The sequence below is a fragment of the Pseudomonas sp. UBA2684 genome (genome assembly GCA_002354655.1).
In the GTDB taxonomy this organism is placed as follows: Bacteria; Pseudomonadota; Gammaproteobacteria; order Pseudomonadales; family Pseudomonadaceae; genus Aquipseudomonas.
The window spans coordinates 9,395-67,065 of record DELY01000044.1; the positions used below are offsets into that span (position 1 = coordinate 9,395).

At 63.4% G+C, this 57,671-nt stretch carries 49 protein-coding genes and 1 pseudogene (1 of these 50 cut by a window edge); 18 read left to right on the forward strand and 32 right to left on the reverse strand.

Annotated elements, in window-relative coordinates:
* From B3M58_RS14560 to B3M58_RS14605, 10 genes and pseudogenes are all read right to left on the reverse strand, one after another.
* Positions 1-753 (reverse strand): annotated as a pseudogene (locus B3M58_RS14560) (S9 family peptidase); the annotation flags it as partial.
* A gap of 24 nt (positions 754-777) precedes the next feature.
* Entirely contained in the window at positions 778-1,914 is a 1,137-nt protein-coding gene (gene pqqE, locus B3M58_RS14565) for a pyrroloquinoline quinone biosynthesis protein PqqE (protein WP_339627987.1), read from the reverse strand.
* A 70-nt stretch (positions 1,915-1,984) separates the two neighbouring features.
* A complete protein-coding gene (gene pqqD, locus B3M58_RS14570; RefSeq protein ID WP_296220147.1) occupies positions 1,985-2,263 on the reverse strand; it encodes a pyrroloquinoline quinone biosynthesis peptide chaperone PqqD in 279 nt (92 codons plus the stop codon).
* Between the two features lie 325 nt (positions 2,264-2,588).
* A complete protein-coding gene (gene pqqC / locus B3M58_RS14575) occupies positions 2,589-3,356 on the reverse strand; it encodes a pyrroloquinoline-quinone synthase PqqC (protein ID WP_296220148.1) in 768 nt (255 codons plus the stop codon).
* Positions 3,357-3,368: 12 nt separating this feature from the next.
* Complete coding sequence (pqqB, locus tag B3M58_RS14580; RefSeq protein ID WP_296220149.1) at positions 3,369-4,283, reverse strand: pyrroloquinoline quinone biosynthesis protein PqqB; 915 nt, start codon at positions 4,281-4,283, stop codon at positions 3,369-3,371.
* 46 nt (positions 4,284-4,329) lie between these two features.
* Positions 4,330-4,401, reverse strand: coding sequence for a pyrroloquinoline quinone precursor peptide PqqA (pqqA, locus tag B3M58_RS14585; protein WP_003284930.1), 72 nt, complete (start codon positions 4,399-4,401; stop codon positions 4,330-4,332).
* 395 nt (positions 4,402-4,796) lie between these two features.
* Positions 4,797-6,317, reverse strand: coding sequence for an aldehyde dehydrogenase family protein (locus B3M58_RS14590; protein ID WP_296220150.1), 1,521 nt, complete (start codon positions 6,315-6,317; stop codon positions 4,797-4,799).
* Positions 6,318-6,481: 164 nt separating this feature from the next.
* Complete coding sequence (locus tag B3M58_RS14595) at positions 6,482-7,216, reverse strand: thiosulfate oxidation carrier complex protein SoxZ (RefSeq protein WP_296220152.1); 735 nt, start codon at positions 7,214-7,216, stop codon at positions 6,482-6,484.
* Positions 7,213-8,490 carry an NAD(P)/FAD-dependent oxidoreductase gene (locus tag B3M58_RS14600; protein ID WP_296220153.1) on the reverse strand — a complete coding sequence of 426 codons (1,278 nt, stop codon included), beginning with the start codon at positions 8,488-8,490 and terminating at the stop codon, positions 7,213-7,215. Before B3M58_RS14600 ends, B3M58_RS14595 begins: the two co-directional genes overlap by 4 nt.
* A gap of 154 nt (positions 8,491-8,644) precedes the next feature.
* Positions 8,645-10,420: a methanol/ethanol family PQQ-dependent dehydrogenase gene (locus B3M58_RS14605; RefSeq protein WP_296220156.1), complete on the reverse strand. Its 1,776-nt coding sequence runs from the start codon at positions 10,418-10,420 to the stop codon at positions 8,645-8,647.
* 563 nt (positions 10,421-10,983) lie between these two features.
* Between B3M58_RS14605 and B3M58_RS14610 the strand changes: the two genes are divergently transcribed.
* Positions 10,984-12,594, forward strand: coding sequence for a malate:quinone oxidoreductase (locus B3M58_RS14610; RefSeq protein ID WP_296220158.1), 1,611 nt, complete (start codon positions 10,984-10,986; stop codon positions 12,592-12,594).
* Between the two features lie 133 nt (positions 12,595-12,727).
* Here B3M58_RS14610 and B3M58_RS14615 read toward each other — a convergent pair whose 3' ends face one another.
* The 5 genes from B3M58_RS14615 to pedF all read right to left on the reverse strand — a co-directional run bounded on the left by B3M58_RS14615 (position 12,728) and on the right by pedF (position 16,222).
* A complete protein-coding gene (locus B3M58_RS14615; RefSeq protein ID WP_296220160.1) occupies positions 12,728-13,657 on the reverse strand; it encodes a quinoprotein relay system zinc metallohydrolase 1 in 930 nt (309 codons plus the stop codon).
* Positions 13,658-13,732: 75 nt separating this feature from the next.
* A complete protein-coding gene (locus B3M58_RS14620) occupies positions 13,733-14,050 on the reverse strand; it encodes an EthD family reductase (RefSeq protein ID WP_296220161.1) in 318 nt (105 codons plus the stop codon).
* A gap of 71 nt (positions 14,051-14,121) precedes the next feature.
* Positions 14,122-14,877 carry a quinoprotein dehydrogenase-associated SoxYZ-like carrier gene (locus B3M58_RS14625; protein WP_296220162.1) on the reverse strand — a complete coding sequence of 252 codons (756 nt, stop codon included), beginning with the start codon at positions 14,875-14,877 and terminating at the stop codon, positions 14,122-14,124.
* 41 nt (positions 14,878-14,918) lie between these two features.
* A complete protein-coding gene (locus B3M58_RS14630) occupies positions 14,919-15,803 on the reverse strand; it encodes a substrate-binding periplasmic protein (protein WP_296220164.1) in 885 nt (294 codons plus the stop codon).
* 5 nt (positions 15,804-15,808) lie between these two features.
* A complete protein-coding gene (pedF, locus tag B3M58_RS14635; protein ID WP_296220584.1) occupies positions 15,809-16,222 on the reverse strand; it encodes a cytochrome c-550 PedF in 414 nt (137 codons plus the stop codon).
* 309 nt (positions 16,223-16,531) lie between these two features.
* Between pedF and exaA the strand changes: the two genes are divergently transcribed.
* Together exaA and B3M58_RS14645 are read left to right on the forward strand one after the other, a co-directional pair.
* On the forward strand, positions 16,532-18,403 hold the full coding sequence (gene exaA, locus B3M58_RS14640; RefSeq protein ID WP_296220166.1) for a quinoprotein ethanol dehydrogenase: 1,872 nt from the start codon (positions 16,532-16,534) through the stop codon (positions 18,401-18,403).
* A gap of 144 nt (positions 18,404-18,547) precedes the next feature.
* Positions 18,548-19,201: a pentapeptide repeat-containing protein gene (locus B3M58_RS14645; RefSeq protein WP_296220168.1), complete on the forward strand. Its 654-nt coding sequence runs from the start codon at positions 18,548-18,550 to the stop codon at positions 19,199-19,201.
* Positions 19,202-19,439: 238 nt separating this feature from the next.
* Here B3M58_RS14645 and B3M58_RS14650 read toward each other — a convergent pair whose 3' ends face one another.
* The 4 genes from B3M58_RS14650 to B3M58_RS14665 form a co-directional block, all read right to left on the reverse strand.
* Positions 19,440-19,901 (reverse strand): REP-associated tyrosine transposase, encoded by a 462-nt coding sequence (locus B3M58_RS14650; protein WP_296220169.1) that lies wholly within the window; start codon positions 19,899-19,901, stop codon positions 19,440-19,442.
* 95 nt (positions 19,902-19,996) lie between these two features.
* Positions 19,997-20,647 (reverse strand): response regulator transcription factor, encoded by a 651-nt coding sequence (locus B3M58_RS14655; RefSeq protein WP_296220170.1) that lies wholly within the window; start codon positions 20,645-20,647, stop codon positions 19,997-19,999.
* Positions 20,644-21,894, reverse strand: a complete 1,251-nt coding sequence (locus tag B3M58_RS14660; RefSeq protein ID WP_296220172.1) for a HAMP domain-containing sensor histidine kinase — start codon at positions 21,892-21,894, stop codon at positions 20,644-20,646. Before B3M58_RS14660 ends, B3M58_RS14655 begins: the two co-directional genes overlap by 4 nt.
* Before the next feature lie 3 nt (positions 21,895-21,897).
* Positions 21,898-22,335: a copper-binding protein gene (locus B3M58_RS14665; protein ID WP_296220174.1), complete on the reverse strand. Its 438-nt coding sequence runs from the start codon at positions 22,333-22,335 to the stop codon at positions 21,898-21,900.
* Between the two features lie 127 nt (positions 22,336-22,462).
* On the opposite strand from B3M58_RS14665, the gene B3M58_RS14670 reads away from it, so the two are divergent.
* The 6 genes from B3M58_RS14670 (at position 22,463) to B3M58_RS14695 (ending at position 27,896) form a co-directional block, all read left to right on the forward strand.
* Positions 22,463-23,686: an ABC transporter substrate-binding protein gene (locus B3M58_RS14670; RefSeq protein ID WP_414704094.1), complete on the forward strand. Its 1,224-nt coding sequence runs from the start codon at positions 22,463-22,465 to the stop codon at positions 23,684-23,686.
* 33 nt (positions 23,687-23,719) lie between these two features.
* Positions 23,720-24,685 carry a YVTN family beta-propeller repeat protein gene (locus B3M58_RS14675; RefSeq protein ID WP_296220177.1) on the forward strand — a complete coding sequence of 322 codons (966 nt, stop codon included), beginning with the start codon at positions 23,720-23,722 and terminating at the stop codon, positions 24,683-24,685.
* Positions 24,682-25,410 carry an ABC transporter ATP-binding protein gene (locus B3M58_RS14680; RefSeq protein ID WP_296220179.1) on the forward strand — a complete coding sequence of 243 codons (729 nt, stop codon included), beginning with the start codon at positions 24,682-24,684 and terminating at the stop codon, positions 25,408-25,410. Before B3M58_RS14675 ends, B3M58_RS14680 begins: the two co-directional genes overlap by 4 nt.
* Before the next feature lie 130 nt (positions 25,411-25,540).
* The gene (locus B3M58_RS14685; RefSeq protein ID WP_296220181.1) at positions 25,541-26,332 is read left to right on the forward strand and encodes an ABC transporter permease; all 792 of its coding nucleotides are present in this window, start codon (positions 25,541-25,543) and stop codon (positions 26,330-26,332) included.
* A gap of 280 nt (positions 26,333-26,612) precedes the next feature.
* Positions 26,613-27,164 (forward strand): PQQ-dependent catabolism-associated CXXCW motif protein, encoded by a 552-nt coding sequence (locus B3M58_RS14690; RefSeq protein WP_296220183.1) that lies wholly within the window; start codon positions 26,613-26,615, stop codon positions 27,162-27,164.
* Positions 27,165-27,230: 66 nt separating this feature from the next.
* Complete coding sequence (locus B3M58_RS14695; protein WP_296220185.1) at positions 27,231-27,896, forward strand: response regulator; 666 nt, start codon at positions 27,231-27,233, stop codon at positions 27,894-27,896.
* A gap of 170 nt (positions 27,897-28,066) precedes the next feature.
* Here B3M58_RS14695 and nahK read toward each other — a convergent pair whose 3' ends face one another.
* The 11 genes from nahK to B3M58_RS14750 form a co-directional block, all read right to left on the reverse strand.
* Positions 28,067-30,709 (reverse strand): hybrid sensor histidine kinase/response regulator NahK/ErcS', encoded by a 2,643-nt coding sequence (nahK, locus tag B3M58_RS14700; RefSeq protein ID WP_296220187.1) that lies wholly within the window; start codon positions 30,707-30,709, stop codon positions 28,067-28,069.
* The gene (gene nosP / locus B3M58_RS14705; protein ID WP_296220188.1) at positions 30,639-31,802 is read right to left on the reverse strand and encodes a nitric oxide-sensing protein NosP; all 1,164 of its coding nucleotides are present in this window, start codon (positions 31,800-31,802) and stop codon (positions 30,639-30,641) included. The genes nahK and nosP overlap by 71 nt, the downstream gene beginning before the upstream one ends.
* Before the next feature lie 384 nt (positions 31,803-32,186).
* Positions 32,187-33,368 carry a porin gene (locus B3M58_RS14710; RefSeq protein WP_296220190.1) on the reverse strand — a complete coding sequence of 394 codons (1,182 nt, stop codon included), beginning with the start codon at positions 33,366-33,368 and terminating at the stop codon, positions 32,187-32,189.
* A 421-nt stretch (positions 33,369-33,789) separates the two neighbouring features.
* Positions 33,790-36,327, reverse strand: coding sequence for a pyrroloquinoline quinone biosynthesis protein PqqF (pqqF, locus tag B3M58_RS14715; protein WP_296220192.1), 2,538 nt, complete (start codon positions 36,325-36,327; stop codon positions 33,790-33,792).
* Between the two features lie 181 nt (positions 36,328-36,508).
* Positions 36,509-37,546, reverse strand: a complete 1,038-nt coding sequence (locus B3M58_RS14720) for a GlxA family transcriptional regulator (RefSeq protein ID WP_296220194.1) — start codon at positions 37,544-37,546, stop codon at positions 36,509-36,511.
* Positions 37,547-37,587: 41 nt separating this feature from the next.
* A complete protein-coding gene (locus B3M58_RS14725) occupies positions 37,588-38,922 on the reverse strand; it encodes an MmgE/PrpD family protein (RefSeq protein ID WP_296220196.1) in 1,335 nt (444 codons plus the stop codon).
* Positions 38,923-39,008: 86 nt separating this feature from the next.
* Positions 39,009-39,974 carry a glycine betaine/L-proline ABC transporter substrate-binding protein ProX gene (gene proX, locus B3M58_RS14730; RefSeq protein WP_414704097.1) on the reverse strand — a complete coding sequence of 322 codons (966 nt, stop codon included), beginning with the start codon at positions 39,972-39,974 and terminating at the stop codon, positions 39,009-39,011.
* Positions 39,975-40,084: 110 nt separating this feature from the next.
* A complete protein-coding gene (gene proW, locus B3M58_RS14735; RefSeq protein WP_296220199.1) occupies positions 40,085-41,035 on the reverse strand; it encodes a glycine betaine/L-proline ABC transporter permease ProW in 951 nt (316 codons plus the stop codon).
* Positions 41,036-41,081: 46 nt separating this feature from the next.
* Positions 41,082-42,257 carry a glycine betaine/L-proline ABC transporter ATP-binding protein ProV gene (gene proV, locus B3M58_RS14740; RefSeq protein WP_296220201.1) on the reverse strand — a complete coding sequence of 392 codons (1,176 nt, stop codon included), beginning with the start codon at positions 42,255-42,257 and terminating at the stop codon, positions 41,082-41,084.
* Positions 42,258-42,910: 653 nt separating this feature from the next.
* Entirely contained in the window at positions 42,911-43,666 is a 756-nt protein-coding gene (locus tag B3M58_RS14745; protein ID WP_296220202.1) for an SDR family NAD(P)-dependent oxidoreductase, read from the reverse strand.
* A gap of 9 nt (positions 43,667-43,675) precedes the next feature.
* Positions 43,676-44,443: an SDR family NAD(P)-dependent oxidoreductase gene (locus B3M58_RS14750; protein WP_296220204.1), complete on the reverse strand. Its 768-nt coding sequence runs from the start codon at positions 44,441-44,443 to the stop codon at positions 43,676-43,678.
* Between the two features lie 202 nt (positions 44,444-44,645).
* On the opposite strand from B3M58_RS14750, the gene B3M58_RS14755 reads away from it, so the two are divergent.
* Entirely contained in the window at positions 44,646-45,629 is a 984-nt protein-coding gene (locus B3M58_RS14755; RefSeq protein WP_296220205.1) for a LysR substrate-binding domain-containing protein, read from the forward strand.
* 239 nt (positions 45,630-45,868) lie between these two features.
* Here the strand turns inward: B3M58_RS14755 and B3M58_RS14760 are convergent, their stop codons facing one another.
* Complete coding sequence (locus tag B3M58_RS14760) at positions 45,869-46,768, reverse strand: DMT family transporter (protein ID WP_296220206.1); 900 nt, start codon at positions 46,766-46,768, stop codon at positions 45,869-45,871.
* 139 nt (positions 46,769-46,907) lie between these two features.
* Positions 46,908-48,119, reverse strand: coding sequence for an aromatic ring-hydroxylating oxygenase subunit alpha (locus B3M58_RS14765; RefSeq protein ID WP_296220586.1), 1,212 nt, complete (start codon positions 48,117-48,119; stop codon positions 46,908-46,910).
* 241 nt (positions 48,120-48,360) lie between these two features.
* On the opposite strand from B3M58_RS14765, the gene B3M58_RS14770 reads away from it, so the two are divergent.
* From B3M58_RS14770 to tal, 8 genes are all read left to right on the forward strand, one after another.
* Positions 48,361-49,311 (forward strand): LysR substrate-binding domain-containing protein, encoded by a 951-nt coding sequence (locus tag B3M58_RS14770; protein ID WP_296220208.1) that lies wholly within the window; start codon positions 48,361-48,363, stop codon positions 49,309-49,311.
* Positions 49,312-49,575: 264 nt separating this feature from the next.
* Complete coding sequence (locus B3M58_RS14775; RefSeq protein ID WP_296220209.1) at positions 49,576-50,466, forward strand: dihydrodipicolinate synthase family protein; 891 nt, start codon at positions 49,576-49,578, stop codon at positions 50,464-50,466.
* A 20-nt stretch (positions 50,467-50,486) separates the two neighbouring features.
* Positions 50,487-51,815 carry an NAD(P)/FAD-dependent oxidoreductase gene (locus B3M58_RS14780; RefSeq protein WP_296220210.1) on the forward strand — a complete coding sequence of 443 codons (1,329 nt, stop codon included), beginning with the start codon at positions 50,487-50,489 and terminating at the stop codon, positions 51,813-51,815.
* A 28-nt stretch (positions 51,816-51,843) separates the two neighbouring features.
* Positions 51,844-53,346 carry an aldehyde dehydrogenase gene (locus B3M58_RS14785; protein WP_296220211.1) on the forward strand — a complete coding sequence of 501 codons (1,503 nt, stop codon included), beginning with the start codon at positions 51,844-51,846 and terminating at the stop codon, positions 53,344-53,346.
* A 337-nt stretch (positions 53,347-53,683) separates the two neighbouring features.
* Positions 53,684-54,625, forward strand: a complete 942-nt coding sequence (locus B3M58_RS14790; protein ID WP_296220212.1) for a LysR family transcriptional regulator — start codon at positions 53,684-53,686, stop codon at positions 54,623-54,625.
* 89 nt (positions 54,626-54,714) lie between these two features.
* The gene (locus tag B3M58_RS14795) at positions 54,715-55,905 is read left to right on the forward strand and encodes an MFS transporter (RefSeq protein ID WP_296220214.1); all 1,191 of its coding nucleotides are present in this window, start codon (positions 54,715-54,717) and stop codon (positions 55,903-55,905) included.
* 280 nt (positions 55,906-56,185) lie between these two features.
* Positions 56,186-57,187, forward strand: a complete 1,002-nt coding sequence (dusA, locus tag B3M58_RS14800) for a tRNA dihydrouridine(20/20a) synthase DusA (protein WP_296220216.1) — start codon at positions 56,186-56,188, stop codon at positions 57,185-57,187.
* Positions 57,188-57,260: 73 nt separating this feature from the next.
* Positions 57,261-57,671 carry the 5' portion of a transaldolase gene (gene tal / locus B3M58_RS14805; RefSeq protein WP_296220217.1) on the forward strand. Its footprint extends 516 nt past the window's final position, so only the first 411 of its 927 coding nucleotides appear in the window; its start codon is at positions 57,261-57,263; its stop codon lies beyond the right edge, outside the window.

Here is a 57,671-nt window from a genome sequence, read left to right on the forward strand (position 1 = left end):
CCCCGCCAGCGACTCGCGCCACGGTTGCCAGTAACCGTGGCGGTCGCTCAACACCAACAGCCGTCCTTGCTCATCGAAACACGGTTGCTGCAACGCCACGTCGGCGCCCTGCCCTGCGATGACCTGGGCCGCCTGCCAGACGCCGCTCGGCTCACGCCGCATGCTGCATAAACGAGTAGCCAGCCAGGGTTGCTGCGGGCGATCCCACTCGATCCAGGCCAGGCGCTGGCCATCGGCGCTGAGCGTGGGCGCCGCATAGAAATCAGCGCCTTCGGCCAGCACGTGGCGAGCACCATCGGCCAGGGCGATGCTGACCAGGCGATGCGCCACCGCCGCCGCGCCATGCGACTCCTCAATGGCCAGCACGGCATGCGCCTGCGGGTCGAACTGCAGGTCGCCGAACCGGCAATCGGCAGTGTGCGTCAGCGCGCATGGCGCGGCGCCCAGCGCTTGCCAGTACAGCTGCTGATCGGCCTCGTTGACGAAGACCAGGCCCTGCTCCGCCAAGCAGAACGCGCCACCGCCGTATTCGTAGACCCGGCTGCGCACCGACATCTCGGCGGGCGTCAGGCATGCACAGCCATCCGTCGTCCAGTGCCACAGGCACGAGCGCGCATCCGCCGGGTCGTACTCCAGCCACACCAGGCCGCCCAGACCGGCGCGCAGCTCGGCGAAATCGCGGCTGGCGGCCGCCGCCTGCGCGCTCGTCCAGGGGCTTTGCCAGAATCCGTAAGGTGCAACGCGGCTAGTCAAGGGGCGGCCTTTTCCGGTGCATATTCAACCCTTGCAAATCAGCTTGGAGGCCTTCTCGTTGCGAAACTGCAAGGCGTGCAGCGCGCCAGGCGACTGTTCGGCCTCCAGACGGGCTTGCAGAATCACCCCATGATGCGCTGATTTGCTGCACACCGGGTCGGCATTGCTGGCATCGCCGGTGAGCATGAAAGCCTGGCAACGGCAGCCGCCGAAATCCTTGTGTTTCTCGTCGCAGGAGCGGCATGGCTCGGGCATCCAGTCGTCGCCGCGAAAGCGGTTGAACCCGAAAGAATCGCGCCAGATGTGCTCGATGCTGTGCTCGCGCACGTTGGGAAACTGCACCGGCAACTGGCGGGCGCTGTGGCACGGCAGCGCGGTGCCGTCCGGGGTGATGTCGAGGAACAGGTTGCCCCAACCGTTCATGCAGGCCTTGGGGCGCTCTTCGTAGTAGTCCGGGGTGACGAAGATCAGCTTGCACGGATGGTTTTGCGCCGCCAGTTTGGCGCGCCACTCATTGGTGATGCGCTCGGCGCGTTGCAGTTGCGCGCGGGTCGGCAGCAGGCCGGCGCGGTTGAGCTCGGCCCAGCCGTAGAACTGGCAGGTGGCCAGCTCGACGAAATCCGCCTCCAGCTCCAGGCACAGCTCGATGATGCGCTCGATGTTGTCGATGTTGTGCCGATGAGTGACGAAATTCAGCACCATCGGGTAGCCATGCGCCTTGACCGCGCGGGCCATGGCCAGCTTGTGGGCGAAGGCCTTCTTCGAGCCGGCGAGCAGGTTGTTCACCTCCTCGTCGGCGGCCTGAAAGCTGATCTGGATATGGTCCAGGCCGGCCTCGCTGAAGCTGGCGATACGCTGCTCGGTTAGGCCGATACCCGAGGTGATCAGGTTGGTGTAATAACCCAGGTCACGCGCTGCCTTGATCAGCTCGGCGAGGTCTTGGCGCACCAGCGGCTCGCCGCCGGAAAAACCCAACTGCGCGGCGCCCAGCTCGCGTGCCTGGCGAAACACCTCGATCCACTCGGCGGTCGTCAGCTCCGCGCCCTGCTGGGCGAAATCCAACGGGTTGGAACAGTACGGGCACTGCAACGGGCAGCGGTAAGTCAACTCAGCCAGTAGCCACAGCGGCGGACCCGGGGCGTGACCGGCAGTCCCTTGCAAGGCTACCTGCGCTGCCGATGCGTCGTTAAAAACAGGCTCGACTGCCTCGCCAACGCCTTGCAAAGGACTGCTAGTGCAGCTCGATCCAGAACTGAGCATTGGCTACCTCCATAAAGGTCAGGATGTCTTCATCGATTCCCGGTACATCCGGAAACCGCCCGCGCAAGGCGTCGATAATCTGCGCCACGCTCTGCGCGCCGTTGACCTGCTGGAGAATTTCTCCGGCGCTGTCGTTGAGCTTGATCATGCCTTCCGGGTAGAGCAGCACGTGGCAACCTTGCACCGCTTCCCACTGCAGACGAAAACCGCGGCGCAGTGCGGGGACTTTTTGTTGCAGGGCTTGGTTCATGGCGTCACCCGTACTGCGCGGCGTGCGGCGCCCCCGACGACAAGCACGGCCTCGCCCCTAGTGTCGCGACAGCGTTGAACTGTCGGTTCAACGCCAGGCTTGTGGGCTCTCGTAGGGTGGGTTGGGCGCACGCTGCCGATAACGATGATCCTGCAAGAGCCGTGGCGCCGTAACCCACCATCGGCGCAACGCGGGAGATCGCTTGGTGGGTTACGCGGCGCGCCACGCTGGCGGTGCCTGATCGCTCTGCGCTTGGCGCCGCTAACCCACCCTACAGTGATGGTTGAAGCGGCACTAGGCGCCGTGCGCAGCAATGGACGGCCGCTCACAATGCGATCCCCCGATGCCAGACGCGCTCGGCGGTCACCGTGTGATACGGCGGGCGCTCCAGTTCGTAGGCCATGCTCATGGCATCGAGCATGCTCCACAGCACGTCCAGCTTGAATTGCAGGATCTCCAGCATGCGTTGCTGCGCCTCATAGGTGGTGTAGTGCTGCAAGGTGATGTGCAGGCCATGCTCGACATCGCGGCGTGCTTGTTGCAGGCGCTTGCGGAAGTAGTCGTAGCCGCTGGCGTCGATCCACGGGTAATGCTGCGGCCAGGCCTGCAAGCGCGACTGGTGAATCTGCGGGGCGAACAGTTCGGTCAGCGAGCTGCTCGCCGCCTCCTGCCAGCTGGCGCGGCGGGCGAAGTTGACGTAGGCATCCACGGCGAAACGCACGCCAGGCAACACCAACTCCTGCGACAGCACCTGCTCGCGCGCCAGGCCCACAGCCTCGGCCAGGCGCAACCAGGCCTCGATACCGCCCTCCTCGCCGGACGTAGCGACGCCCGGTGCGCCGTCGTGGTCGAGGATGCGTTGCAGCCACTCGCGGCGGATGTCGCGCTGCGGGCAGTTGGCCAGGATCGCCGCATCCTTCAGCGGGATATTCAGCTGGTAGTAGAAGCGGTTGGCGACCCAGCCCTGAATCTGCTCGCGGCTGGCCTGGCCGGCGTACATCGCCCGGTGGAAGGGATGATGGATGTGGTAATAGGCGCCCTTGGCGCGCAGCGCCTGCTCGAATTCGGCAGGGTTCATGGCGGGATGGCTCATGTGCCTGGCTCCTTACAGCTGAATGCTCATGCCGTCGCTGGCGACCTCGATGCCATGGGCACGCAGCTCGGCGCGCTCCGGCGAATCGAGATCGAGGATCGGATTGGTGTTGTTGATGTGGATCAGGATCTTCTGCGCGGCGGGCAAACCATCGAGCACCTCGATCATGCCGCCGGGGCCGCTCTGGCACAGGTGGCCCATCTCGCTGCCGAGCTTGTCGCCGACCTCGCAGACGCGCATCTCGTCGTCGCGCCACAGCGTGCCATCGACCAGCAGGCAGTCGGCGCGGCGCATCCAGCCGAGCAAGGCCTCGTCGACCTGACCCAGACCCGGCGCGTAGAACAACGTGCCACCCGTGCGGCGGTCTTCGACGAACAGGCCGATGTTGTCGCCCGGCTGCGGGTTGCCGCGGTGCGGCGAATACGGCGGCGCACTGCTGCGCAGCGGGATCGCGCTGATGTGCAAATCCGGGCAAACGGGAATGCTGAACGGCGCGCCGTCCAACTCGATCAGGTGGTGCTGCAAGCCGCCGTGCCAATGGCTGAGCATGTTGAACAGCGGGAAACCGCTGCTGAGGTCCTGATGCACCATTTCGGTACACCAGACCTGGTGCGGGCAGCCTTCGCGCAGGGTCAGCAACCCGGTGGTGTGGTCAATCTGGCTATCCAACAGGATGATCGCGCCAATCGCCGTGTCACGCAGCCTGCGTGCCGGCTGCAAGGCCGGGAACGCGTCGAGCTGCGCGCGGATATCCGGCGAGGCGTTACACAGAATCCAGTGCGTGCCGTTGTCGCTCAGGGCAATCGAGGATTGCGTGCGCGGCTGGGCATTCAAGCTGCCATCGCGCACGCCACGGCAATTGCGGCAGTTGCAGTTCCACTGGGGAAATCCACCGCCGGCGGCGGAGCCAAGAATCTGGATATGCATGGAGGCTTCCGGTTGAGATGCCCCGACAGAGCCGGGGCAAAGCGGATCAACGATTGGCGAAGTACATGGTTACTTCGAAACCAATACGCATGTCGGTGAAAGCGGGTTTAGTCCACATGGGGAGGTCCTCTTCTTATCGAAGCCGGCGAATTCCGGCCCTGCTAGTTATGCACCGAGGACGTGCACGACTGAATGGTACTTTGGGAGGAAATCGGGCTGGCATTGGTAGCGCTCCGGACCGCGACCAGACGCTCGCGGGCGCACCAACAGGCGATGGCATGGCGCATTGCGCCCCAACCTACGCGGCCCGAGCCAACGCCACGCTCGAAGCGGACGTGTCCGCGAGCGCTTGCTGTAGTGACGCGCAATAAAAAACGCGGCCGAAGCCGCGTTGCGTGAGAGATCTGCTGCCGTCAATCGGGCGACTGCCGCCCGATGCAAATCCTGCCCGAAGGCATATCGCAGGAAGGAGCCGGCGCACGGGAGCACGCGCGCCGGGTTAATAGGGCTGAATCAGAAGAAGCCCATCGGGTTGATGTCGTAGCTGATCAGCAGGTTCTTGGTCTGCTGATAGTGGTCGAGCATCATCTTGTGGTTCTCGCGGCCGACGCCGGATTTCTTGTAGCCACCGAACGCGGCGTGCGCCGGATACAGGTGGTAGCAGTTGGTCCACACGCGCCCGGCCTTGATCCCGCGGCCCATGCGGTAGGCGCGGTTGATGTCGCGGGTCCACAGGCCGGCGCCGAGGCCGAACTCGGTGTCGTTGGCGATCGCCAGGGCTTCGGCTTCGTCCTTGAAGGTGGTCACGCTGACCACCGGGCCGAAGATCTCTTCCTGGAACACGCGCATCTTGTTGTTGCCCTTGAGCAGGGTCGGCTGGATGTAATAGCCGCTGGCCAGGTTGCCATCGAGGCTTTCCGCCGCGCCGCCGGTGAGCAGCTCGGCGCCTTCCTGTTGAGCGATTTGCAGGTAGCTCAAGATCTTGTCGAACTGCTGCTCGGAGGCCTGGGCGCCGACCATGGTCTCGGTGTCCAGCGGGTTGCCGCGTTTGATCTGGGTGATTTTCTTCATCACCTCGGCCATGAACGCCGGGTAGATCGACTCCTGCACCAGCGCCCGCGACGGGCAGGTACACACTTCGCCCTGGTTGAAGAACGCCAGCACCAGGCCTTCGGCGGCCTTTTCGATAAAGCTCGGCTCGGCCTGCATGATGTCTTCGAAGAAGATGTTCGGCGATTTGCCGCCCAGCTCGACGGTGCTCGGGATGATGTTGTCGGCGGCGCAACGCATGATGTGCGCGCCCACCGGAGTCGAGCCGGTGAAGGCCAGCTTGGCGATGCGCGTGCTGGTGGCCAGTGCCTGACCGGCCTCGCGGCCGTAGCCCTGGACGATGTTGAGTACACCCGGCGGCAGCAGGTCGCCGATCAGTTCGGCGAACAGGCTGATCGACAGCGGCGTCTGCTCGGCCGGTTTGAGTACGATGCAGTTGCCGGCGGCCAGGGCCGGGGCGAGTTTCCAGGCGGCCATCAGCAGCGGGAAGTTCCACGGGATGATCTGCCCGACCACGCCCAACGGCTCGTGGAAGTGGTAGGCGGCAGTCAGTTCGTCGATTTCCGCGGCACTGCCTTCCTGGGCGCGGATGCAGCCGGCGAAGTAGCGGAAGTGGTCGGCAGCCAGCGGCACGTCGGCATTCAGGGTTTCGCGCACGGCCTTGCCGTTGTCCCAGCTTTCGGCCACGGCCAGCAGTTCGAGGTTGGCTTCAATGCGGTCGGCGATCTTCAGCAGCACCAGCGCACGGTTCTGCGCCGAGGTCTTGCCCCAGGCGTCGGCGGCGGCATGCGCGGCGTCCAGCGCGCGTTCGATGTCGGCGCTGCCGGAGCGGGGGAATTCGCCAATCACCGAGGCGTCGACCGGGCTGGTGTTGGTGAAGTATTCACCGTTGAGCGGCGCGACGAACTCGCCGCCGATGTAGTTGCCATAGCGCGGCTTGAGGGTGACGACGGCGCCTGGCGTACCGGGTTTGGCGTAAATCATGATGCGGTCCTCTCTGGTTGTCGGAGCCTGCCCCGAAAGCGTGGAACAGGTCATGGTTGGATATTAGGAAGCCGCTGGGCCATCGGGTATGCGCCCAAGGCATAAAACCTCTCGTCATTTGGTAGTAGAGGCGCAAACCCGCTGCGCAGAGGGCTTTCCCGCGTTCAGGGCAACCGCTTCTGGTATAGCGCACCGTCGGCGTCTTGCCAGCGCAGCAGCAACGGCGCGCTATGCCTGGGCAGACGCAGCCACCAGTAAGGGTTGGCAGCCAGCCCTGCAAAAAGTTCGATGCCGAGCACCCGCCCCTGCGCGCCATCGATCTCGAAACGCGCGGCCAGCCGCCGCGGTAACCGCTGCCCATCCGCGGTCTGGCGGCGGCCGGTTTCCATCGGGTGACGCAGCATGCTGCGCACCGCCAGCACATCTTCGCCGTCGGCCTGGGCCTGTAGCTGGCCAAGCCCCGCCCATGGGTCGCCCAGGCTCGGCGCCAGACAACTGCTGGCGAGCACCGCAACCGACTGCGCCGCCAGCCACACCCGGCCCCGCCCATCGCGGGCCAGCACGATCACCTGCTGGCTGCTGGGCAAGCGCACCCGCGTCGCGAGTTGCAACGGCGGCTGCCACAGCCATGCGCTGATCAGGGCGATGCGCGGGTCATGCTCGCCACTGCGCAACACGCTGATCGCCACCGGTGGTTCGGCGCCGTGCAGGGTCAGGCTCAGCGGCACGAAGGCGCCATCCTCGACCCACTCGGCCAGTTGCAGCGTCAGACCTTGCGCCTGTGGGGCCTGCCCGTCCAGCCAGCGTTCGACCGCCGGTTGCGCACGTCCCCACTGCGCGCCCCAGGCCGCGTGACTCAGCAACGCGGTGAGCAGCAGGCACAGCGCGGGCTTGATCACGCCGCGCCCCAGGCATCGGCGCAGATGCTCTGGTACCAGGCTTCGGCAAGCGCGGCTTCCTGCGCGCGCACGCTGACGGGCGCATCGAGTGGGCTGAGCGTCAGGCTGTCCGGCAGTTCGATCAGACGCTGCGCCTGCACGGCGTAATCCGCCGCAATGGACACCGCCTGCCCCGGCGCCAGCAGGCTGTAACAGGTATTGCGCCACGCTGGCGCCGGCGCTTCGATCCCGGCCAGGTCGGCCAGCAACGCGGCCACCGCAACCTTGGCCTGGGCATTCGCGCTGTAGGCCGACTTGGGCATCGGCGCGGCGATGCAGGCGTCGCCTGCGACATACACATAGGGGTTTTCCCGCGCCTGAAAGCTGCTCGGCACAATCGGCACCCAACCGCTGGCATCGGTCAAGCCCGCGCGCTCGGCGATCAGCCCGGCTTTTTGCGGCGGGATCAGGTTGATCACCGCCGCCCGATGCCGCTGGCCGAATTCGCTGAACAGCTCGCGCCGCGCGCCATCCACCCGCACCACCTGGCCATCGCCAGCCCGCCCGACCCATTCGATGCGCTCGCCATACAACCCGCGCCAGCCCTGCTGGAACAGCGCCTGCTTGGAGAAACTGTCCTTGCTGTCGAGGATCAGCACTTTGCTGCGCGGCTTGTGGCGGCTCAGGTAATGCGCGATCAGGCCCGCGCGCTCATAAGGGCCGGGCGGGCAACGGTAGGGGTTATCCGGCACGCTGATGAGCACCAGCCCGCCATCGTCCATGGCCTGCAACTGCCGGCGCAGCAAGCGGGTTTGCGCGCCAGCCTGCCAGGCATGCGGCAGTTGCTCGGCAGCCGCCCGGTCATAGCCCTCGACGGCATTCCAGCGCATGGCGATGCCCGGCGCCAGCAGCACGCGGTCGTAACGCAGGCGATGCCCGTCGCGCAATTCGATCTGCCGCGCCGCCAGGTCGATGTCGCGCGCCCATGTGCGCAGGTGGATGATCTGCTGGCGTTGCAGCGCGGCAAACGACTGGCGAATCGTCGCCAACTCGCGCAACCCGCCCAGCACCTGGTTGCTGAACGGGCAGGTATACACGGCCTCACGCGGCTCCAGGAGGATCACCTGCAACTGCGGTGCCTGACGCTTCAGGTAACGCGCCGCCGTGGCCCCGGCAAACCCACCGCCGATCACCACCACCCGCGCCGCGCCGGCCGCCTGCAGCGGGCCACCCATTAGCCAGGGCAAGGCCGTCATGCCTGCAAGCAACTGGCGGCGCGTTAACGCAGTGCGCATCCGCTGTTCCATAAGCCCTCCTCCAGCACCTGCCACGACGCGGTGACGGGTGCACTGGCCCATTGCGGGCTGATGCTGGCTAGCCACAACGCAAAAATGCCAATGGCCGGGCAAGCCCGACCATCGTCATACACGCGTACTTACGCCCTGTGGATCACTGCTTGGCGACCAGGTCCTTGGGCAGTTTGAAGGTCCAGAGCATGCCGCCCTGGTTGAAGTTCTTCACCCGCTTGGCCACTTCGCCGCCCCACAGCGGTACCGCACCGCCCCAGCCGGACAGCACCGAGAGGTACTGCTCGCCGTCCATCTCCCAGGTGACCGGCGAGCCGAGCACGCCGGAACCGGTCTGGAATTCCCAGACCTTTTCGCCAGTCTTGGCGTTGAAGGCTTGCAGGAAACCCTCGGGGTTGCCGGTGAACACCAGGTTGCCCTTGGTGGTCATCACCCCGCCCCAGAGCGGCGCGAAGTTCTTCTGACGCCAGACTTCCTTGCCGGTTTTCGGGTCGATGGCACGCAGCACGCCGATGTAATCCTCGTTCAGCGGCTTGATGGTGAAGCCCGAACCGAGGTAAGCCGCGCCTTTCTTGTAGGCGATGTCTTCGTTCCAGATGTCCATGCCCCACTCGTTGGACGGTACATAGAACAAGCCGGTGTCCTGGCTGTAGGCCATCGGCATCCAGTTCTTCGCGCCGAGGAAGGCCGGTGCGACGAAGACCGAGTTGCCTTTGGTTGCGCCACCCGGTGCGCCAGGGCGGTTGGCGTCGTCGTAGAGCGGGCGGCCGTCCTTGTCCAGGCCCTTGGCCCAGGTGATCTTGTCGACGAAGGGGAAACCGCGGATGAACTTGCCGTTGGTGCGGTCGAGCACGTAGAAGAAACCGTTACGGTCGGCAGTGGCCGCCGCCTTGATGGTCTTGCCGCCCTCTTGGTAGTTGAAGGAAATCAGCTCATTGACGCCGTCGTAGTCCCAGCCGTCGTGCGGGGTGGTCTGGAAGTGCCATTTGATGGTGCCGTCGTCCGGGTTGAGCGCCAGACGCGAGGACGAATAGAGGTTGTCGCCAGGGCGCAGGTGCGAGTTCCACGGCGCCGGGTTACCGGTGCCGAACAGCAGTTGGTTGGTTTCCGGGTCGTAGTAGCCGCCCAGCCAAGGCGCGGCACCGCCGGTTTTCCACAGGTCGCCCGGCCAGGTCTTGCCGGCTTCGCCGCCGGTGATGCCGTGCTCGACCGCCTTGCCGTCCTTGTAGACGTAACCCATGTGGCCTTCCACGGTCGGACGGGTCCACAGCAGCTCGCCATTTTTCGGGTCATAGGCTTCGATCTTGCCGACCACGCCAAACTCGCCGCCGGACACCCCGGTGATCAGCTTGCCGTTGATCACCAGCGGCGCCGCGGTGATCGAGTAGCCGGCCTTGTGGTCGGCGACGTTCTTGCGCCACACCACCTTGCCGGTGTCCTTGTTCAGGGCCACCAGCTTGGCATCCAGGGTGCCGAAGATCACCAGGTCGCCATACAGCGCCACACCACGGTTGATCACGTCGCAACACGGGCGGATGTCGTCGGGCAGGCGCGCATCGTATTGCCACAGCTCACGCCCGGTGCGCGCATCCACCGCATACACCCGCGAGTAAGACGCCGTCACATACATCACGCCATCTTTGATCAACGGCTGGGCCTGCTGGCCGCGCTGCTTTTCGCCACCAAAGGACATGGCCCAGACAGGCCGCAGGTCCTTGACGTTGTCAGTGTTGAGCGTATCCAGCGGGCTATAGCGCTGCCCTTGCAGGCCCATGCCGTTGGTGACGATCTCGTCGGTGGTTTTCACATCGTCGAGGATCTGCTGATCGGTGACGGCCCACGCCGACAGACCAGGCAACAACATGGCGGCACACAGTGCACTGAGAACGAAAGGTTTGCGAAGACCGGAGTGTTTCATTGCGGCTACCTCTGCGGGTTAATTGTTATCACCGGGAAATTTTCCCGATCTGCCGCAGATTCTTGGCTTCCGGGGGGCACCCAACAATTGCACGCAGTGCCGATTTCGCTACTCCCTTGGTAGCAATACTCCGGCAAGCAACGGCGGCGGGCCGATAGCCGCCAGGCGATAGCAACCTTGAGCGCAGGGTTTCGCCACACCAGCTCGGCGGAAAGCCGCCAAACAGACCGCACACAGCCCGCGTGAATGGCGACATTCCGCCACGAGCGTATGCCTCGCCGACTATTTAGCCCGGCGTGCGACGGCTATTTAGCCCGGCTGAATCGTTTCGGCACTGGTTTTGCTTAAGCCTGGCCGCACTGCCGCAGGCCGCCTGGCGCATGCGCAGGTAGGCCCCTCTGACAACGAATACGCTGCCGCAGCAAGGCAGGGTCGTGATTTCGCCACCAGCGCACAACGAGAGCCAATGGCCAATGCACAGCGCCGGCGATGACACCTGCTAGCCTCTAGGGCTATCAGGCAGGCGATGCCTGCCAACTTCACACTTAAAAATGGTCTGTCTAATGAAAAAACTCCTGTTGACCCTGATGTGCTTGAGCGTGATCGCCTGCGCCAAGCACCCCGAACCAGAAAAAACCGTGGATGTCCTTCTGATCGGCGGCGGCATCATGAGCGCGAGCCTGGGCACCTACCTCAACGAGCTGGAACCCGGCTGGACCATCGACCTGTACGAGCGCCTCGATCAGGTTGCCGCAGAAAGCTCCAATCCGTGGAACAACGCCGGCACTGGCCATTCGGCCTTCGCCGAGTTGAACTACACCCCCGAAAAGGCCGATGGCAGCATCGACATCAGCAAGGCGGTGGCGATCAACGAATCCTTCGAAATCTCCAAGCAGTTCTGGGCCTATCAGGTGCAGCAGAATGTGCTGAACAACCCGAAATCCTTTATCAACAACGTGCCGCACATGAGCTTCGTCTGGGGCGACAAAAACGTCGAGTTCCTGAAAAAGCGCCACGCGGCCCTGCAACACAGCACGCTGTTCCGTGGCATGGAGTACTCGGAAGATCCGGCGCAGATCGCACAGTGGGTGCCCCTGGTGATGGCCGGCCGCGCGCCTGGCGAGAAGCTGGCGGCCACCCGCGTGCAGATCGGTACTGACGTCAACTTCGGCGAAATCACCCGTCAGTTGATCGACTCCCTGGCAAAGCAGGACGGTTTCAACCTGCACCTGCAACACGAAGTGCGCGACATCGTGCGCAACGCCGACAATACCTGGACCGTGGTGGTCGCCGACCTGGCCAACGGCGAGCAGGAAACCAGCGTCAACGCCAAGTTCGTGTTCATCGGCGCGGGCGGCGGTGCACTCAAGCTGCTACAACAATCCGGCATTCCCGAGGCCGATGGCTACGCCGGCTTCCCGGTGGGCGGCCAGTTCCTGGTAACCAAAAACCCGGCCATCGTCGCCCAGCATCAGGCCAAGGTGTATGGCCTGGCCTCGGTGGGTTCGCCGCCGATGTCGGTGCCGCACCTGGATACCCGCGTGATCGATGGCGAGAAAGCGCTGCTGTTCGGGCCGTTCGCCACCTTCTCCACCAAGTTCCTCAAACACGGTTCGTGGCTGGATATGTTCGCCAGCCTGACCACCCACAACATCCTGCCAATGACCCATGCCGGCCTCGACAACCTGTCGCTGAGCACCTACCTGATGGGGCAGTTGATGCTCAGCCAGGAAGACCGCATCGACTCCTTGAAGGACTACTTCCCAGGCGCCAACGCCGAGGATTGGTCGCTGCTGACGGCCGGGCAACGCGTGCAGGTGATCAAGAAAGATCCCGAGCATGGCGGCATCCTGCAGTTCGGCACCGAAATCGTCAGCTCCGCGGACGGCAGCATCGCCGCCCTGCTGGGCGCATCGCCTGGTGCTTCGACAGCCGCACCGATCATGTTGCAGCTGCTGGAAAAGACCTTTCAGGACGAGCTCAAGAGCCCGCAATGGCAGGCCAAGCTGAAGCAAATCATCCCCTCCTACGGCCAGAAGCTGAACGACGATCTGGAGCTGACCAACCAGACCCGCGCCTGGAGCAGCGCACTGCTGCAACTGACCTTCGTCCCGGTCGCGCCGGAAACGGTTGAGCTGCAAGCGCCGCTACCCGTCACCGAAGTGGCGCTCTAAAAGCCTTGCTAGCCACCTATAGGCTCGTGCGAAAAAGCGGCTAACCGCATCGCGGTTAAAACCGCTCCCACACAGGTTGCGCACGGCCCTGTGGGAGCGGCTTTAGCCGCGAAGTCTGACAACTGGGTATCCCTCACCTATCCACCCTCTGCATCTGCGCCTGCTCATAACGCGGGTACAGGTGACTGACGCTGCGCACCAATTCGTAACGACTCAAGCTGACGCCGGCGAAACGCTCGGGGATCGCGCTGCGGATCAGCGTATTCATGTCCGCGCCCTGCTCCGCGCCCGCGCGCAGCAGGCCGTCCAGCCAGCCGAGGTAGTCGCGCATCTGCTCGAACGGCGCCGCGCTGCTGGCGACCGGGCCGTGTCCGGGAACGATCTGTTGCCATGGCAGCGCCTGCAAGTGCGCGAGATCCGCCAGCCAGACATCCAGGCCTGGCGTACCCGGGGTGGTCAAGGCGCGTTGGTAGAAGAGCATGTCACCGGCAAACAGCACGCCGCTGCGCTCATCGAAAATCGCCAAATCCGCGCCGGTGTGGCCACGCAAGGCGAGCAGTCGCAGCTGCCGATCGCCCACTTGCAGCACGCCGGGCACCAGGGTTTCATTCGGCAAGACTACCTCGGTGCCACGCATCCAGTCGCCGACCAGGCGGTACATGCTTTCCGCCATGGCCTCGCCCTGTTCGCCAAGCAAAGCCGTGGTGCCGGGCAAGGCGGCAATCGGCACATCGCTAAAAGCCTGGTTGCCCAGTACATGGTCGGGGTGGTGGTGGGTCAGCAACAGCTTGATCACCGGCTTATCGGTGACCGTGGCAATCGCCCGGCGCAAGGCCTCGCCATAGCGTTTCGACGGGCCGCTGTCGATTACCAGCACCCCCGCAGTGGTGACGATAAAACCCGTGTTGACGATGGCGCCGCCGTTGCGCGGGTCGAAGTTCTCGGTGCTGCCTTCGAGCAACCAGATGCCTTCGGCAATCTCACGGGGTTGCAGGGCATAGTCGAAATCGGCGCGTGCCAGCAGTGCGCAACACAGCAGGCCCAGGGCAAAAATCCAGCGCATACAGACCTCTTGGGTTCAGTGCCGCCTGCCGCCAGCTAACGCCCGGCTTGGCGCATGGGCAACGCGCGGGCGCGCTCAGGGGGCGAGTTTGACCTCGCTGATCTGCACCAGCGGCTGGCTGTCGGTGAAGTTCGGCAGGTCGCCCATGATCCGCTGCGCATGTGGGCCGAAGCTCTGCTGGAAATCCTCCAGGCTGTCGAAATACAGATGGCCCATGGCGGCGAATGGCGCCGCCTCGCCGGGCGTGGCGCTGGCCAAGCCGTGATCGACGGCGATGCCTTTACAGGCGTCGCCCAGGCATTCGCGGACGATGGCCATGTGTTGCTGGCAGTAATAGGCGATATCGAAACGCCCGCCGAGGGTGTGGGGGTAGAGCACGCTGACTTTGATCATGATGTTTATCCTGTGCTGATAAAGCGCTTGCAACGCATTCGCGGCGCATCTTGGCGGCGGCGCATGCGACGTCAGAGCGCTGCCTCGAACTCGTTGCCATTGTTGTCGCGCAGCCACAGTTGGGTTTCGCCCACGCCTTTGACTTCCAGGCCGATGCTCGGGTTTTCGCTGACCGCCGAGAACAGCTCCAAGGTAGCCAAGGTCTTCCCGGCGGCGTCGCGCAACACCGCCTGGTTAAGGAAAAACTCGGGAATACCGCTGATCAAACCGTTGTCCATCGGGTGGGCGATCTGCAAGCGCAAACGGCTGGAATCGGCCAAGGCGAAGCGTTTGCCGAACACGTCGCCGAGGCGCTCTTCCCAACCCGGCTGGGAGCGCACCACGCTCGGCGCGCTGCAACCACCGCCAGCCGCTTCGATGTGGGTGGAGCCAACATGCCAGAGGCCATCGCGGGTCAGCACCGCCACGCGAATCGGCGTGGCCTGCTCGACGCGAATGCGGATGGCCAGACGCGGCACTACCTCATTACCCGGTTGGAAGTCGAAAATCTGCGGGATCGGATTCAACTCGGCCCAGGCGAGCATGCGCACCACCTCGCCCGGCAATGCACGGGCATCGACCTCGATCGGCACCTGCCGCGCGTCTTCGGCAAACGGCGGTGCCAGCAGCTTGACCTGCTCATCGAAGACGAACTCCGCACCGTCGAGCAGGCGTTCGTGGTAGTAGTCCCACATCACCGAGGTCACCGGGTCGCGCTGCGCGCCCCAACTGTCCCAGGGCAAGGCAAACAACGCCAACAGTGCCAATGAACGCCAGTCAAACTCCATCACCCACCTCCCACTTCGGACAGCAACCTGCAACGGCGTAGCTATTCGACCTCCTGATACAGGCCGGGCAATTCGTAGCGCAGGCCATAGCGGCCGTACAGGTCTTTCAGTTCGCCGGCGAGGATCAGCTCTTCGAGTTTTTCCTCCAGCGCATACGCCAGTTGCCGGTTGCTTTCGTGCACCGCCATGCCGATATCCCAGACCTGTTTGCCCATGTCCGGGTAGGCGTTTTCCGCCAGCGCCAGGTTGCTGTCGGCGGCCTGCTTGAGCTGCCAATCGATCTCGCCGCGCATGGCCATCACCGCGTCCACTTCGCCGTGCTTCATCCCGACGAACGCCGCTTGCGGGTTGTTGAAGTGATGGGTCTGGCCACTGAGCAGGCCGTCGAACACCGACGACAGATAGAACGACGGTACGCTCTCGACCTCGACGCCGATCGGGTGCCGTTGGAACACCGCCACGCTCGGCACGGCATCCAGCCGGCGGCGGTCGAATGCCACCTGCCAGCGCTCGCGCTGGTAGGGGCCGAACATCACCACCAGTTCGTTGACCAACTCGCCAAATTCGTTGCTCTTGTAGGAAAACTCGCGGTCGTACGGCACGCGCATCATCACATCGGCCAACACCTCGGGGCGCAGGTAATGGCCGCGCCAGATGTAGTCGCGCAGGTCGTCGTCGAGCTTCTCGCCGGGCGGTGCCCAGATCAGTTCGAGCTTGACCCCCAGGCCTGTGGCCAGGGCCTGCGCCAGTTCGACATCGACGCCGCGCGGCTGACCGTCCTGCTGGAAGCTGTAGGGCGGGAAATCCTGGTACACCGCGACCTTGAGCACACCGGATTCGATGATCGAATCATAGGCGCGCACCTGGGCATGCGCCGGCGCACAGAGCAGCCACAAGGCAGCCAACCACAGGCTGATCAGGCGCATGTGCGTTACTCCTCGATGGCCACGCTCTCCAGGTAACTGCGCACGGCCCACAGCGCTTCCTGGCTGAGGTAGTCGGCCATCTTCGGCATGTACACCCGGCCATCGCGCACCGCACCGTTGATCACCCGCTCCTTGTACCACTCATCCCCGGAAACCCCAGTTTCGAGCAAGCGCAGGTCCGGGGCGATGCCGCCGGACTTGGCTTCCAGGCCATGGCAGGCCGCGCAGTTCTGGTTATAGGCCGAGGAACCGATCTCGATCGCCTTGGCATTGTCCCGGTAGGGGTTTTCGTCGCGCCATTCTGCGCCCAGCGGCTCCAGCCCCTCGGTCTTGACGGCCTGGGGCACCACATCGCCATGCGCCCAGAGGCTGCTCGAAAACGCCAACAGCAGGTATGCAAAACCGGTGTTCTTTTTCATCGTCATGTTCAAGGCCTCTATCCAATGCACGCACAACAGCTCTTATCGAGCTTGCTTGCGAGCATCTTAGAAACAGCACCGTCGCCACCGAATGCTGCTTTGGTGGCTCGCGCCTAGTCCCTTGGTAGTAGGGCTTGTGGCGGTAGGCAGGAGCGGCTTTCGCAGCAAGGCTAAGTCATGTGCGGTTTGGGCATTTTTCCCGGCAAAGGCGGGAGCTTTTCCGTTTCGGTCGAATGGGCGTGGTTCCACTATCGGTTCGCCAGGTCGCTACCGGCGACCTCACCTCCACCACCAATGGGAACCACCACCATGACAATAAGATCGTTACCCAGCACGCCGCACCCCGTGGCCCTGGCCATTCACAGCCTGTTGCTGGCCGGCGGCCTGGCGTTGAGTGGCAGTGCGCTGGCCAAACCCGTTACCTGGGATGACATCGCCAACGACCACCTGACCACCCACAACGTGCTGCAATACGGCATGGGCACCCACGCCCAGCGCTGGAGCCCGCTGGCTCAGGTCAACGCAGAGAACGTCTTCAAGCTGACCCCGGCCTGGTCGTTCTCCTTCGGCGACGAGAAGCAACGCGGCCAGGAATCCCAAGGCGTGGTGCACGATGGGGTGGTTTACGTCACCGGCTCCTACTCGCGGGTGTTCGCCCTCGACGCGAAGACCGGCAAGCGCCTGTGGAGCTACAGCCACCGCCTGCCGGACAACATTCGGCCGTGCTGCGACGTGGTCAACCGTGGCGTCGCCATCTACGGCGACAAGGTCTACTTCGGCACCCTCGACGCCCGCGTCGTGGCGCTGAACAAGGACACCGGCAAGGTGGTGTGGAACAAGAAGTTCGGCGACCACGCCGTCGGTTACACCATGACCGGTGCGCCGACCCTGGTGAAAGACCAGAAGAGCGGCAAGACCCTGTTGATCCACGGCAGCTCCGGCGACGAATTCGGCATAGTCGGCAAACTCTTCGCCCGCGACCCGGAAACCGGCGAAGAAGTCTGGATGCGCCCGTTCGTCGAAGGCCACATGGGCCGCCTGAACGGCCAGGAAAGCACCCCGACCGGCGACGTCAAGGCGCCGTCCTGGCCGGATGATCCCAACTCGCCGACCGGCAAAGTACCGGCCTGGAGCCAAGGCGGCGGCGCCCCGTGGCAGAGCGCCAGCTTCGATGCCGAAACCAATACCATCATCATCGGCGCAGGCAACCCGGCGCCGTGGAACGGGTGGGCGCGCACCGCCGAAGGCGGCGACCCGAAGGATTTCGACAGCCTCTACACCTCCGGCCAGGTCGGCGTCGACCCGAGCACCGGCGAAGTTAAATGGTTCTACCAGCACACGCCGAACGATGCCTGGGACTTCTCCGGCAACAACGAGCTGGTGCTCTTCGACTACAAGGACCAAGCCGGCAAGACCGTCAAAGCCACCGCCCACGCCGATCGCAACGGCTTCTTCTACGTGGTCGACCGCGCCAACGGCAAACTGCAGAACGCCTTCCCCTTCGTCGACAAAATCACCTGGGCCAGCCACATCGACCTGAAAACCGGCCGCCCGGTGGAAGTCGAAGGCCAGCGCCCGCCGAAACCCGAACCCGGCGAAGCCCGCGGCAAGTCGGTGGAAGTCTCGCCGCCGTTCCTCGGCGGCAAGAACTGGAACCCGATGGCCTACAGCCAGGACACCGGACTGTTCTATGTGCCGGCCAACCACTGGAAAGAGGACTACTGGGCCGAGGAAGCCAACTACAAAGCCGGCTCCGCCTACCTGGGCATGGGCTTTCGCATCAAGCGCCTGTTCGACGACCACGTCGGCATCCTCCGCGCGATGAACCCGACTACCGGCAAGGTCGTCTGGGAGCACAAGGAAAAACTGCCACTGTGGGCCGGCGTGCTGGCGACCAAAGGCAACCTGGTGTTCACCGGCACCGGCGACGGTTACTTCAAGGCCTTCGACGCGAAAACCGGCGAGGAGCTGTGGAAATTCCAGACCGGCACCGGAATCATCTCGCCGCCGATCACCTGGGAACAGGACGGCGAGCAGTACATCGGCGTGACCACCGGCTACGGCGGCGCCGTTCCGCTGTGGGGCGGCGACATGGCCGAGCTGACCAAGCCGATTGCCCAGGGCGGCTCGTTCTGGGTATTCAAACTGCCGAGCTGGGACAAAGCCAGCGCCAAACGCTAAAGGCCAACCGCATGGCGCGCCGTAGGGTGCGCCATGCAGCGTTATCGCTTGCGGTAAACGCCGCTCCCCGGTAGGAGCGGCTTCAGCCGCGAATTGAAAGACTGACGCCGCCCCTGGGTTGCGCCACGCCCCCGAGGACTCGCCATGAACTACCTTCCCCTGCTTATCCCGGTCCTGTTGCTGGTGATCGGTAGCCACGCCATAGGCGCCGAGAGCGACGACGTGCCGCAGATCAACGGCTGTCGCATCGAACCCGACAGCCAATGCCCGAACGCCGACCTGCGCAATGCCAACCTGAGCAATCAGGACATGCGCCGGATGAACCTTGCCGGCGCCGACTTGAGCGGCGCCGACCTGCGCCATGCGCGCCTGGACCTGGCCGTTCTGGAAAAGGCCACCCTGCGCGGCGCCAACCTCACCCGCGCCAGCCTGCAGCAGAGCAACCTGCGCCTGGCCGACTTCACCGACAGCACCCTGGTGGCGATCCAGGGCTGGGGCCTGTTCGCCCAAGCCGCGCAATTTCAGGGCGCCGACCTGCGCGCCGCCAACCTGGAATTCGCCCGCCTGTCCGGCGCCAAGCTGCACCGCGTCAAGCTACAGGCGGCCAACCTGGAAATGACCTGGCTGAGCAAAGCCGACCTCAAAGGCGCCGCGCTGAACGACGCCAACCTGCAGGAAGTAAAGCTCTCCGGCGCCAACCTGGCCGACGCCGACCTGAGCGGCACACGCACCCACTACGGCAACTTCCAGGGCGCGAATATGGCAGGCTGCATCGCCTGCCCCGAAGGATGGGAATAAACGGCTATCTGTCGGCCGTGCAGCCTAAAAGCTCGCGGCTAAAGCCCCTCCTACCAGCCCGTGCACGGCTCTTGTGGGAGCGGTCTTGACCGCGAGTTGTTCAGGCAACGCCCAGCAAGACCGAGCTAAAGCGGCCCAAACAGCTCGCGGCTAAAGCCCCTCCTACACGGCCCGTGCACAGCGCTTGTGGGAGCGGTCTCGACCGCGAGCTGTTCAGGTTCACGCGTCAGCACAGCACTCACAGCCAGATGGCATCCCATAGCGGGTAATCACCCACCCGCTCGACCAACCCCGCACGCAATGGGTTGGCCACGATATAGCGGGCTGCCGCCTGTAAGTCTGCGTCTTTACGCAGTGCCCGGTCGTGATAGCCGTCCTGCCACAGCGCCCCCGCTCGACCCAACTGGCGATTGATCCTGCGGGCGCTGTTGCTCTTGATCTGCCGCATCACGGCATCCAGCGAGTGTCCTTCAAGCGTGACCAGCCAATGCAGGTGATCGGGCATCACCACCCAGGCCAATGAGCACACCCGCCCCTGCTCATGTGCCGCGCGCAATTCGGCGGCCACCAGCCGTCCAAGAGCAAACGCCCTGAACAGCGGCTCTCGCCGTTGCACGGTGGTGGTCAGCAGATAGGTGCGGCCCGGCTGGGAAAAACGCCCGGAGCGCAGACGATGCGAGGCAATTATCGATTGGGACATTCCATTGTCCTCAGTGGGTATTCAGTTCGACATGGGTATAGCAGCCGAGACGCACCAAGCCAAACTCTGCGGCTTTTACAGCTCGCGGCCTCGGGCTATGCGCTCTCCATCCCCACCCGCAGAACCCCGGTATCGATCGCCAGGTGCACCAACTCGGCCTGGCTGCTGACCTGCAGCTTGTGCTTCAGCAGGGTCAGGTAGTTGGACACGGTCTTGCCGCTGATACACAGTTTTTCGGCGATCAGGCGGTTGGGCATGCCCTTGGCCAGCATCACGAAAATCTCGAACTCGCGCTGCGTCATGCCTTGCAATCGCGGATCGATGCTGCCCTGGTGCAGCGGGTTGCAGGCCAGGTGGGTGGCCAGCGCTTGTTCGATGTAGGCATGCCCGGCCAAGGTGCGTTTGACCGCCTCGACCAGCACTTCCGGCGGCGAGGTTTTGCTCAGGTAGCCGATCGCGCCGACGTCCAACGCCTGGCGTACCAGCGGCAGCTCGTCGTGCATGCTGAAGAACAACACGCGCAATTGCGGCAAGCGCTGACGCAGGCGGCGGGTGGTTTCCAGGCCGCTGATGCCGGGCAGGCCGAGGTCCATGATCACCAGGTTGGGAATTTCCTCCTGCACCAACTGCAAGGCCTGCTCACCGTCGCACGCCTCGCGCACCAGCACGTCGGGAAGCAAGGCACGCAGCAGGCTGGCGTAGCCCTGACGGACCACCGCGTGATCGTCGACCAATAGAATCTTCATCGGCTGTTTACCTCCAAAGGAACACTCAGGCACAGTATCCAGCCGGCGCCGGGACGACTGTGCAGACGCAGCACGCCACCCAGGCAACGCGCGCGCTCGCTGATCGAGCGCAAGCCGATGCCTGGCCGTTGCGGCATCTGCGCGCCGCTGCCGTTGTCGCGCACCAGCAGGCGCAAGCGGCCACCCTGATGTTGCAGGCGCACGCGCACCTCGCTGGCCTGGGCATGCCTGGCGACATTGGTCAGCGCCTCCTGGACCAGGCGATACAAGTGCGCCTTGCTCGGCAGCGGCAACGCGGGCAGGTCTTCACTGAGCAACAGGCGGCAGCGGATGCCCTGGGCGGTTTGCCAGCTTACCGTCAGTTGTTGCAGCGCCGCGCCCAGTTCCAAACGCTCCAGCACTACCGGGTAGAGATCGCGGATCTGCGCGCGAAAGCCGTCTTGCAGGTGCTGGCTGTGCTCTTCCAGGGAATGTGCGGTGCTGCGCACCACCTCCGGTTGATCGGCCACCGCGCGCAGCAGACAGGCTTGGGCACGGATGCCGCTGAGGTATTGGCCGAGATCGTCGTGCAGGGTTTGCCCCAGGCGTGCGCGCTCACGCTCTTGCAGCGCCATCAGCGCTTGAGTCAATTCGGCGTTGTCGGCCTGCACCTGCTGCAAGGTGGTGGCCATAAAGTTGAAGTGCCCGGCCAGTTGCCGCGCCTCAGGCAGGCTACGGCTGTGCAGGCGCGCGTCGAACTGCCCTTGTGTCACCTGTTGCAGCCCGGCGAGCAACTCATCCAACACGCGCAAACCACGGCGCACGGCCCAGCGAATGGTCAGCAAACTCAAGGCCAGCGCCAGGGCGCAAAGCACCAGCAATTGCAGCAGGGAATCCCAGACCTCATCGATTTCGTCGCTGGGGTCGACGGCAATCCGCAGCCTGCGTCCATCGGCCAATTGCACCAGCACAGGTGGCTGCCGCGCACTGAGCAGGTGTTTGGCCAGCGAGTCGGTTGCCGGTTCAGTGGTGCTGGCCGCTGTCAGCCACTGCACCCGCACATGCCGCAGACTGCCGGTCAGGCTGCTTTGCAGGCTCGCCGGGTCACGCAGTGCGGCGTCGCGCAGGTACTCGACCACCGCTTCGGCAGCCTGCATTTCGCGCTGCACATCGTGGCTGGCCTGACGCAGCAACAGCGCCAGGCCGATAACCGCGACGGCGCTGAAGAACAGCGTGACCAGCAGGTTGATCCGCCACAACGCCGACACGGGTTACTTGACCACGAAGTAGCCAAGCATGCCCTTGTTCTCCAGGCCCTTGGCGTAGAACGGGAACTTGCCGGGTTTGATCGGCACGAAGAAAATTTCCGCCTCGCCGGCATCCTCGAACTCCAGCTCGGTGAGGGTGATCGCCTTGATCTCCACACCGCCGGCTTCGACCTTGCGCAGGAAAATCGAGGTGGCGAATTCGGGCGCCTGGAAGGCGTACTCCTTCTGCCCGCTGGCGATGATTTTCAACTGATAGGCCTTGCCCGTCTCCAGCCGATATTCCATCTGCGACATGCCGTAATCGCTGGCCTCAGTGCCCAGGTGCAAATCCGCCAGGGCGGTGCCGCGACGGGTCAGGTCGCCCTCGGCATGCAACTTATCGACGCCGATCAGGCTGACGAGCAACAGCAGTGGAAGCAGCAAGGTTTTGAAGGTACGCATGGCGGTCACCGATTCTTGTTATGAGTGGATGCCGTCATGCTAGAGCGCGTGAAACCCTTGAGGTTTACTACCTTGGTACAGGCCCACTGGTACTTTGGGCATATTTCCCGCGCGCACCGCTGTTCCTATGCTGGCCACTCCTGTCGAGGAGTCGCCCATGCGCCCGCTGAGCCGTTACCTGTTGCCCTGCTTCGCCGCGCTGCTTGGCTACGTAGCGCCAAGCCAAGCCAGCCCCCCCGCCCCTGAGTTGCAGGTGCGCATCGGCTACCTGGCCTACATCCCGGACACCGGGCCGCTGCTCTCCAATGTCATCCCCGAACCCAAGGATGCCGGTCTGCGCGGCGCCGAGTTGGCCATCGCCGACAGCAACAGCACCGGGCGCTTTCTCAAGCACGCTTACAGCCTTGAGGTTGCCGAGCGCGACGACAGCGCCAGCCTGCTCAAGGCCGCCAGCGAACAGCATGCCCAGGGCGTGCGCCTGTTCGTGGTCAACGCCCCGGCCGCGACCCTGCGTCAGCTCAGCCAGGCCTTGCCCGACAGCCTGCTGCTCAATGCCGGCAGCGCCGACGACGGCCTGCGCCGCGAGGAGTGCCTGGTCAACGTGCTGCACACCCTGCCGAGCCGCGCCATGCTCGCCGACGCCCTGGCGCAGTTCCTCGCGGTGCGCAAATGGACGCGCTGGCTGCTGATCAGCGGTGCCACCGAGGACGACCAGGCTTACGCGGCGGCGCTCAAGCGCGCGGCCAAACGCTTCGGCCACCGCATCGTCGCCGAGAAGCCCTGGAGCTTCGACAACGACCAGCGCCGCAGCGCCCAGGCGGAAATGCCGCTGTTCACCCAGACCGCGGAGTACGACGTGGTGCTGGTGGCCGACGAGCGCGGCGACTTCGGCGAATACCTGCCCTACCAGACCTGGTACCCGCGCCCGGTGGCCGGCACCCAGGGTTTGACCGCGACCGGCTGGCACAAGACCGTGGAAACCTACGGCGCCGCGCAGTTGCAGAAGCGCTTCGAGGCCCACGCCAAACGCTGGATGAACGACCGCGACTTCGCCGCCTGGATCGCCGTACGCAGTATCGCCAGCGCCGTCAGCAAGCTGCGCCAGAGCGATGCCGAGGCGATCCGCAGCCTGGCCCTGAGCGAGCAACTGCCGCTGGATGGCTTCAAGGGTCGCAAGCTGAGCTTCCGCAGCTGGAACGGTCAACTGCGCCAACCGATTCCCCTGGTGCAGCCGCGCGCCCTGGTCAGCAATTCACCGCAGGACGGTTTCCTGCATCCCAGCAGCGAACTGGACAGCCTCGGCTACGACCAGCCGGAAGTCAGCTGCAACCTGGCCGCTGCCACGCCCTGAATCACGCCCGTGCATAACAAGAGGAATAATCCCATGCGTATTACCCCACTCGCCTTGAGCATCGGCCTGAGCCTGGCCAGCAGTGCCAGCCTGGCCGCGACGGCCTACGTGTCCAACGAGAAAGACGACAGCATCAGCGTGATCGACCTGGCCACCCTGGAAGTCACCGCGACCCTGGCAGTCGGCATGCGCCCGCGCGGGCTATTGCTGTCGCAGGACAACAAGCTGCTGTACATCTGCGCCAGCGACTCGGACCGCGTGCAGGTGATGGACCTGGCCACCCGCACGATCATCAAGGAGCTGCCGTCCGGCGCCGATCCCGAGCAGTTCGCCCTGCACCCCAACGACCGCTGGTTGTACATCTCCAACGAGGACGATGCGCTGGTCACCGTAGTCGATACGCAAAGCGACGAAGTGCTGGCGCAGATCGATGTCGGCGTCGAGCCGGAAGGCATGGCGGTCAGCCCTGATGGCAAATGGGCGGTGAATACCAGCGAAACCACCAACATGCTGCACTGGATCGACACCAGCACCCAGCAACTGGTGGACAACACCCTGGTCGACCAACGCCCGCGGCATGTCGAGTTCGACGACGACGGCAAGCGCCTGTGGGCCTCGGCGGAAATCGGCGGCACGCTCAGCGTGATCGACGTCGCCAGCCGGCAGATCCTCAAGGTGCTGACCTTTCAGATCAAGGGCGTGCACCCGGACAAAGTGCAGCCGGTCGGGGTCAAGCTCAGCGCCGACGGCAAGTACGCCTTCGTCGCCCTCGGCCCGGCCAACCATGTGGCGGTGGTCGATGCCAAGACCTACGCGGTACTCGACTACCTGCTGGTCGGCCGACGCGTCTGGCACATGGCGTTCAACACCGATCAGAGCCAGCTGCTGACCACCAACGGGGTCAGCGGCGACGTCTCGGTGATCGACGTGAACACCCTCAAGGTGAGCAAGTCGATCAAGGTCGGCCGCTACCCCTGGGGCGTGGTCGTCACCCCATGAGCGCCCTCGACGCCCACCACCTGGCCTTTGCCTACGGCGCGCGGCACGCGCTCAACGACGTCAGCTTCAGCATCGCGGCGGGCAGCTTCGCCGCGCTGCTGGGGCCCAATGGCGCCGGCAAGTCCACGCTGATCGCCCTGCTCACCCGGCTCTACGACTTGCAGCAGGGCGATATCCGGGTGATGGGCCACAGCCTGCGCCAGCAACCGCGCCAGGCCTTGCGTCAGCTCGGGGTGGTGTTCCAGCAAAGTACCCTGGACCTGGATCTGAGCGTCGAGCAGAACCTGCGTTACCACGCCGCCCTGCACGGCATGGCCAAACCGCTGGCGCGCGCGCGGATCGATGAGGAACTGGCGCGCCAGCAGCTCAGCGAACGGCGTCACGAGAAAGTTCGCGAACTCAACGGCGGCCACCGTCGCCGCGTGGAAATCGCCCGCGCCCTACTGCACGGGCCGCGCTTGCTGTTGCTGGACGAGGCCAGCGTCGGCCTCGACCCGGCCAGCCGCCTGGCGCTCAACCGCCATGTACGGCAACTGTGCCGCGACGACGGCCTGGCCGTGCTGTGGACCACCCACCTGCTCGATGAAGTGCAGGAAAGCGACGACCTGCTGATTCTCAACCGCGGCCGCCTGGTCGCCCAAGGCCCGGCCCACAGCATCGGCGGCACCGACGCCAATCTCGCCGCCACCTTCGCCCGTCTCACCGCCAGCGAGGTGAGCGCATGAACGCTTCAGCCGTGAAATCTCCACGCCAATCCAAAAGCTTCGCGGCTACAGCCGCTCCCACGGTATTGCTGGCGGCCAGGTTGTTTGTGGACATGCTCTCGACCGCGAAACGCTTTCAGGAGCAACATCCATGACCACTTACTGGTACTGCCTGCAAGGCATCGTGCAACGCGAATGGCTGCGCTTCGTCCTGCAACGCAGCCGCTTCTTCAGCGCCCTGGTGCGGCCGCTGCTCTGGCTGCTGGTATTCGCCGCCGGTTTTCGCGCGGCGCTGGGCATCGCGATCATCGCGCCCTACGACACCTACATCACCTACGAGACCTACATCGTGCCGGGGCTGGCCTGCATGATCCTGTTGTTCAACGGCATGCAGGGCTCGTTGTCGATGGTCTATGACCGCGAAATGGGCAGCATGCGCGTGCTGCTCACCAGCCCGTTGCCACGCGCCTTCCTGCTGACCAGCAAGCTGCTGGCAATCGCCCTGATCTCGCTGTTGCAGGTGTATGCCTTCCTCGCCATCGCCTGGTGCTACGGCGTGCAACCACCGGCCTGGGGCCTGCTCGCCGCCCTGCCCGCGCTGCTGCTGGTGGCCCTGCTGCTCAGCGCCTTGGGGTTGCTGCTGTCGAACGGCATCCGCCAGCTGGAAAACTTCGCCGGGGTGATGAATTTCGTGATCTTCCCGCTGTTCTTCCTGTCGTCCGCGCTCTACCCGCTGTGGAAGATGCGCGAGGCCAGCGAATGGCTGTACTGGCTGTGTGCACTCAACCCCTTCAGCCATGCGGTGGAGCTGGTGCGCTTCGCCCTCTACCAACGCCTGAGCGTCAGCGCCCTGCTGATTTGCCTGGGACTGACCGTGCTGTTCGCGGTGCTCGCCGTGTTCACCTTCAACCCGCAGCACGCCGCCCTGCGCCGCGCGAATTGAAGCGTTACCGGCGACGCGCCGGCAGGCGCTAGAACCCCTCGCAGCTGCTGGCGCGCGGGGCCGTACGGCTGAAGCCGCTTACGCCCCCTGCGCATCAGCGACGACACCTCACAAAGCCACCACCCGTTGCCGCCCCACGGTATTTATCGAGGCCGTGCAGCAAGCCACTCGCCATCATCCTTCTACTACTTTGGTACTGGTTTTCCTCTCCAACGTAGAATTCCCAAAGCCGTGTCATTGCCCTGTAATACGCACATAAAAAGAACCGAGACTAAAGGCGATGAAGCGCTGCCGGGCCCTACACACTGGATTTTCACTGATCGCAAGCCTGCTGCTGGCAGGCTCGGTGGTCGCCGAAGTGCAGCTGTTCTCCGCGGACGGCTACCGCATCAGCCATTACCGCAGCCCGACACCGCCCCGCGCCGAGCACGCGCAGACTCTCGACACCGCCGCCCTGCAACGCCTGCTGGCCGAGCAGCCGCGCACCCAGTTGATCGACGTGTACCGTCGCCCATGGCTGCACGGCCAGTTCATCGAGGATGAGGTGCATGCCAATCTGCCCGGCAGCCTGTGGCTGGCCAACACCGGCGACGGTGAGTTGAGCGAACAATGGCAAGGTTATTTCACCCACCACCTGCGTCAGATCAGCCACGGCGAACCAGCCTGGCCGCTGGTGTTCTACTGCCGCTCCGACTGCTGGCTGGGCTGGAATGCGGTGAAACGCGCCCATCGCCTGGGTTACACCAACCTCTACTGGTACCGGGACGGCATCGATGCCTGGCAACAGGCTGGCCTGCCCTTGCTACCGGCCCAACCGGTCACGCTTCCCTGAGGTGCGAAAAGAAGATTCCAGAACGGCTGCAGCCACACCATAATCAAAACAATGAGGTGAAAGGCCATGTATAAAATTTTAATTGCCGACGACCATCCGCTGTTTCGCGAGGCGATCCATAACGTCATCAGTGATGGTTTTCCGGGCAGCAACATCATGGAAACCGCCGACCTCGACAGCGCCCTGGCCATGACCCTGGAGCATGACGACCTCGACCTGATTCTGCTCGACCTGAACATGCCCGGCATGCACGGTCTCAACGGCCTGATCAACCTGCGCAACGAGGCGCCCACCATTCCCGTGGTGATCGTTTCCGCCGAGCAGGACAAACAGATCGTCCTGCAAGCCATCACCTACGGCGCCGTCGGCTTTATCACCAAGTCCTCGCCGCGGGTGCAAATGACCGACGCCATCCAGCAGATCCTCAACGGCAACGTCTACCTGCCGCCGGATATCATTCGCACGCAGAAAAGCAGCTCGCAGCGTAGCCACTCGGAGCACCACAGCTTCCCTCCCGAACTGCTGCAAGCCCTGACCCGCAAACAACTGCTGGTGTTGGAGCGCATGACCAAAGGCGAATCCAACAAACAGATCGCCTACAGCCTGGACATCGCCGAAACCACGGTCAAAGCCCACGTCTCGGCGATCCTGCGCAAACTCAATGTGCATAACCGGGTGCAGGCGATTCTGTCGGCGGGTGATATTGATTTCGCGGCGTACTTACGGCGCTAAGGAACAGGCCATGTCGGCGCGCTGCGAGGGTATTTCGCAGCCGTAACACGCACGATGGGTATCGCTGCGCCCAAGTACAACGCCGCACTCGGCCCGTAGGATGGATTAGGCGCACCGCAATACAACGCCAGCGACACAGCCAACGCGCCGTAACCCATCAATGCTCGGCTTTACCCATCGCTGCCCCGCTCCAACAAATGACTCATCGCGGTCTTCAGTTTCATCGGCCGGACCGGCTTGTGCATCAGGGTATGGCCGAGTTCGCGCATCTGTTGCTTGAGTTCGTTGCTGTAGTTGGCGGTGATCATCAGCGCCGGTAGCGGTGTGCTGCGACGAGCGTTGATCTGCGCTACGGCGTCGACACCATTGTGGCCGTCGTCGAGGTGGTAATCGGCGATCAGCAGGTCGGCATCGGCGTGGTAGTTGTCGACCTGGCGCGCCAGGTCTTCTTCCGACAGCGCGGTGACCACCTGGCAGCCCCAGGTTTCCAGCAACGTGCGCATGCCGGCGCAGATCGCCGCGTCGTTATCCAGCACCCAGATTCGCGAACCGCTGAGCCGTTCGATCAGCAGATCCGGCGCATCGTTGACCGCGCGGGCCGGTGGTGCGCGCTTGGTCAGCGGCACTTCGATGGCGAACATCGAGCCTTTGCCCAGTTGCGATGACACGCGAATCCGATGGCCGAGCATGCGCGCGATCTTGTCGACGATGGCCAGCCCCAGGCCGAGGCCACGGTCCTGTTTGCGGTGGGTAACGTCGCCGCGCTTGAACTCCTGGAAGATCTCGCCGAGCTTGTCGTCGGCAATCCCGATACCGGTGTCCCAGACCTCGATGGACAGGCTCTGCCGGCGCCGGCGGCAGCCGAGCAGGATGCGCCCGTGCGGGGTGTAGCGAATGGCGTTACTGAGCAGGTTGCGCAGAATCCGCGCGAGCAACTGGATGTCACTGCGCACCAGCGCCGAGCTCGGCAGAAAATCCAGGTGCAGGCCTTCGCTACCGGCGATCTGGTGGTATTCGGCGGCAAGGTTTTCCAGTAATTCGCTGACCGCGAACGGCGCGATATCCGCTTTGATCACCCCGGCATCCAGCTTGGAGATGTCCACCAGGGTGCCGAGCAGGCTTTCCACATCCTCCAACGAGTTGCTGACGTTGCGCACCAGCGCGGCGCTGCCGGCCAGCTCGCGTTTTTCCAGCAGCGCGCTGGTGAACAGGCGGGCGGCGTTGAGCGGTTGCAGCAGGTCATGGCTGACCGCGGCGAGGAACTTGGTTTTTGACAGGTTGGCCTGCTCGGCTTCTCCCTTGGCCTCGCGCAAGCGCGCTTCCATCTGCGCGCGCTCGTCGATTTCGCGGCGCAGCTGGTTGTTCAGCTCGGTCAGTTCGGTGGTGCGTTCGCGCACCCGCTGCTCCAGGTGTTGGTACGCCTGGTGCAGCGCTTCGGCGGTGCGCCGACGCTCGGTGATATCGCGGATCAGCACGAAGATCCCCACCACTTCGCCACTGATCTGCCGGTTCGGCACGTAGGAACGCAGCATGTAGCGCTCCTGGCCAATGTGGTTGGTCTCGGCCACTTCGAAGGTCACGCTCTCGCCGGACAATGCCCGCTCGATATACGGCTCCAGGCGTCGACAATGCTCTGCGCTGTGCACTTCGCGCAGGCTCTGGCCAAGCATCGCGCCACGCGGCCAGCAGTACCATTCCTCATACACCTTGTTGGTGAACTCGTAGACCTGCTCGGCGCTGAGGTAGGCGATCAGCGCCGGTACGTGGTCGGTGATCAGGCGAATCCAACGCTCGCTTTCGCTCAGCGCCTCGGCATGCCGGTAGCGCTCGGTGATATCGGTGAAGGTGTTGACGAAGCCGCCGGTGGGCAGCGCATGGGTGCGCACTTCGAGCATGCGCCCGTCGAACAGGCGCTGCTCCAGCTCCTCGATCGGCTTGCCGGCGGCGTCGCAACTCTTGGGGGTCAGCAGCTGCAACTCGCTGTCGGCCATGACTTCGGCGAACGGCCGGTGGGCGTTGATCGGCGCCAAGCCGCAGAGATCGAGGAAACGGTGGTTCCACAGCTCCAGCTGACCGTCGGCGTTGACCATGGCCATGCCTTGCGAGAGGTTGTCCATGGCGCGTTGCAGCAGGCGCGATTTCTGCGCCAGGGCCTGTTCGCGGCGCAGGGTTTCGTTGAGTTTGACCTCGGTGATGTCGGTGTAGAGGATCACCAGCCCGCCTTCGCGGGTCGGCCGTTCGCTGACCTGCACCCAGCGCCCGTCCTGCAAGCGGTAGAGCATGTGTTCGTCGCGGTTGCTGCGCTGCTCTTCAACCACCAGGCCGGTACTTTTGGTCAGGCGCTTGATTTCCGCCAACCGCGTGCCACTGCCGATGCGCGCACGGCTGCCGGCCCAGAACGATTTGAAGCGGCTGTTGAACAGCACGATGCGTTGCTCGCTGTCGAACAGCACGAAGGCATCGGAGATGCTCTCGATGGCGTCGATCAGGTGCTGGTGTGCGGTTTCCGCACGCAGGCGCGCGTCGCTGAGCAGGTGGTTGCTGGACTTCAGCTCGGCCATGGCCTGGTTCAAGGCATCGGTGCGCTCGCGCACTTGTTCGGCGAGCACCACCGAATGCTGGAAGGCGGCGTAGGAGTCGTCGCCGCGCGAGTGCACCGACTCGACCCGCTCGATCAGCGCGGTATTGATTCGCTTGAGTTTGTGGTTTTCACGCTCGAGCTGGTGGCAGCGGGCTTGCAGCTCAGCGACAGCCACTTCGACCCGGGCGGCCAATGGCAACTCCGGTGAAGGTCTGGTTGATGTGCATACCATTGAACTGCTCTCCGTAGGTGTTGAAACCTATAACTTGCTGACTGCGCAGAAAGCTCGAAACCGGCTCGACGCCGCCGTCATCCTCGATTTCCAGGCGCCGCAGAAAACAGTCGCAGCCGATGGTCAGCAACAGTGGCCCGAGGCGTTCGTGCAGGCCGTCGAATACGCCTTGCAGATTGGGCAGTAACGGCCCCGGCTGCATGGCGGTGAGGACGATGCCGTTCTCCACCGCGCAGTAGAAACTCAAGCTCAGGTCCGCGTTGACCCGCTGAATCGAGCGCACGTAATACTGCTCGCTGATCCGCACCGCCAACGGGTGCGCGGCGAACACCCGATGATCCAGCGCCGCCAGCGGCACCCCGATCAACTCGGCGTACTCCTGCGCCGCCGGCGCGGCGTTCAGCTCATACACGCGCCGGCTGGCGCTGTCGGCCCGGGTGACCACCAGCTTTTCGCCGCACGGCAGAATGTGGTGGGTGCTGAACACCTCGAAATCCAGCCAGGTGTTGAACAACACCACCACTGCCGCGCCGGTGTGGAACTGCCCGCCGTAATAGACATGCGTATGGGTCAGGTGGTTGTCGTCGCCCGCCGAGCCGCCGAAGTGCGGAATGCTGCCCAAGGCCGCGCTGAGCGCGCCGAGCACCACCTCTTCGCGGCTGGACAAACCATCGAGCAAGGTCAGGGCGAAGCTGTGGCCCTTGATCGAGGCCAGCTCGTTGTTGCGGCAATCCTTGACCAGCCGCTCGACCAGTTGCTGGGCGTCGATCAGGCTGAAGCGCTCCATTTCATCGATCAGCGCGCTGGCGATGGAGAAGCTGCGGTGATCGAAGCCCACCGCGCTGACGCAGCCACGGCCATAGCCTTGCGGGGTGATTTCGCCGGCGCTGGTGCAACCGATCAGGTTGACCCCGCCAAAGTACTGATCGAGTGCCTCGCCGAGGCCTTGCAGGTCATATTCGGCGGAGCAGAAGAACAACACGAAGCCCAGGTGTGGATGGATCAGCTGGCGGGCCAGGTCCTGCGCCACCAGTTCGACATCGGTGGCACAAGACATGGCAGTTACGACGCCTTCAGTCAGTTCCCGCTGCATAACGTGCCCCATGCAAAAGCCTACTGGTCATAGGGGATTCTACGAAGCTAACCCGCCACCCCCCATCCAACTTGAGTAGCGCCGGGCTAGTTCCTAAGTAGCGGTGAGCACTTACGTACGGCGCCTGTGGGCGGGTTTATCCGCGTCCACAACAGCATGACGGCACAGGGACATCGCCATAGAAAAGGCTCTGTACCCGTTAACTGTTGATGCAGCCCGCCGTCACGTGGGAGCGGCTTTAGCCGCGAAAGATCTTCAGTTTTCAAAGATTTTCGCGGATAAATCCGCTCCCACAAAAGCGCGGCTTCTCCTGCAACATGTCACAGGGACATAGCCATAGAAAAAGCCGGACAGGGTTGCCTCTGCCCGGCTCGGGTCGGCGCTTTACCAGCTCATCACGGCGCCCACGGCGAAGGTGTCGGTGTCTTCACCCAGACCGCTGCCTTCGCTGGCATCGATCTGGTACTGGTTGTATTCGGCAACCAGTTTGAGGTTGTCGTTGATGGTGCGGAAGTACGCGACGCCACGCGTCTCGTAATCTGCCGCGCTGCCCAGGCCGTTGCCCTCATCCGAGGTCTCGCCATACGACAGGGCGAGGCGGTTCTTGCCCCAGGTGTAGGAGCCCTGTAGCAGGTAGCCATCGCTGTCGATCTCGCGCAGGGTGGCTTCGCCGGCATTGTTGGTGAAGAACGGGTTGATGCCCTCGGCCTGGAAGCCGGAAGCGGTAACCGAGAAACCGGCCAGTTTGGCCTGCACGCCGTAGCCAAGGCCTTGCGAGGTCACCGAATCGACGCTGTTGTCGGTGTTTTCCGAGGTTTGGTAGGCACCGTTCAGCCAGGAGTAAACGGTCGCGCCGCCAAGGTCGAACTGGTAGCTGACTTCGGATTCGAAACGCGGCTCTTCCTGGTAGGACTTGCCGACCGCGCTGTCGTCGTTGGTGTCCACCGGGTCCATGATGCCGACCGCAAAACGCAGGCCTTCGGCCAGGTTGTTGTTGCGGTAGGTGATCTGCGAGGTCGGGAACGGGTACGGGTAGCCCGTGCCGATGTTGCCGAACGATACGCCGGTGCCATCGACCAGGCCCAGGGTGTCGCTGACGTTGCCATAACCGGCCAACAGTTCGTCGAGGAAGATGTTGGAGCGCGAGAACAGGCCGAAATCCTTGCCCACCAGCACTTCGCCCCACTCCCCGGCCACGGTGCCGTAGAACTGCCGAACGTCGATGGCGGTATCGGTACCGTTGGTCTCGCTGTCGTTGATCGTGACCCAGAAGGAAGAGCGGCCGCCCAGCTTCAGATCATCCATCTGCTTACCGAAGTTGAAACCGATCCAGTTCGGCAAAAAGCCCATCTTTACCCGTGACTGGCGCCGGTCGAACTGCTCGCCCTCACGGTCGACATCGCTGTTCACGTAGAAGGCATTGATATAGCCGTCGGTGGAAAACGTGGTGTCGTCCTGGTCATACAGAACGATTTCGGCAGCCGCTTGCTGGGCCGTAAGCAACGCTACGGCGGTAGTCAAAGCCAGAGGCAGAAATCGGGTGTTGGCGATCTTGTTGTTGTGCATAACGCTCTCCGCTGGGTGGGACGACCGTCAAGGTCTGTCGGGTCGGAGGCGATTATCGAAAAGCGTCGGTACAGGCTAAACGCTGCTATAGCACTGGTTGACTGCTGCTTTGGCCTGGCGCGCAGACGCCTGTAATAAGGCGTAAGACGGGGCCACCCACAAGGAAGCAAGCCGAAGGTCGTAACGGTTCTAGTCCGCACGCAGCAAGACTGGCCAAGCGCTCTGGCGAGCGGAACCCAACAAGGTAAAAATGGCCAGGGGCGCGGTTTAAAGCGCGAAACAGCGACAGGTTTGGAGGATTAGACGCCGTGCGCTAGCTGTCTGGCCGCGAGCGCTTTGGGCTGCTGCACGCGGCCTCAACAGCTCGCGGTCAAGAGCGCGCCCAAAAAGCGAAAGGGTAAAACGGTAAACCCCAGGTAACTCAGCTCGGCGACCAGCCGCCGTCTGCGGGGCACGCCGCGTTGGCCAGCACCCGCGAGGCAGCGTGTCCCTCGCTGAGTTGGCGCTGGGCGTGCAGCAGGTGTGCGAGGGAAAAACCGTCGAGCGCCTGCTGCAACGCGTCAACATGGCCTGCTGGCAAACCGGCCAGGTGCAGCTGCCAGTGCTGTTCGGCCATATCCTCTGGGCTATGGGCCTGCGCGAGCAGTTGCTGTTGCAGCTCGGCAGCGTTTAGCGCCACGTGAGCCTCGCCCAAAGCAGCCAGGGCTGCGCCTTGAGCCTGCACAAACGCCTCGATGTGCCGAACAATCTCAGCGGCCGACGCATGCGGCGACTGCACCGCGAAGAGAACCCCGCGCTGCCCGAGAACCTGGCGAAACCCGCAGAACAGCGCATAACCCAATTGCAGTTCGCTGCGCAGGCGCTGGAAAAAGGCGTCTTGATACAACCCCGCCAATAGGCGCCAGCCCGCTTCAGTAGCCGCATCCGACGCGGGTTGTGGGCAGAACAGCAAGAGTGCCGACTCGCTGGCCGCAATGGCGGCGTCCTGCCAGTAACGACCGGCCCGCTGCGGCGCCTGCGGGATGGACGCCGGTAACGGCAAAATCGCCCGGAACAGCCGTTCGACCTCGCCCTGCCCGGCCGGCGACAGCCCAACGCCCAAGCCTTCCAGGCGCGCCTCTCGGCACAGACGCGGCCATTGCCCGGCAGTCCACGTCGAATGCTGGCCGGGCGAGCGCTCGAACAGCTCGGGCAACCGTCGCAGCAACTGCCGAATCGGCATCTCTGCCTGCGCCGCAGGCTCGCCTGCTGCGCAGGCATCGAACAGCACTGACAGCAACAGCGTCGCCACCTGGGGCAGGCGCGCCGCCGGGCCTTGCAACGACCACTGCAACTGAGCGCACTGAGCCGATACCTGCAAGGCAACACCGACCTGCGCCGCATCGAGTTGCACCGCGCGCAGCGCCGCCTCCGCGAATGCCAGCAGATGCGCAGCCGGCACGTGCTCGGCCAGGCAGCAGCGCCAGTGCATCGCGGCCTGCTGGTTAGCAGGCGGCGCGCAGAGCGGTCCAGGCAACCAGCGTATATGCGCGGCGCTGCCGAGAGCCGGCAGCACCATCGGTTGAGCGCTCATGAACGGGTTGGCGGCGGGCAGTTGCCACGCCCAGGCGCGGGCGGGCGCCGTGCCGGGCGGCTCTCGGCGCATGCGCAGAGCAAAACCGCCGGTGGGCCAACTCGCCACCGGCTCAGCACTGGCAAACAGGTTGATGGTGCGCGGCGCCATCTGCACCTGCTCCAGCACCGCGCGCACGGCGCAATAGCCCTTGGCGCTCAGGCCGGCCTGCGGGGGTCGGCCTAACGCCAGGCAATCCTGCCAGTAACGCGCCAGGCCCAAGGGGGCCAGGCTGTGCAAACGGTTGTTCTGTATTACGCGGTAGCGGACCTGCAACTCCGCCCAGTCGGCTTGGCCGGCAAAAAAGCGCAGCCAGTCCTGCAACGCCGCAGCAATCGCCGCGCGCGCAGGCGCGGCCTCATCGATACCGGTGAAACTCAACAGCCACAACGCCTGGCCGGCATGCCGATAGACCACCCGCGCCGCCAGCCCACGGCACAGCCCAACGGCGCGCAGCTGCGCCAGCAGACCACCCGCCGACGCCGAAACCAGCCAGGTATGCAGAAAATCCAGCGCCTCCTGCAACGGCCCGTCCTGAGCCGGCACAGGCAGCTCCAAGGCAAAACACAGCTGCAGGCTCGGCCCGCTCGTCGCTAACGTCATGCGCAATTGCTGCGCGCGCAGCGGCAACAGTGCGGCAGGCGGCAACGGCGCGGGCACTGCCGCACGCTCGAAACAGTCGCCATAACGCTGGGCCAGACCGAGCAGTTCATCGACCGACTGCGGCCCGACCAACACCAACGATAACTGCGCCGCCTGATAGGCGCGGCGATGGAACGCTTTCAGCGCCTGCTGGAAAGCCGCGCACTCGACCGCCAAGGTGTCGCGATTACCCGCGTGAAACGCCGCAAAGCGATGCACCAACGGCAAGGCCTGGCCCAGCGCGGTGCTCAGCAGCGTATCGGCATCCTGGCTGCGGGCGAGAAACTCGGCATGCAGCACTTCGCGCTCGCGTAATTGCGCTGCTTCGTCCAGCAGCGGCCGGGCCAGCATATCCAGCAAGCGTGCCACGGCGGCGCCGAGCCTGTCTGCCGGCACCTCACAGAAATAATCGGTCTGCCGCGCCTGGGTCGACGCATTGACCTGCCCACCACACGCTTGCACGAAGGGCATCAGGCGCTGCTCGTGGGCAAAGCCTGCGCTACCGAGAAACAGCAGATGCTCAAGAAAATGCGCCAAGCCCGGGTACTCCGATGGCTCGTCATGGCTGCCCACGGCGACACGCACACTGATCGCCGCTTTCCCCAGGCCCGGCTGACTGAGCGCCGCCACCTGCATGCCATTGGCCAGCCGCCGGCACTCGGGGAGCGCGGCGAGGGATTCATCGCGAGGGACGCTAACGGACATACCTGGGCTGGACTCTGACGCAATTCGGCACCCTGAGCATCGATTGCCGGCACGGGCCGGGCAATAGTGCTTTGGATCTATTCGCCTGCATCCAAAGGCCTAACCGCAAGAGGCTGCACGACCGCCGCTGAGTGACGACAGCACCGGGCCTCTGCGTTGCCGGCTCAGGCTTACGCCGCGCTCAGCGGCCCTTGCGCACGCCAGCCCGGAAGCACCCCGGAGCGATGTCAAAGAACTCGCGAAAGCAGCGACGAAAATGCGAGATGCTGACAAAGCCACAGGCAACGGCAATGTCGGCAAGGGATTTGTTGGTCTGCTGTAGCAGCTGGCGGGCGCGGGTCAGGCGCAACTCCAGGTAATAGCGCGAAGGCGTGGCGTTGACGTGACGACAAAACTGGCGTTCGAGCTGACGCGTGGAGATAGCGACCCAGGCGGCGATCTCGTCCATCCTCAACGGCTCGTCGATGTTGTTATGCATCAGTTCCAGCGCCAGCTTCAGCGGCTGCGGCAAGGTCGGGTCGCGGTCCACGGCCACCACTGATACGTCCATGACATCCTGCAGCTTGTCGCAGCTAAGAACTTCCTCCACTGCTTGAACCAAGCTATCACCACAATCGCGCTTGACCACCTCAAGCATCATGCTCAAAGAACTACTGGCACCGGCGCAACCGACCCGCTGGCGATCCAGCACGAAGGAGTGCCTGGAAAGCCGCACGCCGGGGAACAGCTCAGCCATCATGGCCCGCCCGTCGGGGTGAAAGGCACAGTCGTAGCCATCCAGCAGCCCTGCTTCGGCGAGAAAATAGGCACCGTTCCACAGCCCGCCGAGCATGGCACCGGCGTTGCCGGCCGAACGCAATTTGGCCCTGAGCAGCGGGTCGGCCTGCAACTGCACGCGAAAACCGCCACAGACCACGACGAGGTGCTGACGACGCTCATCCAGATCGGCGAGGCGACAGCCCGTCGAGATGGTGATACCCAGATCACTGACCACCGCGTCCTGGCAGCCGCCGACGACCAATACTTCATAGAGCGGCGTGGCGCTCATCAGGTTGGCCGTGATCAGCGCATCCACAGCACCGGTGAAGGCCATCATCGAGAAATTATCCCGCAATACGAAGGCGACTCGACGCATCGCCAGCACCGGTTCGTCACGCCTTACCTGCTCAAGGTGCAGTCGGTTCTTGTCCTTCAATACGCTTTCGAACGACGATCTCATCGCAATGACGCCTTCGGCAGGAAAATGGCGGGCTCAGCCTGTTAGCCGGCAAACAATATGGAAAATAACGCCTCACAACTGGCGCTGCCAGGAAGTTCGGCGACTGCGCGTTCGATCGCCTGGCGTTGAGCCTGAGCAAGGCTCACGCCGGCCAGCAAATGAAACTTGGCACTGAACTCGGCTGCACTCATGGCCGTATCGGGGTCGCCCTTGGCGGCAGTGATCGGGCTGTCGAAGCGCTGGCCATCCTTGAGCAGCGCCGACACCCGCGAGAGGATTTCATCGGGGAAGCGCGCCGACAGGTCATCGGCCTCGACGATGTCAATACGCCGACTGACCGCAAGGATATCGCCGGCGTGGAGCGCCGCACCGGTCACCTCCAACGGGCCGACCTGACCGCGCACCAGCAGCGCCGCCAACGGAAAAGCCAAGGCGTATTGGGCCTCGTCGGCGTTGGCCGGCGTGTGGCCCTGCAAGCGCATGGACTCATGGAAGGTTTCGACCTGGATACGCTCGATGGCCTCGCCGCATATCTGCGGATGCTCAGCCAGCAGCGCGCTCAGCGCGGTCAGCGCCGGCTGCGCCCAGCGGCATACCGGCCAAGGTTTGAAGTACTGGGCATCGATCTCCCAGCGCTGGCCAAGGTCGTGCCAGTGGGCGGCTACGGCGCTGGTTTCGACCGTATCGGCCGGCGCGCCGGTGACCCCGGCCCGGGCCAGCAACAAGGCATTGAGGCCGGCATAGGCACCGGCGCCATGGGCATCGCGGAGCATCGAAGGGTGATCGACCAGGCGCATCATCGGGCAGCGTGGGCCGAAGTATTCGGCGATACCCAAGGCATGGCGGAAGGTTTGCTCGTCCAGCCCCAACAACCGAGCGCCGGCGCAGACCACGCCTAGCCCGGAGAAGGCACCGGAGGCATGGTACTCGGGCGCAGTGGCCATCAACGCGACACCGGCACGCAGCGCCGTCTCGTAGCCGATGCACAAGGCGCTGAGCAACTCCTCGCCGCTGATGCTGCGGCCCTGCTGGCGGCAGGCGTCGACCAATGCCAACACGGCCGGCACCACGGTCGCGCCGGCATGGCCCTTGGAGGTGAAGTGGCCCTCATGGGCATCCAGGCTGTCGACGCTGAAACCACCGGCCCAGCCTGCGCCCAGCGGATGCACCGGACGGCCGTCGAACAGCAGACGGCTGGCCAGGGTGCCGGCTGGGTAGTGCTCGACCGCATACTGCCTGAGAGCCTGGCTGGTCTGGTTGTCGCGGGCACCGGCGGCGATCCCGAGGATATCCAGCAGACAGGTTTGCAGCAGCTCACGAGTATGGGCCGGGGCCTGGCCGAAATTGAAATCACGGACAAACGCATAGAGCGACATGCGGTAACTCCACAGACGGGGCGCGAATCAATAGAAAAAAGGCGCCCATCTGGAGCGCCAAAGGATTAGTCGTTGAAACGAGGGACTCAGTTGGCGGCGGCGCGGGAAGCGGCTAGCCAGGCATCGAACTGTTCGCGGTGCGCGGCGACCCACTCGGCAGCATGCCGCTTGATATCGGCAGCCTTGTTCTCACCGTTCTGCATCTTCAGGTTCTGCGCGCTCTCGTCGTCGGTGGTGATTTGCACCTGGGAGAGGAACTTCAGGGCCGCTGGATTCTCTTCGGCGAAGTCCTTGTTCAGCACGGCCTTCACGGTATCCACGGCAAAACCCAGGTTCTTGCCGTCGAAGCTGGTGTTGACGCTATTGTCGCCGCCCGGCAGATCGGTATTGGGCACTTCCAGCCAGACCACATCCTGGCCCTCGACCAGCACGCCGGCGATCCACTGTGGCACCCAGGTGAAGTAGAGAATCGGCTGGCCCTCTTTATAACGGGCGATGGTGTCGGCCATCAGGGCGAAGTAGGAGCCGCGGTTGTGGCTGATGGATTTTTCCAGGTCGTAGGCCTGCATGTGGTGGTCGATCACCAGTTCGCAGCCCCAGCCCGGATTGCAGCCGGTGAGGTCGGCCTTGCCGTCGCCATTGGTGTCGAACAGCTTGGCGATCTCCGGCTTCTTCATGTCGGTGATGTACTTAATGTTGTGCGCTTCGGCGGTCTTCTTGTCGATCAGGTAACCCTGCAATACACCCGGGATCACGTCGCCAGCCTTGACCAAGGTGTCGTCACCGCCGACCTTCTGATAGAAGGTGTCGTGTAGCTTGTCCCACAGGTGCACGGTGAAGTCCGCATCGCCGTAGGACAGCGCCACCATCATGGCGGCGTATTCGGTCTCCTTCGGCTCCTTGACGTCGTAGCCCAGCTCACGCAAGCCAGCCATGGCCACCTCGCCGCGAAAACGCTCTTCGGCGATGCTCGGGAAGATCGGCGTCACCGACACCCCCTGCCCCGGCTGCTCGGCCGAAGCCGCCTGGCCGTAGAGCGGCAGCAGGCTCATGGATGCAACTGCGGCGCAGTGCAGCAGCTGCTGGGTGAATCCACGCGTGTGCAAAGTCATCGTCATCTACCTCTTGTGGTGTTCTTATCGGGTTAACGTACGGACGGGTTTCAGGAACTGGTCTTAGCGGTCTGCGGGCGGCTGCCGAAGAGACGCAGCAACAGACCGACAGGACCGCTGTGATACCAGCGCAGGCTGGGGTCGGCATTGCTACGTTCACCCATGGCCTGGGTGAGCCGGTCGAGGAAGATCGCCAACAGCACCAGGCCGACGCCACCGACCGTGGCCAGGCCCATGTCCAGGCGGCCGATGCCACGCAGCACCATCTGGCCCAGGCCACCGACCGAGATCATCGAGGCGATCACCACCATCGACAGCGAAAGCATCAGGGTCTGGTTGACGCCCGCCATGATGGTTGGCGCGGCCAGCGGCAACTGCACGCGCCGGAGCATCTGCCACGGCGTGCAGCCGAACGCCCGGGCTGCTTCGATCTTGTCTTCCGGCACCTGGCGGATGCCCAGGTTAGTCAGGCGCACCAGCGGCGGCGCGGCAAAGACGATAGTGACCAGCACGCCGGGAACGTTGCCGATGCCGAACAGCATCACCACCGGCACCAAGTAAACGAACGCCGGTAGGGTCTGCATGGCATCCAGAATCGGCCGCAGGATTTTCTCTAGGCTGTCGCTACGGGCCGAGAGAATGCCCAGGGGCACGCCGATCAACGCGCAGAAGAACACCGAGGTCAGCACCAGCGACAAGGTGGTCATGGCTTCCGACCAGACGCCGATCAGGCCCAACAGGGTCAAAGTAATGGCGCACAACCAGCCCATGCGCGCACCGGCTACCTGCCAACCGAGCAATGAGGACAAGAGAATGCCGATCGATGGCGGAATGCTCTGCAAAATGAACTCGAAGCCGTTGAGCACCTGGTCGATCGGCCAGCGAATCGCACGGAAGAACTCACGGAAGTTGTGCACCAGATAATTCAGGGTGCTTTCCACCCAATCCCCGAGGGGAATGGTCAAGGTCTGGAAGGGGTCGAGGAAACTGAACTCTGACATGTGGATACCTGCTCTGCGCTTCTGCTGGAGGGAATGCTGCTAGGACTCAGTGGCGACTCAAGGTCTGCAGCAGCAGGTTCTTGGAAATGGTGCCCTTGAAGGCCCCGCCGTGATCCAGCACCGGCACCGGATAAGGCACCGAGGCCACCAGGTCGAGCACGTCGTGCAGCGGCGTATCGACATAGATCGGTTTATGGTGATCCAGGCGTAACTGCTCCAGCCGCTGCAACCCGGCTGCATTGCCGCTAAGCGCACCAGGCTCGACGACACCGAGCAGCCGATCGCCCTCGCCGATCAGGTAACCAAAAGGCACGCCCGCCTGGAAACCCGGTGCTTGGCCATTGACCCGGCAGATGGCGGTGCTATCCAGCTCGGCCACATCGCCGGCATTGAGCACCCGCGAGCTGTCGAAGCCGTGGAAGAAGTTCTCGACATATTCGTTGGCCGGATTGCACAGCAGCTCCTGCGGGGTGCCAATCTGCACGACCCGCCCGCCTTCCATGATCGCAATGCGATGGCCGATACGGATGGCCTCTTCGATGTCATGGGAGATGAAAATGATGGTGCGCTGTTGCTCGGCTTGCAGGCGAATCAGCTCGCCCTGCATTTCGCTGCGGATCAGGGGGTCCAGCGCGGAGAAGGCCTCGTCCATCAGCAGGATGGTCGGGTCGTTGGTTAGCGCGCGGGCCAGGCCTACGCGTTGCTGCATGCCGCCGGACAACTGGTGTGGGTAACTGTTCTCGTGCCCGGCCAGACCCACCTGGCGCAGCGCCTCGATTGCTCGGGCCTTGCGCTCTTGCTCGCCAATCCCGGAAATCTCCAGACCGAAGGCGGCGTTCTCCAGCACGCTCATGTGCGGCATCAGGGCGAAGGACTGGAACACCATGCCCATTTCCTTGCGCCGCACCTCAAGCAGCTCCTTGTCGGACAGCCCGGTAATTTCCCGGCCATTGAGGTGGATGCTGCCGGAGGTAGGCTCGATCAGCCGGTTGAACAAGCGCACCATGGTCGACTTGCCCGAGCCGGACAGGCCCATGATGACGAAGATCTCGCCGCGCTTGACCGAAAAACTGGCGTCGAAGACGCCGACCACCTGGCCGGTCTTGCGGAAAATTTCGTCCTTGCACTCGCCTTTTCGTAGCATATCCATGGCAACTTCCGGCTGTGCGCCGAATACCTTGAATACATGCTTGACCGAGAGTATCTCGTCAGCTTGGGTCATAACGTCCTCTTCTTATATCTGTGATCAATCGGCAGTGGTCAATCACGGGGGGTGACCAGGCCTTTTGAAAACTGGACTATTTAATGAACGGCAGGTACTCAATTAGACGCTGTACCGCCTAAACCCTACTCGGCACACACGCTGTAAGTGCCGCTTCCTTATGGAATAAAAGTAGAGATTGGCGGTTATAGCGTCCAACGACATTTGTTCGGCCCAAACCATAACTTGATGTTATTGGTTTAGGCGCACGGGCAGGTGCTGAGCTGAAGCAGGCCGACCCGAGTCCGCCACCTGAAGCAGAAAGCCCGCACAAGACGGCTCTACGAAAAAATGAAGCTTTTCAGGTTGCATCGGGGCGCGTAGGTAGAACCGTGCCGACTGAGCCACGCGAAGCCCAACAGGTTTATTTTTCTGGGCCTCGCTCTTCAGCGATCGGCAGCCTGCTCCCGGCGTTTTGCAAGGCCGCACACTAGGTTTCTGCGGCTCGGCACACAGCGCTGCGGGTTGTCGCGGCGCTACGAACGACCAGCACCCCAGGCCGCCCCTCGAACGGCTAGCCGCCCGAGCAGCTTCGGCCTGGAGAAAGTCGCGATCCGCAAGCAGTCATTCGCCGCAGGCGGTGCACGGCGCTCGACTTTTCCACCACATCTGGCTCAGAACGGCAGCGGCAGTTTGGCCATTCGGCCGCCATCGACGACTATCACCTGACCGGTGATAAAGGCCGCCTCATCACTGGCCAGAAAGACGACGACGTTGCCTATGTCTTGCGGCTCACCGGTACGCCCGACGGGATGCAACTTGAGCAGGCCGGAACGGGCCTGCACAGGATCGGGCTGTGCATCGATATAGGCGTGGCTCAAGTCCGAGTTGATCCACCCGGGGGCGATGGCATTACACCGAATGCCGTCGCGCCCCAGATCGACAGCCATCGCCCGGGTGAACCCGTGCACGCCAGCCTTGGAGCCACAGTAGGCCGTATGCCAGGGGTTAGCGCCGATGCCTTCGATCGAGCCTATGTTGACGATACTGCCGCCCCTCACACGCAACTGCGGCAGCAGGGCCTTGACCAGGAAGACCGGGGCGCGCAGGTTTACAACCATCATCCGATCCCAGTCGTCCTCGCTCATTTCGTCCAGCGAGCGCTCGAACATGAAGCCGGCATTGTTGACCAGAATGTCGGCGCCGCCGAACCGCACCTTGGCCGCCTGCGCGATGGCATAGGGCGCATCGCGCTCGGCTAAGTCGGCTTCCACCCAGGCCACCTGCGGATTGGCGCCCAGATCTTCATCCAGCGGTTGACGCTGCGCGACCAGCACGCGGGCACCGGCTTGCAGGAGTTTTTCGGTAATTCCGCGACCAATTCCACGCCCGCCGCCGGTCACGACGGCCACCTTGTTGTTCAGCATCATGTGCATTCCTCAACCCGAAACCGGTTTGGCGCCGGTGACTTCCACCGTCTCGCCGGCGATATAGCGAGCCTGGTCGGAAGCCAGGAAGGCGATCACATCGGCGATATCCTCCGGCTCGGCGATGCGGCCCAGCGGTACGGTCTTGTTCAGCTCCTCGATCGCCTTGTCGGGGTCCAGGCCGCGGCGCTCGAAGCCGCTGCGGATCATCGGTGTGTTGATTTCGTGCGGGCAGACGGCATTGACGCGGATGCCCAATGGCGCGCAGTCCCGACCCAGGTTCTTGGACAGCGCCGCCACCGCTCCCTTGCTCGTGCAATAGGCGACATGGCCAGGCCCCGGATAGGTACCCCAGACCGAGGAGGTGTTGACGATGGCAGCTCCGCCGCGCCGTTTCATATGAGGAATAGCGGCGCGGCAGAGGAAAAACACCGCGTTCAGGTTGACGTCCATCGCCGTAAACCACATCTCGTCAGTGGTTTCCTCAATGGTTCCGCGGGGAATGGTACCGGCGTTATTGAGCAGGATGTCGACGCCGCCAAAGCGTTCGACCGTCCGGGCAATAACCGCTTCACAATATTCCTTCTCTCGCAAGTTGCCCGCCAGGCAGTCGGCCTCGGCGCCGAGTTCGCGGGCCTGGTCGACTATTGCCTGACAGCCATCGGCATTGACGTCCGAAATCATCAGGCGTGCACCCTCGGCGGCAAATAGCCGCACCAGAGCCTGACCGACGCCACCGGCGCCTCCGGTAATCACGACAACTTTGTTCTTGAACCTCATGATTTTGCTTCCTCGGGGTGGGTGATCCGAGGTCGATGATCAATAGTCCGCAAACCGCTGACAAACGAGTTTTGTGCGGCATTCACTTAACTTTTAGTTAAGTTTCTGGCACTGACTTCATCGACTTAGCTAGCCGCAACCTGTCATTCCCAGTTGCGCTTTGGTTAACTGTTCCAACTGCCAGACTCAGCCGGTATGCCCCATGCACAACCCCAGGCACCTACTCCCCCCATTGAATGCGCTACGCACCTTCGAAGCGGCCGCTCGCCATGGCAGTTTCAAGATGGCGGCAGAGGAACTCTGCGTGACCCAGGCGGCGGTCAGTCGCCAGATTCAGACACTGGAAGACTTTTACGGCTTGAAGATGTTTATGCGCGGCAACCGCAAAGTCCAACTCACCAGCGACGGCCATGCGATTTATCTCGCGGCCTCCTCCGCCTTACAGCAAATCGCCACGGCGTCCCGCGAGTTGCGGCGGCGCAATAGCCTGGATTATCTGGCCCTGATCACCACAACCGCCTTCGCCCAGCTGTGGCTGATGCCGAGACTGAAGCAACTGCGGGCGCAGCACCCTGAAATCCAGTTACATCTGCTCAGCGCCGAGGGAAACCCGGACTATCAGGAGCGTTTCAGTGCCGCCGTGACGCTAGGGCTTGAAGAACATCCGCACTACCTGGCCGAGTACCTCTTTAGCGAAGAAATATTTCCGGTCTGCACACCCGGTTTTCTCGAACAGCACCCCCAAATCAGCTCCCTGGAAGGACTGATGAGCGTCACGCTACTGAATCTCAGCGCGAGCCACTGGAAAGCCAGGCTATGGGTACCCGTGGATTGGTCGTTCTGGCTGAAGCAGTTAGGCGTCGATGCCTCCATGCGCAAGGCAACCATGGATTTCAGCCATTTTTCGATGTTGCTGGATGCCGTTCAGGAAGAAGTAGGCGTAGGTCTGGCCTGGCGTCACCTGGTACAGCCGCAACTGGACGCGGGCACGCTGGTAAGGCCGACCAACGAGACCTTTCTTGCCGACGACCGCAAGCACTACTTCGTCTATCGCCGCGATCTGGCCGGCTCGATAGAAATGCAGATACTCCGCGCTTGGCTAGTAGAGCAGACACAAGTGCTGAGAGAGCAATTCATTGACAGCGAAGAGCTGCCGCCGCGGGGCAGACTTACTCCGCCCCAGTAAAAGCCCCGCCTTTACAAGACGAAGCGCAGCAGGGCCAGCAGCAGAAATACCGTGCTGAGCATGACAGCCGAGGGAGCGCTATCGGCCCAGACCGATCCACAAGCGCCCTCTCTCCGCTGCCAAACCAAATGCTCAAAGCCTTATTGCGTATGGCGCTGTACGACCCATGAGGCCTGGGTCGGATAGTGATCCTCTGAGCCACCTGACACGCCTCCCTCCCCAACCTGACGACAGGGCCACTAGGCCTCATCGCTCGCTTCCAGCTTAACTAGCATCGGTTCCACCGCTGCCACTGTTACCGCCGGCTGCCCGCGGCTCTGCTGCGCCAGAATGATCGCAGCGGCCACCACTAGCAAACCACCGCCCAACATGCCGCCACTAATCGGCTCGCCGATCAGTAGCACGGCGATGGTCACTGCCACCGCCGGTTCCAGAGTCGACAGGGTCGCCGCCGAGGACGCCCCTATATGCGGCGAGCCGGCCAGAAATGCCGCAACCGGCAGGATGGTGGCGAACAACGCCAAGCCCAGTGTCGAGCACCAGGCCGGGCCACCGGAGGGCAATTGCGCGCCCCAATAGAGCGCGGCCACGGCAAAGGTCAGGGCACAGCCCAGCAAGACGATGGCCGCGGAGGCCAGCGGCTGCACATGACGGATGCGATGGGTGCCATAGATGATCGAAGCGCCGTAGCTTAAGGCGGCAAACAGCGCCCAGAGCACGCCGCCGATCTCGCCACGAAAGCTCAAGCCGGTGGCCAATAGCACGCCCGCCAGTGCCAGCACCAGACTGAGCAACTTCAAGGCACTGGTGCGCTCGCCCAAATAGACGATCGACAAGACTGTGACGAAAGCAGGGAAGGAAAACATCAGGATCACCGCCAGGCTCACCGAGATCGAGTGACTGGCGCTGTAGTAGCCCAGCGAAGCCAGGCCATAGCCAACCCCCAGGAGCAGGTTCTGCCTGGTCAATTTCCAACTGGGCAAAGCGATCCCGCGCAGGCGCAGGAACAGCAGCAGGATTGACGCGGCGATCAGAAAACGCACCAGCAGCAACCCCACCGGGTCGGCGCCGCCGGCATAGGCATACTGGGCGAACAACGGTTGCAGGCCATAGGCAACAGCCGATAGCGATACAAGCAAGAGACCTCTGGTATAGCCGCTATTCGGTACAAGGGAGGCTGCACTGTGCATGATTCAAACACCCGCTGTCAGGACGCAAAAAACCCACATGACCAGCAGCGGTCATGTGGGCACTTCTTGGGCTATCGAAAAAACTCAGCTAGTCGGCGAGCTTGCGCGCCATGGTTGCGCAGTACCAATCATCGAACTGGCAGACACCGTTCTCGGCGATGTCCGAATAGGGTCCCGGCTGATAGGCCGGCGAGTTGACCCCGGCCTGAGTGCCCTCGACCAGACGACGGTCCTGGTCGTTGGTGGCCAGCCATACCCGGGTCAGGGTTTCCAGGTCATAGTCGAGGCCTTCCTGGGCATCCTTGGGCACCAGCCACTTGGTGGTCACCAGGGTTTCATTCGGCCCCTGCGGCAGCACGCGGAAACTCAGGGCGTGGTCGCCAAGGAAGTGGTTCCAGGTCGAGGGGTAGTTGAAGTAGAGCAACGCGCCGATGTTCTCCTCGCCACTCTTGTCCAGGCGCCGCGCCACTGCTGGCTTGCCGTTCATGGTGTAGCTGACGGCACCGGCCGACAACGGGATGCGGGTCATGCGGAACTGCCCAGCCTCGTCCATCACCAGGCGACTGGGCAAGCCGGCGGCCTCGCAGCGATCCCAGTGGGCCACCAGCTCGGGGTCTTCGGCGCCACCGACGCCGGCCACCGAGAGGTTCTCGACGTAGGAATTGAGCAGCTCCGGGTGGGTGCCGTCGCAGTGGTAACACTCGCGATTGTTCTCGAACACCAGCTTCCAGTTGCCCTTCTCCAGCAGGTTGGACTCAAAGGCCACCTTGCAGTCGTCGAGGTTGTGCGGGGCAATGAAGGGCGATACGGCGGCGCGGAACGCCTCGAAGTCCGGAGCCTGCTCCGCCACGCAGACATAGATATAGCTGTTGACCACCTGGCAGTGAGCCGGCTTGAGGCCGTGCTCGGCCTTGTTGAAGTCCGCGCTCATGTTGCCGGCGAATAGCAACTTGCCGTCCAGTTCGAAAGTCCACTTATGGTAGGGGCAGACCAGCTTGGCGACCTTGCCGCTGGCCTCGCCGCAGACCTTGGAGCCGCGATGACGGCAGGCGTTGTGCAGAGCGCGAACCTGACCGTCGGCGCCGCGCACGATGACTACCGGGTAGTCGCCGATCTGCAGGGTCAGGTACTGGCCCGGCTTTTCCAGCTCGAAGGTGTGCCCGGCGAAAATCCACTCTTTGTGCCAAATCTGCTGGAGATCCTGGCGATACACCTCGGCATCGCCATAGAGCGCACTGGGCAGCGCATGCCGCGGCTTGCGTTGCTGGATAAGGCCGGCCACCGCTGCTTTGTTGTCCACGGGCATATGCACTCCAATACTTAATTCTGTTAATTACGCAGGTATTGTTCAAACTGCGGCGCTATTGGCGAACCCCGTACGGTTCGCCGCAGGCGCGGGGCTATTGCTCGGTGATGCTTTCGGCTACTCTCCGAGCCAAACATCAGCACCTCGAAGTGCTATCACCAGCGAACAAAAGTCTAGTGCGCGGCTATAGTCGACAGAACCGACTTTTTATTCAGGATATTGAATACCTGTTGTTATGGTTATACATACCGAACCCGATCAGTCGCTGATCAAAATGCCGTCGTTGCGCGCGGTCAAATCCTTCGTGGCGGCGGCCAAATACCAGAACTTCACCCGCGCCGCTGAAGCCTTGTGCGTGACCCAGGCGGCCATCAGCCGGCAGATTCGCGAGCTGGAAAGCTATCTCGGCGCCGAGTTGTTCACCCGTGCCGGGCGCGCTGTGGAACTGACCGCAGCCGGCTCGATTTTCTACGATGCGGTGCAGTTGTCCTTCGTCAACATCGCCCAAGCCGCCGAACGCATCCGCAGCCATAACGCCGGCAAGCGAGTCCTGACGCTGTGCTGCTCGCCTGCGTTTTCCGCACTGTGGCTGGCGCACCGCCTACCAAGCTTCTTCAGTGCCAATCCGGATATCGACCTCAACCTGATCACCACGCAGAACTTCCTGTCGATGGAACCGGGCGTGCGCCCCGACATCTTCATCACCAAGATGGCCAAGGTGCGCGAGGGCTACCGCAGTACGCCGCTGTTCCATGACGTCATCTACCCGGTCTGTACGCCGCGCTACCTGCAACAGCACCCGGAGCTGAGCAGCCTCGAAGGCCTGCGCGACAGCGTGCTGCTCAACCTCAGCCCCTATGGCCGCTCCCAGGTCGCCGAGCACGTCGACTGGGGCGTCTGGCTGGCCTTCCACAATATCGATATCGAAGCCCGCGCCCATGACAGCCCGCACTTCTTCAACGCCAACGACTACAACATGCTGATCCAGATGGTCCTCAGTCATCAGGGCGTGGCGCTGGGCTGGCAGCATTTGGTCAGCCATCTGGTCGAGCAAGGGCTGCTGGTGCGGCCAGTCACCGAGAATGTGGTGCACCGCGAGAGCCTGCACTACCTGACATTCAGTGAGGACAAGGAAGAAGACGAAGCCTGCTGCCGGCTGCGCGATTGGCTGATGCAACAGTTTTGATTACCCAGCGTTATTGTTTTCCAGCATCTTTAGTTATGCATTCTTGAACGCCCGCTAATTACGCTGCGCGCATCTGCAACATTACTCACCAATAAACCTGCCAGCGGCAGGTTTTTTTATGCCTGCACACTTTTGGCGGCGCCAATCCATAACCATTGATTATTAATTAACGGCCCTAAATGTTTCTTGTTGCCCGGCAAAAATCACCCGTAACCTTTTATCGAAATCGACCACACATTCAACCTCTTACAATCAGGTGATCGCATGAACTTCGATGGCATTTGGACTCCCGTGGTAACGCCCTTCAACGCCGCTGGCGCGATTGACTTCGAGGCGCTGAGCACGGTCGTCGACACGCTGATCGGCCAAGGCGTCAATGGCCTGATCATTGGCGGCACCACCGGCGAGTATTACGCCCTGAGCAACGCCGAGCGTAAGCACCTGTTCGACGCGATTACCGAACAGGCCAAGGGCCGCATCACCCTGATGGCCGGGATCAACGCCACCAGCACCGAGGAAAGCCTGGACCTGGGTCAATACGCCAAGGCCGTCGGCTTCGACTGCATCCTGCTGGCAGCCCCCTACTACTGCCAGCCGACCCAGGACGAACTGCTCGCCCATGCCCTGTGCGTGGACGACGCCCTGAACCTGCCGATCATGCTCTACAACTTCCCCGCGCGTACCGGCACGCCGATGAGCTTCGAATTCATCGACGCACTCAAGGGCCGGCCGAATTTCCAGGCGATCAAAGAAAGCACCGGCTCGATCGAACGCATGCACACCCTGACCCAGGAATACGCCAACCAGTTGCAGACCAGCTGCGGCATGGACGACCAGGTGCTGGAGTTCTTCACCTGGGGCGCGCGTAGCTGGGTCTGTGGTGCCGCCAACTTCCTCGCCCCCGAGCACGTCGCCCTATACCAGGCCTGTGTGGTCGAGCAGGACATGCTCAAGGGCCGCCAGCTGGCGCAGCGCCTGCTGCCGATGCTCAACCTGCTGGAACAGGGCGGCAAGTTCTGCCAGTACATCAAGGCCGGTTGTGAGCTGGCCGGCATGCCGGTAGGCCCGACCCGTCGCCCGCTGCTGCCGCTGAGCGCGGCCGAACTGGCGACCTTCAAGCAGACCTATGAGCAACTGATCGCCCATCGCGGCTAACAGGCCCGGAGGCAGCTTCCATGCAACTGCAATGCAACTTCCTGCCCCAGGACGACGGTCGCTGCGGTTGGTACGAAACCCTGCCGCCCGCGCCACCGAGCACGCCGCTGCGCGGCAGCGTGCAGGCCGACTGGGTGGTGCTTGGCGCCGGCCTCGCCGGTCTGGCCGCTGCCCGCCGCCTGGCCGAGCTGCAGCCGGACGCCGCGGTCGTGCTGATCGATGCCAAGCGCGTCGGTTTCGGTGCCGCCGGGCGCAACTCCGGTTTCATGGTCGACCTGCCCCATGACCTGACCTCGCACAGCTACACCAGTAACCACGAGGCTGATCACAAGATCATCCGCCTCAGCCGCGACGCGATCGACTACACCCGTGAGATCGTTCAGCGCCATGCCATCGAGTGCGACTGGCGCGAGCAGGGCAAGCTGCATGGCGCCGCCAATGCCCGTGGGGTTCACGCGCTGGAGTCGTTCGCCAAGGGCCTGTCCTCGCTCGGCGAGCCCTATCGTCTGCTCAGCGCCCAGGAGATGAAAACGGTCACCGGCAGCGACTTCTACCAGGCCGGCCTGCACGCGCCCGGTTGCGTACTGGTGCAGCCGGCAGCGCTGACCCGCGGCCTGGGTCGTACCCTGCCGGAGAACGTGCAGCTGTTCGAAGACAGCCCGGTGCTGAATATCGAAGTGGGCAAACCGCATACCCTGACCACCGCCCACGGCCGTGTGCAGGCGCCGCGCATGATCCTGGCGAACAACGCCTACGCCTCCAATTTCGGCCAGCTCGGCCTCAAGGGGCGCCTACTGCCGATCTACACCTACGCCAGCATGACCCGCCCGCTGACCACCGAGGAACTGGCGCGCCTGGGCGGTGAGGAAAGCTGGGGGCTGATCCCGGCCGACCCGCTAGGCTCCACCGTGCGCCGCCTGGCCAACGGGCGCATTTGCGTGCGCAACTCCTTCACCTACAACCCGGACGTGCACGCCTCGGCCAGCACCCTGCAACGGGTGCTCAAGACCCACCGCAAATCCTTCGAGCGGCGCTTCCCGATGCTGCCGCAGGTCGAATTCGAATACACCTGGGGCGGCGCCCTGTGCCTCTCGCGCAATGGCGGCTCGCAGTTCGGCGAGATCGCCCCCGGCGTATTCAGCGCCGTGTGCTGCAACGGCCTGGGCCTGACCCGCGGCACCATCTCCGGCAAGTTGATTGCCGAATACGCCTTAGGCATGGACAGCGACCTGCTGAGCATCATGCTCGAACAACCAAAACCCTGCCGCAATCCGCCGGAGCCCTTTCTGGGCATCGGTGTGCGCTCCTCCCTCGCCTGGAAAGAGTGGACCGCCGGCGTAGAGCTCTGAGATTGCCTCAACCTTCAGGAGAACCCCCATGACTGACGCCCTCACCCGCAGCGCCATCGACCAGCAACGCAAGCGCCTGGAATACCGCAATCAGGCCTTTATCAATGGCCGCTTCGTCGCCGCCCGCTCGGGCGCCACCTTCAGCACCCTCAACCCGGCCACCGGCCAGGTGCTGACCGAGGTAGCCGCCTGCGACGCCGAGGACATCGACGTCGCCGTGCAGGCCGCCCGCGCCGCCTTCGACGCTGGGGTCTGGTCGCGCCTGGCACCGGCCGAGCGCAAAGCGATCATGCTCGAGTTCGCCGCCCTGATCGACGCCCACCGTCTGGAACTGGCGGTGCTCGAATCGCTGGAGGCCGGCAAGCCGGTCGGCGAATGCTACGCCATCGACATCCCCGACACCGCCAACACCATCCGCTGGCACGCCGAGGCCGGCGACAAGCTGTACGACGCCCTATCGCCGTCCAGCCCGGGCAACATCGGCATGATCCGCCGCGAGCCCATCGGCGTGGTCGGCGCCGTGCTGCCGTGGAACTTCCCCTGCATGATGGCCGGCTGGAAGCTCGGCCCGGCGCTGATCACCGGCAACAGCGTGATCCTCAAGCCCGCCGAGCTGACTTCGCTGGCCACCCTGCGCCTGGCCGAACTGGCCTTCGAGGCCGGCATCCCGGCCGGCGTGCTCAACGTGGTGCCGGGCCTGGGCCACACCGCCGGCAAGGCCATCGGTCTGCACCCGGATATCGACATGGCGGCCTTCACCGGCTCCACCGAAGTCGGCCGGCTGTTCCTCGAATACTCGGCCAAGAGCAACCTCAAGCGCGTGGTACTCGAGTGCGGCGGCAAGAACCCGCAGGTGGTCATGGGCGATGCCGGCGACCTGGCGGCGGTGGCCGGCAATGTGCTCAGCGCAGCCTTCTGGAACATGGGGGAGAACTGCTCAGCCGGCTCGCGGCTGATTGTCCATCGCTCGATCAAGGACGCCCTGCTCAAGGAAATGCTCAGCCAGTTGGAAGGCTGGGCCACCGGCGACCCGCTGGACCCAAACGTGCGCCTCGGCGCGCTGATCGAACAGGCGCATATGGAAAAAGTCCTGAGCCATATCGAACAGGCCAAGGCCGAAGGCTGCAAGCTGGTCACCGGCGGCGTGCGCCTGCATGCTGAAAGCGGCGGCTATTTCGTCGCGCCGACCATCTTCGAGGCCAGCTCCAACGCCGCCTCGGTGGCCCAGGAAGAGATCTTCGGCCCGGTGCTGGCGGTGATCGCCTTCGACACCGAGGAACAAGCCATCGCCATCGCCAACGACACCTGCTACGGCCTGGCCGCCTCGCTGTGGACCGCCAACATCAATTGCGCCCACCGCATGGCCGCGGCCATTCGCGCCGGCACCGTGTCGGTCAACTGCTTCTCCGAGGGCGACATCTGCACCCCGTTCGGCGGCTACAAGCAGTCCGGCTTCGGCGGCCGCGACAAGTCGATCTATGCCCACGACCAGTACTGCGAGCTGAAGACCACCTGGATCCAACTGTCCTGAGTGCAACCCGGCCCGGCGAACAGCCGGGCCACAGCGCCATCACCCCTGAAGCACAGGGCAACCTTGAGCTGTCTCAGCAGCACATCTCGCAATGGCCATCCAAGCCACCGGTGAAAGCCTTCGCGAAACGGCTGATCTTTACGTCCGCTGTCGATCGACAGTCGAGTCGCTGATCCGCCGGCCATCCGCGCCAAGTAGGCGCTGACATAGAGCGGACGCCCCGGTAGAAATCCCTGGGCTACGAGCACCCGCAGAGGCTGTACCTGGCAGCGCTGATCAACGACCATTGGCTGCATGCCAGGCTTGCCCTGCCCCCACCGCTACCCAAGGCCGTACCGTGTTCTCTTCTGAACGTTTGAAAGGCATCGATGTGTTCGTTTGCGTCGCCGAACTCGGCAGCTTTGCTGCGGCGGCCGAGCGTCTGAGCCTCACCAGCTCTGCGGTGAGCAAAAGCATCGCGCGGCTGGAAACCCGGCTTGGCCTACGACTCTTCGAACGCACCACGCGCAGGCTTGCGCTGACAGATGCAGGCGCAGCCTTCTACAGAACCTGCACGCGGGTGCTCTGCGATCTGGAAGAGTCGGAGCTGGCACTGCATGCCGAGTTCTTTGAGCCTCGCGGGCGGATTCGCATCGACCTTCCGGCCTCCTACGGGCGCATGCACGTGCTGCCGGTGATTCTGCAACTGGTCAAGCAGCATCCACTGCTGATGCCGCATATCTCCTTTACCGATAGCTTTGTCGACCCGGCAGATCAGGGCATCGACATCCTGGTGCGGATCGGCGGCTCGGATATTTGGCCGGCTGCGTTAGGCCATCGCTACCTGGGCGCCGAGCGCCTGATCTACTGTGCCGCGCCCGAGTACCTGTCCCGACGTGGCACGCCGGCAAGCGAAGCGCAGCTTGAGCAGCACGACTGCGTGCTCTACGGCCATAGCGACGGCCAGGTCAGCCCCTGGTATCGGGAAGGTCCTCAGCCCGGCGACAAGAAACGACGACTCATGCCGGCGCGAATCGCAGTCGGCGATGGCGAGGGCGAAGTGCTGGCCGTCCTGGCGGGTTATGGCATTGCGCAACTGCCCACCTGGCTGGTGCAACGGCATCTGGATCGCGGAACGCTGGTCGAGGTGCTACCGCAGCTGGCCACCGACGGCCTGCCGATGAACCTGGTCTGGCTGAAGAAACGCGAGGCGCTGCCCAAGGTCAGCGCCTTGCTGGAAGCACTCGCAGCCTGCCTGTCCCCCGCAGGCCACACCTTGCCTGGGCAGCCAGATAAGTGAATCCAATTCAGTAATAATCAGAAAAATTTCCAGCAATAGGAAATAACAGAATCAATACCATGGCGCCTTTCTGACTGAAGAGCCGCGTCATGAGTGCTATCGAATCGCCCCGACCACTGATTTCCACTGCTGCTGGCTCCACGCTGAGCATCACCATCCTGGCTATCTCGGCCTTTCTGATCGTGACCACGGAGTTCCTGATTATCGGCCTGCTGCCGGCCTTGGCCCGTGACCTTGGCATTTCGATTGCCGCGGCCGGTCAGTTGGTCACGCTGTTCGCCTTCACCGTCATGCTCTTTGGCCCACCGCTTACCGCCGCCCTCGCCCACCTCGACAGGAAGAAGCTGTTCGTCTCGATCCTGCTGGTCTTCGCGCTGGCCAACGGCTTGGCGGCAATCTCGTCGAACATCTGGGTACTGGCCATCGCGCGCTTTATCCCGGCGCTGATGCTGCCGGTCTTCTGGGGCACCGCAAGTGAAACGGCAGCCCAACTGGCCGGCCCGGAGAAGGCGGGACAGGCGATTGCCAGGGTCTATCTGGGGATCTCCGCCGCACTGCTGCTGGGCATTCCCCTTGGCACGCTGGCAGCCAATGGTATCGGCTGGCGAGGGGCTTTCTGGCTGCTGGCGGGCCTATCACTGTTGATGGCCATTGCCATGTCGCTATACATGCCGACAGTCGCGCGTACCGCACGCGTCGATTTCCTCAAGCAAGCGCGCATCTTCAAAGAGCCGCTGTTCCTGGCTAACGTCGCACTGTCGATCATCATCTTCAGCGCCATGTTCGTTGCCTACACCTACCTGGCAGACATGCTGGAGCGCGTGGCTGGCGTGGCCCCGGCGCAAGTGGGTTGGTGGATGATGGGCTTCGGCGGCATAGGCCTGATTGGCAACTGGATTGGCGGCAAAGCAGTTGATCGCTCGCCACTCAAAGCCACGGCCTTGTTCGTGGTGCTGCTGGCGGCGGGAATGGCTGCCGTCACGCCCCTGGCTGGCGCCGGTCTGCTCGTCTGCATCGCTCTTGCGCTCTGGGGCATCGCCAACACAGCGCTCTATCCGATCTGCCAGGTACGGGTCATGAACTCGGTGAGCCATTCCCAGGCGCTTGCGGGAACGACCAACGTTTCTGCGGCCAATGCAGGGATCGGTATCGGGGCGATTGTCGGTGGTTTGACGATCCAGACAGCGGGCATCGCCAGCGTCGGCTATGTGGCGGCGGCCGTTGCAGGGCTTGCGCTGCTCGTGATCCCGCTGGTGAGTCGCTTGGCAGCACGCATGTGACGTCCCAATAAGCCGAAACGATCTGCAGTCAGCGAACGTCAGGCCCTTTTCAGGTTTAATACCACCAGTAGCCTTGATCTGCTCAAGCTGAACCTCCTTGTTCTTTATTGCGAGTGCCTTTGCGCACTTCTTTGTCGAGAACGGCTGACCATTTCGGCGAATCTGAGCGCGCCAAAAACCACGGGAAAGCTCAATAACGGAAGCCGCTTCGTGCACACTACGCTTGAAAAACGCAGCACTGAACATTTTTCAACCAACACACTTGATGATGAAAATTTATATGAATCAAGAATTTAAAGATTCATTAGCCCAGCAGGTGTCGCGGAAATTCAGCGTCGCGCCGATGATGGATTGGACTGATCGCCACTGCCGCTATTTCCTGCGCCAACTGTCGCGCCACGCCCTGCTTTACACCGAGATGGTCACCACCGGGGCGATATTGCACGGCGACAGTGCGCGTTTTCTGCGCCATAGCGCGGTGGAATACCCGCTGGCCCTGCAACTGGGCGGCAGCGTGCCGGCGGATCTGGCGGCCTGCGCCAAGCTGGCCGAAGCGGCGGGCTACAACGAGGTCAATCTGAATGTCGGCTGTCCCAGTGATCGGGTGCAGAACAATATGATCGGTGCCTGCCTGATGGCTCACCCGGCGCTGGTCGCCGATTGCGTGAAAGCCATGCAGGATGCGGTCGACATCCCGGTGACGGTCAAGCACCGTATCGGTATCAACGGCCGCGACAGCTATGCCGAGCTGTGCGATTTCGTCGGCACCGTACACGACGCCGGCTGCACCAGCTTTACCGTGCATGCGCGCATCGCCATTCTCGAAGGCCTCTCGCCCAAGGAAAACCGCGAAGTGCCGCCGCTGCGCTATGAGGTAGCCGCGCAGCTCAAGCAGGACTTCCCCGCGCTGGAAATCATCCTCAACGGCGGTATCAAAACCCTGGAAGACTGCCAGCAGCATCTGCAGATCTTCGATGGCGTGATGCTCGGCCGCGAGGCGTATCACAACCCTTACCTGCTGGCGGGTGTCGATCAACAGTTATTCGGCAGTACAGCGCCGATGCTCAGCCGCTTCGAGGCCATGCAGTCGATGCGCGGCTATATCGCGCAACACCTCGCCGAAGGCGGCAGCATGCACCACATCACCCGTCATATGCTCGGCCTCGGCCAGGGTTTCAATGGCGCGCGGCGCTTTCGCCAGCTGCTGTCGGTGGATATTCACAAGACGGCAGAGCCGTTGGCGCTGTTCGATCAGGCCGCGCACTTGCTGCAAAGCCGCTAGGCAAGCAGCCACCAGTTGAGCCGCACCAGCGGCTCGGGTAAGGTCGCGGCATGTGCAACGACAAGGCTGCGTCATGACCTCCAAGCTGGATCAACTCAAGCAGTTCACCACCGTAGTCGCCGACACCGGCGACCTTGATGCCATCACCCGCCTGAAGCCGGTCGATGCCACCACCAACCCTTCCCTGCTGCTCAAAGCTGCGGCCATGCCGCGCTACGGCGAGCTACTGCAAGATGCCGTGCGGGTCAGCCATGGTGACCTGGACTTGGCCTGCGATCGCTTCGGCGTGGCCGTCGGCCTGGAGATTCTCAAGGTGATTCCGGGGCGCATCTCCACCGAAGTGGACGCGCGCCTGTCGTTCGACACTCAGGCCACGTTGCGCCGCGCCGAGCGCCTGGTGGAACTGTACGACCAGGCTGGTATCGGCCGTGAGCGCGTGCTGATCAAGATCGCCTCGACCTGGGAAGGCATTCGCGCCGCCGAG

Coding starts and splice junctions, on each gene's coding strand:
- pqqD (WP_296220147.1), bottom strand. CDS start 2,263: ATGAACCAAGCCCTGCAACAAAAAGTCCCCGCACTGCGCCGCGGTTTT.
- pqqC (WP_296220148.1), bottom strand. CDS start 3,356: ATGAGCCATCCCGCCATGAACCCTGCCGAATTCGAGCAGGCGCTGCGC.
- pqqB (WP_296220149.1), bottom strand. CDS start 4,283: ATGCATATCCAGATTCTTGGCTCCGCCGCCGGCGGTGGATTTCCCCAG.
- B3M58_RS14590 (WP_296220150.1), bottom strand. CDS start 6,317: ATGATTTACGCCAAACCCGGTACGCCAGGCGCCGTCGTCACCCTCAAG.
- B3M58_RS14600 (WP_296220153.1), bottom strand. CDS start 8,490: ATGCGCACTGCGTTAACGCGCCGCCAGTTGCTTGCAGGCATGACGGCC.
- B3M58_RS14605 (WP_296220156.1), bottom strand. CDS start 10,420: ATGAAACACTCCGGTCTTCGCAAACCTTTCGTTCTCAGTGCACTGTGT.
- B3M58_RS14610 (WP_296220158.1), top strand. CDS start 10,984: ATGAAAAAACTCCTGTTGACCCTGATGTGCTTGAGCGTGATCGCCTGC.
- B3M58_RS14615 (WP_296220160.1), bottom strand. CDS start 13,657: ATGCGCTGGATTTTTGCCCTGGGCCTGCTGTGTTGCGCACTGCTGGCA.
- B3M58_RS14620 (WP_296220161.1), bottom strand. CDS start 14,050: ATGATCAAAGTCAGCGTGCTCTACCCCCACACCCTCGGCGGGCGTTTC.
- B3M58_RS14625 (WP_296220162.1), bottom strand. CDS start 14,877: ATGGAGTTTGACTGGCGTTCATTGGCACTGTTGGCGTTGTTTGCCTTG.
- B3M58_RS14630 (WP_296220164.1), bottom strand. CDS start 15,803: ATGCGCCTGATCAGCCTGTGGTTGGCTGCCTTGTGGCTGCTCTGTGCG.
- pedF (WP_296220584.1), bottom strand. CDS start 16,222: ATGAAAAAGAACACCGGTTTTGCATACCTGCTGTTGGCGTTTTCGAGC.
- exaA (WP_296220166.1), top strand. CDS start 16,532: ATGACAATAAGATCGTTACCCAGCACGCCGCACCCCGTGGCCCTGGCC.
- B3M58_RS14645 (WP_296220168.1), top strand. CDS start 18,548: ATGAACTACCTTCCCCTGCTTATCCCGGTCCTGTTGCTGGTGATCGGT.
- B3M58_RS14650 (WP_296220169.1), bottom strand. CDS start 19,901: ATGTCCCAATCGATAATTGCCTCGCATCGTCTGCGCTCCGGGCGTTTT.
- B3M58_RS14655 (WP_296220170.1), bottom strand. CDS start 20,647: ATGAAGATTCTATTGGTCGACGATCACGCGGTGGTCCGTCAGGGCTAC.
- B3M58_RS14665 (WP_296220174.1), bottom strand. CDS start 22,335: ATGCGTACCTTCAAAACCTTGCTGCTTCCACTGCTGTTGCTCGTCAGC.
- B3M58_RS14670 (WP_414704094.1), top strand. CDS start 22,463: ATGCTGGCCACTCCTGTCGAGGAGTCGCCCATGCGCCCGCTGAGCCGT.
- B3M58_RS14675 (WP_296220177.1), top strand. CDS start 23,720: ATGCGTATTACCCCACTCGCCTTGAGCATCGGCCTGAGCCTGGCCAGC.
- B3M58_RS14680 (WP_296220179.1), top strand. CDS start 24,682: ATGAGCGCCCTCGACGCCCACCACCTGGCCTTTGCCTACGGCGCGCGG.
- B3M58_RS14685 (WP_296220181.1), top strand. CDS start 25,541: ATGACCACTTACTGGTACTGCCTGCAAGGCATCGTGCAACGCGAATGG.
- B3M58_RS14690 (WP_296220183.1), top strand. CDS start 26,613: ATGAAGCGCTGCCGGGCCCTACACACTGGATTTTCACTGATCGCAAGC.
- B3M58_RS14695 (WP_296220185.1), top strand. CDS start 27,231: ATGTATAAAATTTTAATTGCCGACGACCATCCGCTGTTTCGCGAGGCG.
- nahK (WP_296220187.1), bottom strand. CDS start 30,709: ATGGTATGCACATCAACCAGACCTTCACCGGAGTTGCCATTGGCCGCC.
- nosP (WP_296220188.1), bottom strand. CDS start 31,802: ATGCAGCGGGAACTGACTGAAGGCGTCGTAACTGCCATGTCTTGTGCC.
- B3M58_RS14710 (WP_296220190.1), bottom strand. CDS start 33,368: ATGCACAACAACAAGATCGCCAACACCCGATTTCTGCCTCTGGCTTTG.
- pqqF (WP_296220192.1), bottom strand. CDS start 36,327: ATGTCCGTTAGCGTCCCTCGCGATGAATCCCTCGCCGCGCTCCCCGAG.
- B3M58_RS14720 (WP_296220194.1), bottom strand. CDS start 37,546: ATGAGATCGTCGTTCGAAAGCGTATTGAAGGACAAGAACCGACTGCAC.
- B3M58_RS14725 (WP_296220196.1), bottom strand. CDS start 38,922: ATGTCGCTCTATGCGTTTGTCCGTGATTTCAATTTCGGCCAGGCCCCG.
- proX (WP_414704097.1), bottom strand. CDS start 39,974: ATGAGCCTGCTGCCGCTCTACGGCCAGGCGGCTTCGGCCGAGCAGCCG.
- proW (WP_296220199.1), bottom strand. CDS start 41,035: ATGTCAGAGTTCAGTTTCCTCGACCCCTTCCAGACCTTGACCATTCCC.
- proV (WP_296220201.1), bottom strand. CDS start 42,257: ATGACCCAAGCTGACGAGATACTCTCGGTCAAGCATGTATTCAAGGTA.
- B3M58_RS14745 (WP_296220202.1), bottom strand. CDS start 43,666: ATGATGCTGAACAACAAGGTGGCCGTCGTGACCGGCGGCGGGCGTGGA.
- B3M58_RS14750 (WP_296220204.1), bottom strand. CDS start 44,443: ATGAGGTTCAAGAACAAAGTTGTCGTGATTACCGGAGGCGCCGGTGGC.
- B3M58_RS14755 (WP_296220205.1), top strand. CDS start 44,646: ATGCACAACCCCAGGCACCTACTCCCCCCATTGAATGCGCTACGCACC.
- B3M58_RS14770 (WP_296220208.1), top strand. CDS start 48,361: ATGGTTATACATACCGAACCCGATCAGTCGCTGATCAAAATGCCGTCG.
- B3M58_RS14775 (WP_296220209.1), top strand. CDS start 49,576: ATGAACTTCGATGGCATTTGGACTCCCGTGGTAACGCCCTTCAACGCC.
- B3M58_RS14780 (WP_296220210.1), top strand. CDS start 50,487: ATGCAACTGCAATGCAACTTCCTGCCCCAGGACGACGGTCGCTGCGGT.
- B3M58_RS14785 (WP_296220211.1), top strand. CDS start 51,844: ATGACTGACGCCCTCACCCGCAGCGCCATCGACCAGCAACGCAAGCGC.
- B3M58_RS14795 (WP_296220214.1), top strand. CDS start 54,715: ATGAGTGCTATCGAATCGCCCCGACCACTGATTTCCACTGCTGCTGGC.
- dusA (WP_296220216.1), top strand. CDS start 56,186: ATGAATCAAGAATTTAAAGATTCATTAGCCCAGCAGGTGTCGCGGAAA.